Genomic DNA, 57,671 nt, shown 5'->3' with positions numbered 1-57,671 from the left:
CAGCAGTTTGACATGATTGTCAGCAATCCGCCGTATATCGACGAGCAGGATCCGCACCTGGCACAAGGCGACGTTCGCTTTGAACCGCTGTCGGCACTGGTGGCGAGCGATCAGGGGCTGGCGGATATCGTGCATATCATTGACCAGTCTCAGCGCGTATTAACGCCCGGCGGCTATCTGTTGTTGGAACATGGTTGGCAACAGGGCGAGGCCGTCCGTGACGCTTTTACTCGTGCAGGTTACCTGGCGGTTGAAACCTGTCGTGACTATGGCGGCAACGAGCGAATTACGCTTGGACGCATCCCATCATGAGTACCTTCGGTGTGTTACTCAACGTCCATCTCATCAGCATTGCGCTTTCGGTTGGTTTGCTGACGCTGCGATTTTGGTGGCGTTACACCGACTCGCGCCTTGCCTGCGCGCGCTGGACGCGCATCGTGCCGCCGGTTGTCGATACCGTTTTATTACTCAGCGGCGTAGCGTTAATGGTTAAAGCGCACGTCCTGCCATTCACTGAGCACGGGACATGGCTGACTGAAAAGCTGTTTGGGGTTATCATTTACATCGTTTTGGGTTTTATTGCGCTCGATTATCGTCGGGCGCGCAGTCAGCAGGCGCGATTAATCGCTTTTCCGCTGGCGCTGGTGGTGCTGTACATCATCATTAAACTCGCCACCACAAAAATACCGTTACTGGGGTAAGCATGAGGTCGTTAGCTGATTTCGAATTTAATAAAGCGCCATTGTGTGATGGGATGATCCTGGCGTCGGAGTCTATCCGTCTGGATTTTCCAACACAAACTGTCTATGACGAACTGGAACGTCTGGTCAGTCTGGCGCAAGAAGAAATTAGCCAGCTCCTGTCTCAGGATGAGCAACTGGAAAAACTGCTGGCACTTTTTTACGGCGAATGGGGGTTTACGGATACCCACGGCATCTATCGTCTTTCTGATGCACTATGGCTTGATCAGGTACTGAAAAATCGTCAGGGCAGTGCCGTATCCCTGGGCGCGATCTTATTGTGGATTGCCAACCGACTGGAACTGCCGCTGGTGCCGGTGATTTTCCCGACACAACTCATCCTGCGTATTGAATCGCTCGATGGCGAAATGTGGCTAATCAATCCGTTCAATGGCGAAACGTTAAATGAGCACACGCTGGAAGTGTGGCTGAAGGGGAATATCAGCCCGGTCGCGGAGCTGTTTAACGAAGACCTGGATGAGGCGGATAATGCAGAAGTAATTCGTAAGCTGCTCGATACGCTGAAATCATCGCTGATGGAAGAGCGGCAAATGGAGCTGGCGCTGCGTGCCAGCGAAGCACTATTACAGTTTAATCCTGAAGATCCGTATGAAATACGCGATCGTGGATTAATTTACGCGCAACTGGAGTGTGAACATGTTGCGCTGACCGATTTAAGTTATTTCGTTGAACAGTGTCCGGAAGACCCGATCAGCGAAATGATTCGTGCGCAGATTAATACTATTTCGCACAAGCAAATTGTATTGCATTGATTAATGACACTTTACCTACCGTTTAAGGCGATCCTATGAAACAAAAAGTGGTTAGCATTGGCGACATCAACGTGGCAAATGACCTGCCGTTCGTGCTGTTTGGCGGAATGAACGTGCTGGAATCCCGCGATCTGGCGATGCGCATTTGTGAGCACTACGTAACCGTTACTCAAAAGCTGGGTATCCCTTACGTGTTCAAAGCCTCCTTTGATAAAGCCAACCGTTCTTCCATCCACTCTTACCGTGGACCGGGCCTTGAAGAAGGGATGAAAATCTTCCAGGAACTGAAGCAGACTTTTGGCGTAAAAGTGATCACCGACGTTCACGAAGCCAGCCAGGCTCAGCCTGTTGCTGACGTGGTGGATGTGATTCAGCTGCCGGCATTCCTTGCTCGTCAGACCGATCTGGTGGAAGCGATGGCCAAAACCGGTGCCGTTATCAACGTGAAGAAACCGCAGTTCGTAAGCCCGGGCCAGATGGGCAATATCGTGGATAAATTCCATGAAGGTGGTAACGATAAGGTTATTCTGTGCGACCGTGGTGCGAACTTTGGTTATGACAACCTGGTTGTGGACATGCTGGGCTTCAGTGTGATGAAGAAAGTCTCCGGCAACTCACCGGTGATTTTTGACGTTACCCATGCGCTGCAATGCCGTGACCCGTTTGGCGCAGCAAGCGGCGGTCGTCGTGCGCAGGTTACCGAACTGGCGCGTGCCGGTATGGCGGTAGGTCTGGCAGGTCTGTTTATTGAAGCGCATCCGGATCCAGCCAATGCGAAATGCGATGGCCCATCCGCGCTGCCACTGGCGAAACTGGAACAGTTCCTGACCCAGATTAAAGCGATTGATGACCTGGTGAAAAGCTTCGACGAGCTGGATACCGAGAACTAAGAAAGTGTTGCAGTCCGGAGAGATATCTCTTCGGACTGCTGTTTGATAAAAGTGTTAAGGATTGTCATCAGGCGCCAAACGCACCGTCAATCGTATGCATTGCCCCCGTTACAAACCCTGCCTCAGGGCCTGCAAGCCAGGCAACCATTCCCGCCACTTCCTCTGGACGGCCATGTCGTTTTAGCGCCATAAAACTGTGCATCACCTCTTTCAGTGGGCCATCTTCCGGGTTGGCATCGGTATCAATAGGACCTGGTTGAACCACGTTAACCGTAATGCCGCGCGGGCCGAAATCACGAGCCAGTCCACGGGCCAGCCCTTGCAGCGCTGATTTGCTCACCGCATAAGAAGCCAGGCCAGCAAGAGGCATACGGTCGCCATTCACAGAGCCAATAATGATAATGCGTCCGCCGTCAGGCATCTGTCGTGCCGCTTCCACGGCCGCATAGTATGGGGAATGAATGTTAATTCGGAACAGGCGCTCAACGTCATCCGGATCCTGCTCCAGCGCATCACCAAACAGAATAATGCCTGCATTAACTACCAGCACGTCCAGCGGGCCGCTTTCGCGAACCCGGTTGATGACGGCGTTACGATCGGCGCTATCGGTTTGCGCTGTCTGGGTACCCGTCTCATCAGCAAGCGCTTTGGCAGCGTCAGGGGAGCCTGAATAGGTAAAGGTAACCGATGCGCCATCCGCGGCAAAACGGCGCACGATAGCCGCGCCAATCCCACGACTGCCGCCAAGAACCAGAACTGACTTGCCGTTAAAAGAAGACATGAGGTACTCCTTGAACAATTATGTAGTGATCGATATATAATAGGTGCACAGTTTTCTGTCAATGGATTTGTAATGAGCACTACAAAATGCACTCGTGCACCTGGACGCCCACGTAATTTTGATCCAGAAATGGCCGTTGCCAAAGTACAACCCTTGTTTCACGCACATGGCTATGACGCAGTTAGCGTGGCGGATGTCACCGCGGCGTTGTCGATCAAGCCCCCCAGTTTCTATGCTGCTTTTGGGAACAAAATCGGTCTTTATAAACGTGTTCTTGACCGCTACGTACAAACTGAGGCAATCCCTTTTGATGACATTCTGCGTCCCGACAAACCGGTTTCTGAATGTCTTACCGATCTGCTTGAAGAGGCGGCGCGACGTTATGCCGCAGATCCGCATGCGCCGGGATGTTTGGTCCTGGAGGGCACGCACAGTAACGATCCGCAGGCGAGGAAGGTCGCGCGGAATTTCTACTCGGCTACCGAATATAAAATTCACGACTTTATCGCACAGCGGCATCCTAAAGAGGCTGACAGCCTGACTGATTACGTCAGTACCACAATGCTTGGCCTGTCGGGAAAAGCACGTTGCGGGCATTCGTTCGAACGTCTGCTAGCCAGCGCGCGAATCGCCAGCGTAGCGGTGCGGCATCAGCTTTCCAGATGATCATCACATGATAAGGTAGATAAATATGATGGGGAAAATGGGAACTTAATCAGGCGGTGCCTCATATCAACCCGCATCAGAGCAGGGGGTTATCGTTGTAGGTGGTACTGATGCGACGCGGATTGGCGTTGCAGGAGTATGGCATGCCATTGAATATCATGTAACAGCTAAAGCGCTCGACGGCACGGTACGCCATAATGCGCGCCAGTTAAGCCGAGAAGATGCGTTAAAAATGTAAACTCTAAATGCCGCCTGGATAGCTTTTGCAGAACAGCAGAGGGTAGTTTGCGGGTAGGTAAGCTCGCCGATTTTGCGGTGCTTAATCAGGATATTATGGCTATTCCGGCAGATAAATTGCACCAAACGGAGTCGTTATTAACGTTTGTCGATGGCCAACAGGTTTATCCGGAGCAGTGAGCGGTAAAAGAAAACGGCCCTGCGAAGGGCCGTGGGTTCTACCAGAAAAACTAATCAGGCAAATATCGTCATCAGATAGGCGATAAACAGCGCCAGATGCGCCGCACCGTTAAGCACGTTGGTGCGTCCGGTGGAGAAAGAGATGTGGCACAGTACCAGTGATGAAACCATCACAATCATCTCTGGCGCGCCCAGCGCAAAGACCAAGTCATTCCCGGTTGCCCATGCGATCAGGGTCACTACCGGAACGGTCAGTGAAATGGTGGCTAATACTGAACCGAAGAACAAATTCATCGCCCGCTGTACCTGGTTGCTCAGAACCGCTTTCAGCGCACCCAGCCCTTCAGGGGAGAGGATCAGCAATGCGACCAGGAAACCGGTAAATGCCACTGGGGCATTCAGTTCAGTCAGCAATGTCTCCAGCGGGCTGGCGTTCATTTTGGTCACGGCAATAACAGCGATCAGATGAATGATAAGCCAGGCGGCATGCCACATATTGCTGTGGGCTGACGGTTTACCGTGATGCGGATCATCGTCGTCACCCTCGTCTTCATGCTCATAAATGAACAGACTCTGATGCGTTTTAGTTTGTATCAGCAAAAATACGCCGTACATCGCCGCAGAAATTAATGCCACTAATAGCGCCTGCGCGGTAGTGAAATTTGCACCCGGTAAAGCCATCGGGAACACCAGTACAATAATGGCCAGCGGAAACAGGGCGATTAAATACTGCTTAATACCAAACAGATTCATATACTGAGTGGCAAATTTACGGCCACCTAACAGTAATGAAAAACCGACCAGGCCGCCGGTTACGATCATAATGATTGAATATAGCGTATCGCGCATGAGCGTAGGCGCTGCATCGCCGGTCGCCATTAATGCGGAGATTAAGCTGACTTCAAGAATAACAACGGACAGGCTGAGGATCAGCGACCCGTAGGGTTCGCCAAGTCGATGTGCTAATACATCCGCATGACGGACAACGCTGAATGCGCTGCTTAATATACCAATAAGGGCCAGCGCATTAATACCGATGACCACTGGTAGTGACTGACTGCTCCCCCAGAAGAACAGTACTACCAGCGCCAAAATCGGGAAGACGAGAGAGGTCTCCTTGTGGCGGGTTTTTACCGCCTCATGTACATGTGTCATTGAACTAATTCTCCATCTCTGCAGGTATTTATAATTATAAAAGTATTAAAGAATGTAAAAAATAACAGAACTTTCGGTATTTCCGATCTGATTTTACGTAATTTTACGGCATGGACCATTTTTTGCATCCGAGCGAATGAAATTGCATATCTTGTTTAGAGAATATTTAAATAACAACACATTAGATTTTAGCATCCACAAAAATTGATGATCGTACTGATACAAATGATAGTGCAGGACGTACCACCACGAGAGGATATAAAGTGCCGTTGACACTTTGTTCCCTTGCAAGCGAGCGGTGAATTGCCTATTGTCCAGATATTGGTTTCAAAATGAGCAGTAAAAAAGCCCGGAAGGCGTCAAAAAAGTTGTCGCAGGGAAGCAGCAGTGGCGGAGGTGTAAGGTGTTAACGCGTGATTTTTTATTGAATGCCGACTGTAAGACGGCATTTGGTGCTATTGAAGAATCACTACTCTGGTCAGCGGAACAACGTGCAGCCTCACTGGCTGCCACGCTCGCTTGCCGACCAGATGATGGACCGGTGTGGATCTTCGGTTATGGATCATTGATGTGGAACCCGGCCTTAGAATTTGAAGAGTCTTGTACCGGGACGTTAGTCGGCTGGCACCGTGCCTTTTGCCTGCGTCTGACGGCGGGGCGAGGAACGGCGTGTCAGCCAGGACGTATGCTGGCCCTGAAAGAAGGCGGACGCACCACCGGTGTGGCCTACCGTTTGCCGGACGCGTCCCTGGAACAAGAGCTTTCACTGCTGTGGAAGCGAGAAATGATCACCGGCTGTTATCTGCCGACCTGGTGTCAGTTGGCGCTTGATGACGGCAGGACGGTGAACGCACTGGTCTTTATTATGGATCCGCGTCATCCGCTGTTTGAGTCAGACACGCGCGCGCAGGTGATTGCGCCGCTTATCGCCACGGCGAGCGGACCTTTAGGCACCAACGCCCAGTATCTGTTCTCACTGGAACAAGAGCTGGTCAAGTTGGGGATGCAGGATGATTGTCTTAACGATCTGGTGATCACGGTCAAACGATTGTTGGGAGAGAATCTGCCGGAAGGTGTTATGCGTCCAGGGTTTGCCTGAATCCAGCCAGGAACTGAATGCCCGAAAGCCAGGCGCTTTTCGGGCAATTAACGCTTAGGCTGCAATATAACTTATTGAATGCTCGAGCGACCGGCTATGGCTGTCGATCAGCACATTCCATACGCCGGTATACGGTACGGTTAACCATGCGTTATCACGATCCTGCACGCTTAAAATGTCGGACTGCGTGTCTTTGACGTGATTTTTCTCGCTCATCAGATGGATGTGACAGCGCTCGGAACAGCGCACAACCACCGTATCGCCACCAAATAACTTTAAACTCGCCTTCACTAATGCCATTTTTCACCCCGTTCTTGAAAACAACGTACTTTCTGTCGAAAGTGCTGCGTGATGTTGTTCACATTTCACTCATTGCATAACACCAAAGGGGGAGCAACAGGATGCTGATTTTGATCAAAAAATGGCATAACGATTAAACAAAAGTGACAAAATCCCTCAAAAGGGTTGAAAGGGCGTGCTAACGTTCAACGAAACCGCGCCCATCTACGATTAAATCCGGAAATTATCGACACTTTCAGTGAGCTTGCCTGAAGCGGTGTATCAGAAGGTCAGCACTTTATCTGCAGCCAGCGTCCATTGAGCCAGTTCTACCAGCGTGCCGACGGCTACTCCGTCAATTAATGGCAGCGTCGTGATCCCACGGCCATCGGTGCAGGTTTTGCACAGTTTGACCGGCACATTTTGCGCCGTCAGGATCTCCAGCATTTGCTGAATATTGTATCCTTCTGCAGGTTTCTGACCTCGTAATCCCGCGGTTACCGCGTCCGACATTAAAAACAGACGCAGGTCGAGATCCGCTTCCTGTTCGCGCAGGGCGATGGCCAGACGCAGGCTGTTAAATAACGATTCGCTTCCATAGGCAGCACCGTTCGCGACGATCACTATCTTTTGCATTTTTACTCCTGTTGTCAGGGGGGCATGGATATTGCTTGTCCTCAGGGATAACCCGTTATCGGTGAGGGCAGAGATGATGACAAATGCACAAAATTCCGGCGCGACGCAATGGTTTCGCCATGCCCGCCAGCTTGAGAACACCCAGCTTCGCCAACTGGCACAGTCCGGTAAGTTGGTGATGCGCATTAGCCATCTGGTGCATATGCTACAGTGCGAACGCGGTGCATCCAATATCTGGTTGTGTTCTCAAGGTACGCTTTATGATCGGGAGGTCCGTGCCAGTCGGGCGCTGGTGGATGAAGAGTGTCGGCAACTGCATATCCTTTTCCAGCACATTATGCCGGTGGCGGGCAGTGCATTGTGCCACCGTATTGCTGGCACCGTCTGGTGCCTCGATCAGCTAACGACGCTGCGTGAGTCTGTCAGCGGGCAGACTATCGATGCACAGCAGGCGATGGAGCAGTACAGCCGGACGTTACGCCATCTGCTGGGTATTGTGCCGCAGCTTAACGACAGCATTGATTATCCCCATGTCGCAGGTGGGCTGGTGGCGCTGTACAGTTTTATGCAGGGTAAAGAGCTGGTAGGACAAGAGCGGGCGTTAGGGGCCATTGGCTTTACCCAGGGCGAATTTAACCCTCAAATGCGCCAGGAGCTGGTGGACAGAATAGACGGGCAGCAGCCGTGCTTTGATACCTTTATCTCCCTGGCTTCGCCTGTACTGGTGCAGCATTTTCGTCAGCAATGCGAGGCATCGGGCGCCATCGAACAACTGCGACGCCAGGCCTGTACGCGACAACCCCAACTCGATAACGGTGAACGCGCGCTACGCTGGTTTACCCTGCAAACGCAGCGGCTTGAACAATTACGACATCTCGAAGAGATGTTGATTACCGAATTGCTGAATGTCGTGGCGCGTCGGCTGGCGGAAGAAACCTACGCTTTGCCGCTCGACAACTGGCTTGACGACCGTGCTGACGAACCCCTCTCGCTGCGCCGGGATAAACAATTATTGCGGGTTGTTCGCCAGCAGGCTCGCCAGCTGGAGCAAATGAGCGCCCAACTTGCCTCATTGCAGGACGCCTTAGAGGAGCGCAGGGTGATTGATAAAGCAAAAAGCATCCTGATGAATCACCAGCAGGTCAGCGAAGAACAGGCGTGGCAGCTATTGCGAAAAATGGCGATGGATAAAAACCAACGGATGGTCGATATCGCCCGGGCATTGCTTACCGTTAAATCCCTGATGCAGGGATAGCGACTGCACAACAGGCGGGCAGTGTCTGCCATATTTGGGTGCACCGCGGCGTCTGGTACGCGTCGAACCCGCTAAAACCGCCAGTGTAATTCTGGCATCTGAATTGCATTCACTCATACAGACAATTTAGCAGCAGGCCAACGGCGGTCTGACTGTTTTGAGGATAAAGGCGTCCCGCAATGCTTAGGCATTGTTGGACGCCTTTTTTTATGGGGAGCATGTATGGGTGACAGAACAGTTTCGTTAACGCGGCGGCGGTTTTTACAGGCAAGTGCCGTGATGGGGGCCAGCTCGCTGATTCCAGGACTGATGTCTTCGGTCTGGGCGGCAGGGTCTGATGCGCCGGAGATGACTACCGTTCGGGTCGGTTTTATTCCGCTAACCGACTGCGCGCCGCTGGTTATCGCCACGTTGAAAGGTTTTGATAAAAAATACGGCATTACGCTGGTGCCGACCAAAGAGGCCAGTTGGGCCGCAGTGCGTGACAAACTGGTCTCTGGAGAGCTGGATGCGGCTCATGTTCTGTACGGCCTGTTGTATGGCCTGGAACTGGGTATTGCCAGTAAAGCGCAGCCCATGGCCAATCTGATGACGCTCAATCAGAACGGTCAAGCGATCACGCTCTCCGCAACGCTGCTGGAGCAGGGCATTACCGATGCGTCTGCGCTGAAGAAACGGATCGTCTCGCAGGCGCCCGGAACCTATACCTTCGCGCACACCTTTCCCACAGGCACACATGCCATGTGGCTCTATTACTGGCTGGCCAGCGCTGACATCAATCCTTTCACCGATGTTCGCACCGTTGTGGTACCGCCTCCGCAAATGGTTATGAACATGCGCATTGGCAATATGAGTGGCTTCTGCGTCGGCGAGCCGTGGAATGCGCGGGCGATCAACGACCGCATCGGTTTTACCGCGGCGACGTCTCAGGAAATCTGGCCCGACCATCCGGAAAAAGTACTCGGTACGCGCCGGGAGTGGGTAGAAAAATATCCACATACTGCCCGGGCGCTGGTTAGCGCGCTGCTTGAAGCGTCGCGCTGGATAGATGCCAGTGACGCCAACAAACGCGAAACAGCACAAATTCTGGCGCGCCGGGCCTGGCTCAATACCAAAGAAAGCTATCTGACGGGAAGAATGCTGGGTGATTACGACAACGGGGCAGGTCGTCGCTGGCAGGATCCGCATGCCATATGCTTTTTTCGCGACGGCGAGGTGAGTTTCCCCTGGCATTCCGATGGCATGTGGTTTCTGACCCAGTTCCGCCGTTGGGGATTGTTAAAGCAACAACCGGATTATGCAGCCATTGCCGCGCGCATCAACCGGACCGATATCTGGCGCGATGCGGCAGCTGCGGTTGGTGGGATAACACCGCCTGCGCAATTGCTACGCACCAGTACGCTGATGGACGGTTCCGTATGGGATGGCCGCAATCCAGAAGCCTATGCCAACAGTTTTACCCTCCACCGTACAGGAGCCTGAGATGAAACAAAATACGCAGCTTAAATCCCCTGAGCCGGTAGTCGGTGAGGTCATCACGCTATCAACGATGAAGGTCAGAAAGCGCAAAATGCCGTGGTCATTATGGTTAAACGCATGGCTCAGGCGAGCCGTACCCGCTCTGCTGGGGATTGCCTTGCTGGTGGTGTGCTGGCAACTGGCCGCTATCAACAGCAAAGGATTTCCTACGCCGCTGAGCACTCTGGATTCAGCCCTGACGCTGTTTGCCGATCCGTTCTATAACGGCGGGCCGAATGATATGGGGATCGGCTGGAACGTGCTGGCGTCGTTGCAACGGGTCGCGATCGGTTTCGGATTAGCGGCGCTGGTGGGGATTCCGCTGGGCTTTCTGATTGGGCGTTTCACCTTCTTTTCGCACATGTTTTCGCCGCTGATTGCGCTGTTGCGCCCGGTCAGCCCGCTGGCCTGGCTGCCGATTGGACTGCTGTTGTTTCAAAAAGCGGAACCCGCATCGAGCTGGACCATCTTTATCTGCTCTATATGGCCGATGGTGATCAACACCGCCGAAGGGGTGCGGAGAATCCCTGACGATTACCTCAACGTAGCTCGCGTATTGCAACTCTCTGAGTGGACGGTGATGCGGCGGATACTTTTCCCCGCCGTGCTTCCGGCGATCCTCACTGGCGTACGCCTGTCGATTGGCATCGCCTGGTTGGTGATTGTGGCAGCAGAAATGCTCACCGGCGGGTTAGGGATTGGTTTTTGGATCTGGAATGAGTGGAACAACCTTAACGTCGAAAACATTCTCATCGCTATCGTCATCATCGGCGTTGTAGGTCTGCTGCTTGAGCAGGGGCTAATGCTGGTGGCACGTCGTTATAGCTGGCAGGAAAAATAAGGAGACAACATGAAACCCATTATTCAGGTCCAGGCGGTCAGCCAACGTTTTTCGACCGCCAGCGGTGAGTTCCTCGCGCTACACAATGTCTCTTTTGATATCCATGAAGGGGAGACAGTGAGTTTGATTGGTCACTCCGGTTGCGGAAAGTCGACGCTTTTGAATCTGATTGCCGGCATTACGTTACCAACTGAAGGTGGCCTGATTTGCGATCACCGCGAAATCGCCGGGCCGGGGCCTGAGCGGGCGGTCGTTTTCCAAAATCATTCGCTGCTGCCGTGGCTGACCTGTTTCGACAACGTAGCCCTGGCCGTCGATCAGGTATTTCGCCACACCATGAGTAAAGCCGAGCGACGTGAGTGGATCGAACACAACCTGCACCGCGTCCAGATGGGGCACGCGATGCACAAACACCCCGGTGAAGTCTCTGGTGGGATGAAGCAACGCGTGGGTATTGCCCGGGCACTGGCGATGAAACCCAAAGTCCTGCTTATGGATGAACCGTTTGGCGCACTGGATGCGCTCACTAGGGCACATTTGCAGGATACGGTGATGCACATCCAGCAGTCGCTGAATACCACCATTGTGCTGATCACTCACGACGTTGATGAAGCGGTGCTACTTTCCGACCGGGTTCTGATGATGACCAACGGGCCAGCGGCGACGGTGGGCGAGATCTTGACGGTTGATTTACCGCGCCCACGCAATCGGGTCCAGCTTGCCGATGACAGCCGATACCACCACCTGCGGCAACGCATTCTCCATTTTCTATATGAGAAACAGCCGAAGGCGGCGTAAGGAGGGGAAGATGACGCGACTGGTCATTGTGGGTCATGGCATGGCGGCAACTCGTCTGATTGAGGCGCTTGTTATGTACAAAAACGGCGGCATTTCCGTCACCGTTATTGGTGAAGAGCCGCAGCTTGCCTACAACCGGATCCAACTTTCACCGGTGCTGGGGGGAGAAAAGCCCTTTGCGCAAACTTTGCTTCATCCGGCGCAGTGGTATCTCGATCACGGCGTGACGGTTCTGAGCGATGAAGCTGTGTTGGCCGTTGATGCCACCAGCCGCAGCCTGACTACCACAAAACGGCTTTTGTTCTGGGATGAGCTGGTATTTTCCACCGGATCGTATCCGTTTATTCCGCCCATTCCAGGCGTCCAACAACCGCATGTTCATGCTTTTCGCACGATGCAGGATGTCGAGGCGATTCTCCAGCAGTCTGGGCCAAAGGTGGTGCTGGGTGGTGGCGTTCTCGGCGTGGAGGCCGCGGCAGCCTTACGTCTTCACGGTGACGATGTCACGTTGATTCATCGCGCGGGAAGGTTGATGGAACAACAGCTTGATCAACAGGCCAGCGATCTGCTGCAGGCGCAACTAACAGGTCGTGGTATTCGCTGCGAGCTTAGTTCTGGGCTCGTCAGTATCGAAGCCGACTGCGTAACGTTGCTGGATGGCCAGCGTATTGCGGCGGATGGCGTGGTGATTGCTACGGGGGTTAAACCCAATATCTCCCTGGCGCAGGAGTGCGGTGCTGTTTGTCAGCAGGGGATTGTGGTGGATGAACAGCTTCGCACCTCAATGCCCGGCATTAGCGCCGTCGGGGAATGCTGCGAGATTAACGGCCAGACGTGGGGACTGGTTGCGCCGTGCCTGAAACAGGCTGAGGTGTTGGCTGCGCGACTAGCGGGTTTTATCGGTGCCGGATTTGGTTGGCAGGCGAGTGGAACGCGCCTCAAGGTGACAGGAATTGATCTGTTTAGTGCAGGCGTAACGGACACGACGGCGACGGATGCCACCCTGAGCACATACGATCCGCTCAGCGGGCACTATCGCCGCTTGCTGACGCGTGATGGAAAACTCCATGGTGTGCTGCTGATGGGCGATTGCCATAGCGCAGCGCCATTAACCGATTTGCTGACCCAGGGGGCGACAGCACACTCCGACTGGCTCTTCGACCGCTTTGATACGCAGCCATCGGCTGCAGGACAGATGACGATGACAAAACCGACACTGGCTGTTGTGGGACACGGTATGGTTGGCCACCATTTTCTTGAGCAATGCGTTAGCCGTAATCTGCATTTGCATTATCACATTGTGGTGTTTGGCGAAGAACGTTATGCCGCCTATGACCGGGTGCATCTGTCAGAGTATTTCGCCGGGCGCAGCGCGCAATCACTTTCGCTTGTCGCTGATGATTTCTTTGCCCGTAATGGCATAGAGCTACGTTTGGGGCAATGCGTGACCGAGATCGATCGTGAGATGCACGTCATCCGCAACGCCGACGGACATGAAACCCACTGGGATTCGCTGGTACTTGCCACCGGATCGTATCCATTTGTCCCCCCTGTGAAAGGTGGGGACTCACCCGCCTGCTTTGTTTATCGTACGTTGGACGATTTAGATGCCATTGCAGCGAAAGCGAAAAGTGCGCGCCGCGGGGTGGTGATCGGCGGTGGCCTGCTTGGTCTGGAGGCTGCGAACGCGCTGCGTCAGCTTGGGCTGGAAACGCATGTTGTTGAGTTTGCCGCTAATCTGATGGCGGTGCAGCTGGATAACGCCGGTGCCGCGATGTTACGAGAAAAGATAGAGGCGCTTGGCGTTGGCGTCCACACCGCAAAATCAACCACGGAAATTGAAAGTACCACTGACGGACTGGTACTGCACTTTGCCGACGGCGAAAAGCTGGAAACCGAAATGGTGGTTTTTTCTGCGGGTATTCGTCCGCAGGATGCGCTGGCGCGTCGCAGCGGTTTAGATATTGGCGAACGCGGTGGGATTTGTATCGATAGCCACTGTCGCACGTCAGATGACGCCATTTTTGCAATCGGCGAATGTGCGCTGTGGGAAGGGCGAGTCTTTGGCCTTGTCGCGCCGGGATATCAAATGGCGCGGGTAGTCGCCGCACAGCTGGCCGGAGAAGATGTCAGCTTTAGCGGGGCGGATATGAGCACCAAGCTCAAGCTGCTGGGCGTTGATGTTGCTTCTTTTGGCGATGCGCATGCCCGTACGCCGGGCGCGAAAAGCTATCAATGGACGCATGGTCCCGAGCAGATCTACAAAAAGATCGTCGTCAGCGCAGAGGGCAAAACGCTGTTGGGCGGAGTGCTGGTTGGCGATGCTGGCGATTACGCCACGCTATTGCAAATGATGTTGAATGGGATGCCGCTTCCTGGTCAGCCGGAATCGCTGATCCTGCCCGCGCTGGCGGGCGGTGCGCCAAAAGCGCTTGGGGTTGCGGCATTGCCCGATACTGCGCAAATCTGCTCTTGTCATAACGTCAGTAAGGCCGATATATGCCGGGCGGTAAGTGCTGGTGCGACGGACATTGGCGCCATCAAACAGTGCACTAAAGCAGCGACCGGTTGTGGCGGATGCAGCGCGCTGGTGCAACAAGTGATGGAGCACCAACTTGCGGCCCAGGGCGTTGAGGTCAAAAAGGATATCTGTGAACATTTTCCCTGGTCGCGCCAGGAGATTTATCACCTTGTACGGGTGAACCATATCCATACTTTCGAACAGTTGATTAGCCGTTACGGCCATGGTCACGGCTGCGAAATCTGTAAACCTCTGGTGGGGTCAGTACTGGCGTCCTGCTGGAATGAGTATCTGCTTAAACCTGCGCACTTACCGCTGCAGGACACGAACGATCGCTATTTTGCCAATATTCAAAAAGACGGTTCCTATTCTGTGGTCCCGCGTATGCCTGCGGGAGAGGTCACACCGGACGGCCTGATCGCCATAGGACAGATTGCGAAACGTTATCAGCTGTACAGCAAAATCACCGGCGGGCAACGGGTGGATCTTTTCGGCGCGCGTCTGGAACAGTTACCTGATATCTGGCGCGAACTGGTGGCTGCGGGGTTTGAAACAGGGCATGCGTACGGGAAGTCGTTGCGAACGGTGAAGTCTTGCGTTGGCTCGACTTGGTGTCGCTACGGCGTACAGGATTCAACGGCAATGGCGGTGATGCTTGAAAATCGCTACAAAGGGTTGCGTGCACCACACAAAATTAAAATGGCGGTGTCCGGTTGTACCCGGGAGTGCGCCGAGGCACAGAGCAAGGATGTGGGCGTCATTGCGACGGATAAAGGCTGGAATCTCTTTCTGTGCGGCAATGGAGGAATGAAACCACGCCATGCCGATTTGTTTGCCAGTGATTTAGATGATACCGCGCTGATGCGCACTATCGACCGTTTCCTGATGTTCTACATTCGCACCGCGGATCGTCTGCAACGTACCAGCACCTGGATGGATAATCTGGAAGGGGGCATTGCGTATTTGCGTGAAGTGATCCTCGACGACAGTTTAGGGATTGCCAGTGAACTGGAACAAGAGATGGCGCGGGTTGTGGAAAGCTACCAGTGCGAATGGCAAACCACGCTCAGTAGCCCGCAGCGTCTGGCGCTGTTTCGTTCATATATCAATAGTGATGAGGCGGATGAGACGGTTGCCCGCGCGCCTTTACGCGGGCAACCGCAGTTGGCTAAACCTGCATCCAGGGGCCGTGAGTCATTACCGACAAAACCCTGGCAGGAGATATGCACCCTTGATGCAATCCCTGAGCAGGCGGGTATTGGCGCACGTCTGGGAGATGTGCAAATTGCATTATTCCGCTTTGGGCAGACGATTTATGCCCTTGATAACCTTGAACCCGGTAGCGCTGCGCAGGTGTTATCGCGCGGTATTCTGGGGGATGTGCAGGGTGAGCCGATTGTTATCTCGCCGCTGTATAAACAACGTATTCGTCTGCGCGATGGCCGCCAGTATGACAGCGGAGAACAGGCGGTACGCGCCTGGCCGGTGAAAGTGGAGGCGGGCAAAGTGTGGGTGGGAACTCAGGCGCTGATCCTGCGGGCGGAGGCATCATGAGTGAGACTCGTACAACGTGCCCGTACTGTGGCGTTGGCTGCGGCGTGATTGCGCAGGTAGACAATAATGGCGTCACCGTCAGAGGTGACCCCGAACATCCGGCAAACTTTGGCCGCTTATGCGTCAAAGGCGCGGCGCTGGCTGAAACCACAGGACTTAGCGGCAGGTTGTTGCAACCGATGGTGGATGGCGAAACGGCGAGTTGGTCGCAGGCGCTGGACACCGCCGGTGAACGTCTGCGCGCTATCATCGCTCAGCATGGCCCGCATGCCGTAGCCTTTTATGCCTCCGGGCAACTGCTGACGGAGGATTACTATGCGGCGAATAAGCTGATGAAAGGCTTCATTGGCGCGGCCAATATTGATACCAATTCGCGGCTTTGTATGTCGTCTGCGGTGACCGGATACAAGCGGGCGCTAGGAGCGGATGTCGTGCCCTGCAGTTATGAGGACATTGAATGCAGTGATTTGGTGGTATTGGTGGGATCGAATGCAGCATGGACGCATCCGGTGCTGTATCAGCGTCTGGTGCAGGCGCGTAATGCTAATCCGTCGATGAAAGTCGTGGTTATCGATCCTCGCTGCACCGCAACCTGTGATATCGCCGATCTGCATCTTTCCCTGCTGCCCGGTAGCGATGCTGGGCTGTTTGTTGGCTTACTGAACAGGATTGTGGCTGAGGGTAATGCGCAAAGTGAATTTGATGACGCTGCAGAAACGTTTGCTATTGCGCGCGACTGGAGCCTCGCGCGTGTGGCGCAGTTTTGCGGGCTGGATGTTGCCGATATTGTCACCTTCTATGACTGGTTTATGCGCGCGCCAACAGCCATCACGCTATACACCATGGGCATTAACCAGTCTGCCAGCGGTAGCGATAAGTGTAATGCGATTATTAACGTGCATTTGGCCAGCGGTAAGTTTGGTCGACAGGGGTGCGGCCCATTTTCGCTGACCGGGCAACCCAATGCGATGGGCGGCCGGGAAGTTGGCGGGTTGGCGACGCAGCTGGCGGCGCATATGAATTTTGAACCCCAGGATCTTGCCCGCCTGTCCCGCTTCTGGGGCACTGAAAGGTTGGCGCAGACGCCTGGTTTGATGGCCGTGGATTTGTTTGAAGCGATCGGTAAAGGCGACGTTAAAGCGGTATGGATCATGGGGACAAACCCGGCGGTGTCATTACCGGACAGCCATGCCGTGTGCCAGGCGTTGGCAGCCTGTCCACTGGTGATTGTCTCTGAAGTCGTGGCAGACACGGACACCAGCCGCTACGCGCATATTCGGTTTCCGGCTCAGGCCTGGGGCGAAAAAAACGGTACGGTGACGAACTCAGAACGACGGATCTCGCGCCAGCGCGCATTTTTACCAGCGCCGGGTGAGACGAGGGCGGACTGGTGGATCGTCGCGCAAATAGCGAAACAGTTGGGTTTTGCCCATGCGTTTGGCTGGCAAAGCGCATGGGAGGTATTTTGTGAACATGCGGCGCTTTCCGGTTATGAAAACAGGGGGGAACGTGCATTTGATATCGGCGCGTTAGCGGAGCTGACGCATCAACAGTGGGATGAGATGACGCCGGTTCGCTGGCCAGTGAGTACCGGCTCATCAACGCTAAATTTTTGGCAGGGGTGGCGTGGTAACCAACGTTTACGCCTGGTATCTGTTACGCCACAGGGGATGAAAACTGCCTGTGATGCCCTCTATCCATTGGTGCTAAACAGTGGTCGCATTCGCGATCAGTGGCACACTATGACGCGGACGGGGACGATTTCACGCCTGATGCAGCACATCAATGAACCGCTGGTAGAAATTGCACCAGAGGATGCCTATCGCTTAAAGCTGAATGAAGGTGCGCTATGCCGGGTTAACTCCCCGCGCGGCGTAATGGTTGGTAGGGTGACCATTCACCGTGGGCAGCGGCCAGGGAACGTCTTCACTTCAATGCATTGGAATAATCATTTTGCCCGTCAAGGACGGGTAAATGCATTGGTGGCGCCGATTTGTGACCCTGACTCTGGACAGCCGGAAAGCAAACAGACAGCGGTGCGCATTATGGCATGGCAGCCCCGGTGGCAGGGAGAGCTGTTTTGTCGCTCCGCGCTGACGTTACCGGGGTTCGTTCACTGGTGGCGCAAAAGTGCTGACAATGCCGTGCGTTATACGCTGGCGGGCGACAGCGATATTTCTGCGTGGCTGCAACAATATTGTGTGACGCAAGGCTGGCAACTTCAGCAGGCGAAATGGGAGCAGGGACTGAATCTGTTGGCCTGGCATGAAGGAAAGCTGGTGCTTGGGCTCTGGTCAGCGGCAACGCTGCCGCAGATTGATGATGCGGCGATCCTCTGCATATTCATGCAAACGTCGGAAAACGCTCAGACTCGTCATGCCCTGTTGGGCGGGAAACCCGGTGGTATTACGGCTGATAAGGGCGCGACTATTTGTAGTTGTTACAGCGTAGGAGAAAAGGCCATTACCCAGGCTATCGCTAACGGTTGTGATACGGTTCAGGCATTGGGAAAAGCGTTACGTTGCGGGAGTAATTGCGGCTCGTGTATTCCGGAACTGAAGACATTACTGGCACAAAAAATCACACTCAATGATTAAGGATATTCCTGAAAATTTGAGAAAAAGCTGCAAAGGGGACGTCGGACAGGTAGGATTTACGCTGTGGTCCCCAAATTCAATGATATAAAAGCCAGTAACGATTTGAGCCGTTTTGTTTGCTGCAGATTTTCTCTTCTCCTACTCTTGCCATTGGCAGGCGGTATTGCCAGCGCACGGACATCTTTTATTTACCAGGCCGAAAACCCTTTCGATAACAATAGTGATGGTTTACCCGATCTCGGTCTGGCGCCGGAGTCGCGGGCAGGCGAAAAGCACTTTGCTGAAATGGTCAAAGCGTTTGGTGAAGCCAGCATGACCGATAACGGGCTTGATACGGGTGAACAGGCGAAGCAGTTCGCATTTGGTCAGGTGCGTGACACGGTCAGCGAACAGGTTAATCAGCAACTGGAATCCTGGCTCTCTCCCTGGGGAAACGCCAGCGTTGGATTGCAGGTGGATAACGAAGGCAGCTTTACCGGGAGTCGGGGAAGCTGGTTTATCCCGTGGCAGGACAATCAACGATATTTAACCTGGAGCCAGTTAGGGCTGACGCAACAGGACGAAGGTTTAGTCAGCAATGCGGGGATTGGGCAGCGCTGGGTACGCGACGGCTGGTTTCTGGGTTACAACACCTTTTATGACAACCTGTTGGATGAAAATCTGCCCCGGGGAGGTCTCGGCGCCGAGGCGTGGGGCGAAAACTTGCGCTTATCCGCTAACTATTACCAACCGTTGTCCTCCTGGCAGGAGCGTTCCGCAACCCAGGAACAACGGATGGCCCGCGGTTACGACCTGACTGCGCAAATGCGCATGCCGTTCTATCAACACCTCAATACCAGCGTCAGCGTGGAACAGTATTTTGGCGACCGGGTGGATCTGTTTCATTCCGGAACCGGGTACCACAATCCTGTGGCGGTGAATCTGGGATTGAGCTATACGCCGGTGCCGTTGATTACCGTGACGGCACAACATAAGCAGGGCGAAAGCGGAGTCAGCCAGAATAACCTCGGCTTAACGCTGAATTACCGATTTGGCGTACCGCTAAAAAAACAGCTGATGGTCAGCGAGGTGGCAAACAGCCGATCGCTGCGCGGCAGTCGTTATGACGATCCGCAGCGTAACAATCTGCCGACGCTGGAATATCGCCAGCGTAAAACGCTGACGGTATTTTTGGCCACGCCGCCCTGGGATCTCAAGCCTGGTGAGACGGTGGCGCTGAAGCTGCAGGTGCGTAGTTTGCATGGGATCCGCCATTTAACCTGGCAGGGTGATACCCAGGCGTTGAGTTTAACGGCGGGTAGCGATAACCGAAGCGTGCAAGGTTGGACGATTATTATGCCGAAGTGGGACAGCAGCGAAGGCGCGACAAACCGCTGGCGGTTGTCTGTGGTGGTAGAAGATGAGCAGGGTCAGCGTGTCTCTTCCAATGAGATCACGCTATCACTGACCGAACCGTTTATTACCGTTTCGGAAAATGATCCTCGTTAGCAATGAAGCATCAACGCGTTATCAGAAAATGCGTTCCTGATGTACCCATACCGCGGCTTCGACGCGTGATTTGAGCTTCATTTTCTTCAACATATGCTTCACATGTACTTTTACCGTACTTTCAGTGATGTCCAGACGACGGGCGATCATCTTGTTCGGCAGCCCCTGGGCAATGAGCTTGAGAATGTCGCGCTCACGCGGTGTCAGTTGGGTGACATCACGGTCCGACGTTGCACGATTGGCGCGCAGGCTGGCGGCCAGAACCGGTGTTAAGGCTTCACTCAGCACCATTTCACCGGCCGCTGACTGCTGTAAGGCTTTGAGTAAATCTTCAGGCTCCATATCTTTCAGCAGATAACCGTCAGCGCCGCGTTTCAGTGCGGTAACTACGTCTTCTTCATGATTGGATACGCTAAACACAACGATACGGCCCGACAGTGACTTTTCACGCAGCTTATCGAGAGTTTCCAGGCCGTTCATGCCGGGCATGTTGAGATCAAGCAGGATCAGATCGGGATCAAGGGATTCAGCCAGCTCGATACCCTGCTCACCATTGCTGGCTTCGCCGACAACGGTAATATCGGGCGCCATGCTGACAAGCTGTTTTACACCGGTTCGCAGCATCGGATGATCGTCGATCAACAGGATGGTTGCCGGTTCCAGATTACTCATGGGTATCTCCTTGGACTTCTGTGAAGTTTGTTTCGGGAATAAAAGTGACAGCAACTTCAGTACCGCCCGTCTCGCGACGGCGTACGCGGCAATCGCCGCGCAAGCTCTGCGCACGGTCGCGCATTATTATCATGCCGTAGTGGTTACTGCGTTCGGCGTTTTCCGGTACGCCGCAGCCGTTATCTTGCACTGTTAGTTTGACCTGCTTGCCATTTTGCACCACCGTCACGACAACTTCATTGGCCTGAGAGTGTTTAAGCGCATTGCTCAGGGCTTCGCGCGCAATTTGTAGCAGGTGAATCGCCTGATGCGAAGGGACCAGGCGTGGTGGTAGCTGATAATCCAGCTTAACCGTAAATCCAAAACGGGCGCTGTACTCCTGACAGCTGGCTTCCAGCGCCGGCCGTAATCCAGGTTCTGTGAGCTGTAAACGGAAGGTGGTTAACAGCTCACGCAGTTGTGCCCACGAAGCATTCAGCTCGTTACGAATCTGGCTGAGCAACTCGCGACAGTTATCTGAAAGCGCATCGCCCTGCATCTGCAAACAGCTAACCTGCATCTTCATACAAGAGAGCGATTGTGCAATAGAATCATGAAGTTCGCGTGCAATGGTGGCACGCTCTTCCATCACGATCAACTGCTGCTGACGCTCCTGATGTCTGTCGAGCGCGAGCGTTGCGGTCAGTTGCTCAACCAGGGTATCAACCAGTTGCTGCTGATCGTGGCTGAGATGGCGTCCGTTCGGCAAGGTGGCGAGCAGAATACCATACTGGGTATGCGCGTCGGTCAGCCGCCATTTCAATGTGATTCCGCCGTCAATCGCGGGCAGCGTTCCGCGAGGACAAAGATGGCAACCTTTCTCATCACAGCTGGCATTGGACTGACAGGTAAATTCCTGATGATTGTCTTCATCTTCCAGGTCGTAAACCCGGAGTTCAATATCATGCAGCAAGGTCAAATTTTGCAGACCATTCAGTACCGGAGAGAGGCGTTCGCACAACGGCACCTGAGAGTGCAGGCGGCGGTTGGCTTGCCACAGAAAAGAAAGGATCTGATTTTTGTGCTCCAGACCCGCCGTTTTCTCCTGTACCCGCTGTTCCAGCACGGCGTAACTTTCGGCCAGTTCTTCCGACATATTATTCAGTGCCGAGCCCAGAGCGGCCATCTCATTACGCCCGCTGATACGCGCGCGTTGGGTAAAATCACGTTGGCTGACGGCTCGCGCCATCGCCAGCAGCTGTTTCCACGGCTCTAACAGGCGCACGCGCAGCCAGATAATGGTGAAAACCAACAGCAATGCCATAAATATGGCCATCAGGCGATGCAGCAGGACGACGCGTTCAATGCGTAATTCAGTGGTATGGTCAAAGGCGGTAACCAGCTTATCCAGACCGCCTACAAAGCGTGTCACATCCTGCGCTACCGCATCAGGCGTTTGCGCATGCGCAAGCCCCGGCGCCAGTTCAGTGTGCCAGTAATCCTGTAGTGCTTTTAACTGCGCCTGTTGTCCGTCTCGCTTTGCGGCACGCGTCAACTCCGGGCTAAACGCCGTTTTCTCCATTTCATCCAGAAGCGGTTGATCGCTAGCGTCCAGCGGTACGGCTGCCAGCAGGCGATAACTCTGCATGCGCAGCGATCCCGCTTTGTTGATTGCATGGGCGCTACCCTGAACGCCCTGAACCAGCCAGCCGGAGACAGCCATACCCGCCACGCCGATGGCTGTGGACAATAAAACAATCAGCGCCACCTGGTTGACCAGCGTAAGCGGGGAGAGACAACGTTTAAACATGGTGACTTGTTCCTTCGGGTTTTCGTCGAACAGAAAACCTTATTGAATGACGATTCTGCTGCAGGCAGTGGCGTTATTCTCGGCGATACACTGGAGTATACCCATACCTCAAACGGGCTACCTCTTAATTGCCAGTGGAGGGAGAGATCCTGGGCGAGGGGGAGTAGGGGGCGACAGAAGCGTGAAAAACCACATCTTTTTTACCGAAGTTATGTACTCATTTAGGGTAATGATAAATTTTAGGCATGAATAATGACACCTTTTCCTTTGATTTATATCAACTTACCTCCAGCTGTAAACCCTAATGTTGCAGGCATCGAAACAAGTATCAGAGGTGTCTATGAGTCACTCATCTGCCCCGGAAAGGGCATCTGGAGCTGTAATTACCGAATGGCGGCCGGAAGATCCCGCCTTCTGGCAGCAGCGTGGTCAACGAATCGCCAGCCGTAACCTGTGGATTTCCGTCCCTTGCTTGCTGCTGGCGTTTTGCGTGTGGATGTTATTTAGCGCCGTGGCGGTGAACTTACCGAAAGTCGGATTTGATTTCACCACTGAACAGCTGTTCATGCTGACGGCATTACCTTCTGTGTCCGGCGCGCTGCTGCGTGTTCCGTACTCCTTTATGGTTCCCCTGTTTGGTGGACGTCGCTGGACAGCGTTTAGCACCGGTATCCTGATCATTCCTTGCGTATGGTTAGGTTTTGCGGTGCAGGATACTTCCACGCCGTTTAGTACCTTTATTATTATCTCTCTGTTGTGCGGTTTCGCCGGTGCGAACTTTGCGTCCAGCATGGCAAACATCAGTTTCTTCTTTCCAAAACAGAAACAGGGTGGTGCGCTGGGTCTGAACGGTGGCCTGGGCAACATGGGCGTCAGCGTGATGCAGTTGGTTGCGCCGCTGGTGGTTTCACTGTCAATCTTTGCCGCATTTGGTAGCCACGGGGTTGAACAACCGGATGGTACACAGCTGTATCTAGCAAACGCCGCATGGATTTGGGTACCGTTCCTTGCGGTGTTAACGCTGGCTGCATGGTTTGGTATGAATGAACTGGCAACCTCAAAAGCGTCGCTGAAAGAGCAATTGCCGGTGCTGAAACGTGGGCATCTGTGGATTATGAGCCTGCTGTATCTGGCAACCTTCGGTTCATTCATCGGTTTCTCTGCCGGTTTTGCCATGTTGTCAAAAACGCAGTTTCCTGAGGTACAGATCTTGCATTACGCCTTCTTTGGACCGTTGATTGGCGCGCTGGCTCGTTCAGCGGGCGGCGCAATCTCTGACCGTCTGGGCGGAACCCGTGTAACGCTGGTGAACTTCGTGCTGATGGCAATTTTCAGTGCCTTACTGTTCCTGACGCTGCCATCAAACGGCGTTGGCGGCAACTTTATCGCCTTCTTCGCGGTGTTCCTGGCATTGTTCCTGACGGCTGGTCTGGGGAGTGGTTCAACCTTCCAGATGATCTCCGTTATCTTCCGCAAGCTGACGATGGACAGAGTGAAAGCTGAAGGCGGTTCAGAAGAGAAAGCAATGCGCGAAGCAGCAACAGACACTGCGGCAGCGTTGGGCTTTATCTCAGCCATTGGTGCGATTGGCGGCTTCTTTATCCCGAAAGCATTTGGTACGTCTCTGGCGTTAACCGGTTCTCCGGTCGATGCGATGAAAGTATTTCTGATCTTCTATGTCGCTTGTGTGGTCATCACTTGGGCGGTGTACGGACGTCATTCTAAAAAGTAAAAAAGTAGTAGCAGTTGATTATCCATTGCGCGGTGTTAGACCGCGCTTTTTTTTGTTCTAAATTAGTTACAACATACTTATATGTGAGCTCATGACGAAAGTCTGCGAAAACGGCGCTGGTAATATGCCTGGCAGGGGGGATACCCCTTAATACCCACTTATAAAGAATTTAACATTTGTATGATAACTGATTTTAATAAAATCATTTAAATTCAATATGTTGACTGTTTTATTAATATCCTACTAAGGGGGTATGTGAAAATCGACCCTCTGTTTTCATCCCTGCATGCCTTGATCGTTATCAATTCTCACGCCCTTTCAGAGCGTTACCTTCGCTCTCAATCAAGCAATGTCGATTTATCAGAGAGCCGTCAGGCTCCTACAGGAGAAAACCGATGAGTAAATTCCTGGACCGGTTTCGCTACTTCAAACAGAAGGGCGAAACCTTTGCCGATGGGCATGGCCAGCTTCTCAATACCAACAGGGACTGGGAGGACGGATACCGCCAGCGTTGGCAGCATGACAAAATCGTGCGTTCAACCCACGGGGTAAACTGCACGGGCTCATGCAGCTGGAAAATCTATGTGAAAAATGGTCTGGTGACCTGGGAGACCCAGCAAACTGACTACCCACGCACGCGTCCAGATATGCCTAACCACGAGCCTCGCGGCTGCCCACGTGGTGCAAGCTATTCCTGGTATCTCTACAGCGCTAACCGTCTGAAATACCCGCTGATGCGCAAACGTCTGATGAAGATGTGGCGTGAAGCAAAAAGACTGCACAGCGATCCGGTAGACGCATGGGCATCCATCATCGAAGACGCCGACAAAGCAAAAAGCTTCAAACAAGCGCGCGGTCGTGGTGGGTTTGTTCGTTCTTCCTGGCAGGAAGTGAATGAACTGATTGCTGCATCTAACGTTTACACCATCAAAACCTATGGCCCTGACCGAGTTGCAGGCTTCTCTCCGATCCCAGCGATGTCGATGGTTTCTTATGCTTCCGGCGCACGCTATATGTCGCTGATTGGCGGTACCTGCCTGAGCTTCTACGACTGGTACTGTGACCTGCCGCCGGCTTCCCCGCAAACCTGGGGCGAGCAAACCGACGTACCGGAATCTGCCGACTGGTATAACTCCAGCTACATTCTTGCATGGGGCTCTAACGTACCGCAGACCCGTACTCCGGATGCACACTTCTTTACTGAAGTTCGCTATAAAGGCACCAAAACGGTAGCGATTACTCCGGACTACGCAGAAATTGCCAAACTTTGCGACCTGTGGCTAGCACCGAAGCAGGGAACCGATGCGGCGATGGCAATGGCGATGGGCCATGTCATGCTGCGCGAGTTCCACCTCGATAACCCGAGCCAGTACTTCACCGACTATGTTCGTCGTTATACCGACATGCCAATGCTGGTGATGCTCGAAGAGCGTGACGGCTACTATGCTGCTGGTCGTATGCTGCGTGCGGCGGATCTGGTCGACTCTCTGGGCCAGGAAAATAACCCAGAATGGAAAACCGTCGCTATCAACAGCAACGGCGAAATGGTTGCGCCAAACGGTTCAATTGGTTTCCGTTGGGGCGAAAAGGGCAAATGGAACCTTGAGCAACGCGACGGTACGTCCGGTGATGAAACTGAACTGCAGCTCAGCCTGCTGGGTAGCCAGGACGATATCGCTGAAGTGGGCTTCCCGTACTTTGGCGGCGAAGGCACCGAGCACTTCAGTAAAGTAGAGCTGGAAAATATTCTGTTGCACAAACTGCCGGTTAAACGCCTGCAGTTGGCCGATGGCTCTACCGCGCTGGTGACCACCGTTTACGACCTGACCATGGCTAACTATGGCCTGGAACGTGGTCTGAACGACGAAAACTGCGCGACCAGCTACGATGACGTGAAAGCGTACACGCCGGCATGGGCAGAAAAAATCACTGGCGTATCTCGCTCTCAGATCGTGCGCATTGCCCGTGAATTTGCGGATAACGCCGATAAAACACACGGTCGTTCGATGATCATCGTCGGTGCGGGCCTGAACCACTGGTACCACCTCGATATGAACTATCGTGGCTTGATCAATATGCTGGTGTTCTGCGGTTGTATCGGTCAGAGCGGCGGCGGTTGGGCCCACTATGTCGGCCAGGAAAAACTGCGTCCGCAAACCGGCTGGCAGCCGCTGGCGTTTGCTCTTGACTGGCAGCGTCCGCCTCGTCATATGAACAGCACTTCCTACTTCTATAACCACTCCAGCCAATGGCGCTATGAGACGGTTACTGCGCAGGAACTGCTTTCCCCGATGGCAGACAAATCCCGCTACAGCGGTCATTTGATTGATTTTAACGTTCGCGCTGAACGTATGGGCTGGTTGCCATCTGCGCCGCAGTTAGGGACTAACCCGCTGCGTATCGCCGAAGAAGCGCAGAAAGCAGGCATGACGCCGGTGGATTACACCGTTAAATCCCTGAAAGAAGGTTCAATTCGCTTTGCGGCAGAGCAGCCGGAAAACGGTAAAAACCATCCGCGCAACCTGTTTATCTGGCGTTCTAACCTGCTCGGTTCTTCCGGTAAAGGCCACGAGTACATGCTCAAGTATCTGCTGGGTACTGAACATGGTATTCAGGGCAAAGATCTCGGCCAGCAGAGCGGCGTGAAGCCTGAAGAAGTGGAATGGCAGGATAACGGCCTGGACGGCAAACTGGATCTGGTTGTCACGCTGGACTTCCGTCTGTCGAGCACCTGTCTGTATTCCGACATCGTGCTGCCGACCGCAACCTGGTATGAAAAAGACGATATGAATACCTCGGACATGCATCCGTTTATTCATCCTCTGTCTGCGGCCGTTGACCCTGCCTGGGAATCGAAGAGCGACTGGGAAATCTACAAAGCCATCGCCAAGAAATTCTCTGAAGTTTGCGTGGGTCATCTCGGTAAAGAAACCGACGTCGTTACGCTGCCAATTCAGCACGACTCTGCCGCAGAACTGGCACAACCGCTGGACGTGAAGGACTGGAAAAAAGGTGAATGTGACCTGATTCCTGGTGTTACCGCACCGCACATCATGACCGTTGAGCGTGATTATCCAGCAACCTACGAGCGTTTCACCTCCATCGGCCCGCTGATGGAAAAAATCGGTAACGGCGGTAAAGGGATTGCCTGGAATACCCAGAGCGAAATGGATCTGCTGCGTAAGCTCAATTACACCAAGGCTGAAGGTCCGGCAAAAGGCCAGCCGATGCTGGATACCGCAATTGATGCAGCCGAGATGATCCTGACGCTGGCGCCGGAAACTAACGGTCAGGTAGCCGTTAAAGCCTGGGCTGCGCTGAGTGAATTTACCGGTCGTGACCATACGCATCTGGCGCTGAATAAAGAAGACGAAAAAATTCGCTTCCGCGATATTCAGGCGCAGCCGCGCAAAATTATCTCCAGCCCGACCTGGTCAGGACTGGAAGATGAACACGTGTCTTATAACGCCGGCTATACCAACGTTCACGAGCTGATCCCATGGCGTACGCTGTCTGGTCGCCAGCAGTTGTATCAGGATCATCAGTGGATGCGTGACTTTGGTGAAAGCCTGCTGGTTTACCGTCCGCCAATCGACACCCGTTCGGTGAAAGCGGTGATCGGCGAGAAATCTAACGGTAACCCGGAAAAAGCGCTCAACTTCCTGACGCCGCACCAGAAATGGGGTATCCACTCCACTTACAGCGACAACTTGCTGATGCTGACGCTGTCACGCGGTGGCCCGATTGTGTGGATGAGCGAAGTCGATGCGAAGGATCTGGGAATCGAAGATAACGACTGGATCGAAGTCTTCAACAGCAACGGTGCGCTGACGGCACGTGCAGTTGTCAGCCAGCGTGTACCGGCCGGGATGACCATGATGTACCACGCGCAGGAACGTATCGTTAACCTGCCGGGTTCAGAAATCACCCAGCAGCGTGGTGGGATCCACAACTCGGTGACCCGTATTACGCCGAAACCGACCCATATGATCGGCGGCTATGCGCAGCTGGCCTACGGCTTTAACTACTACGGTACCGTCGGTTCAAACCGTGATGAGTTCGTAGTTGTACGTAAGATGAAGAACATTAACTGGTTGGATGGCGAAGGCAATGACCAGGTACAGGAGAGCGTAAAATGAAAATTCGTTCACAAGTCGGCATGGTGCTGAATCTCGATAAGTGCATCGGCTGCCACACCTGTTCAGTGACCTGTAAAAACGTCTGGACCAGCCGTGAAGGTATGGAGTACGCCTGGTTCAACAACGTAGAAAGTAAGCCTGGCGTTGGCTTCCCGAACGACTGGGAAAACCAGGAAAAATGGAAGGGCGGTTGGATCCGTAAAATCAACGGCAAACTGCAGCCGCGCATGGGTAACAAAGCGCTGCTGTTGGGTAAAATCTTTGCTAACCCGCATCTGCCGGGCATGGATGATTACTACGAGCCGTTTGATTTTGACTACCAGACGTTGCATAACGCCCCGGCAGACAGCAAAGCACAGCCAATTGCTCGTCCACGCTCGCTGATCACCGGTCAGCGAATGGATAAAATCACCAGCGGTCCGAACTGGGAAGAAATTCTGGGCGGCGAGTTTGAAAAACGCGCCAAAGACCAGAACTTCGAAAACATGCAGAAGGCGATGTACGGTCAGTTCGAAAACACCTTCATGATGTACCTGCCGCGTCTGTGTGAGCACTGCCTTAATCCGGCGTGTGTGGCGACCTGTCCGAGCGGCGCTATCTACAAGCGTGAAGAAGATGGCATCGTGCTGATCGACCAGGACAAGTGCCGCGGCTGGCGTATGTGTATCACCGGCTGCCCGTACAAGAAGATCTACTTCAACTGGAAGAGCGGGAAATCTGAGAAGTGCATCTTCTGCTACCCGCGTATCGAAGCCGGTCAGCCGACCGTTTGCTCCGAAACCTGTGTAGGTCGTATCCGTTACCTCGGCGTACTGCTGTATGACGCAGATGCGATCGAAAGTGCAGCAAGTACCGAGCACGAGAAAGATCTGTACCAGCGTCAACTGGACGTGTTCCTCGATCCGAACGATCCGGCTGTTATTGAACAGGCGCTGAAAGATGGTATTCCGCTGAGCGTCATTGATGCCGCACAGCAGTCTCCGGTTTACAAAATGGCGATGGACTGGAAGCTGGCGCTGCCGCTGCATCCGGAATACCGCACACTGCCGATGGTCTGGTACGTGCCGCCATTGTCACCGATTCAGTCAGCTGCTGATGCGGGCGAGCTGGGCAGCAACGGTATTCTGCCGGATGTTGACAGCCTGCGTATTCCGGTTCAGTACCTGGCGAACCTGCTGACCGCAGGTGACACCCAACCTGTACTGTTGGCGCTGAAACGTATGCTGGCCATGCGTCACTACAAACGTGCGGAAACTGTTGACGGCAAAGTTGATACCCGTGCACTGGAAGAGGTGGGCTTAAGCGAAGCACAGGCACAGGAAATGTATCGTTACCTGGCAATCGCGAACTATGAAGATCGTTTCGTGGTACCGAGCAGCCATCGTGAACTGGCGCGTGACGCGTTCCCGGAGAAAAGCGGTTGTGGCTTTACCTTCGGCGACGGTTGCCACGGTTCTGATACTAAATTCAATCTGTTCAACAGCCGCCGCATCGACGCTGTCGATGTGACCAGCAAAACGGAGCCGCACCAATGATTGAACTCGTCATTGTTTCGCGTCTGCTCGAGTACCCGGATGCTGCCTTATGGCAGCATCAGCAGGAACTTTTCGATGCACTCGCGTCATCTGAGAACCTGGATAAAGAGGATGCCCAGGCTCTGGGCGTTTTCCTGCGCGATCTAACCGCGCAGGACATGCTGGATGTGCAGGCCGCCTACAGCGAACTGTTTGACCGTGGCCGCGCGACATCGCTGCTGCTGTTTGAACATGTTCACGGTGAATCCCGCGATCGCGGTCAGGCTATGGTTGACCTGATGGCACAGTATGAGCAGCACGGTTTGCAGCTCGACAGCCGCGAACTTCCCGATCATCTGCCGCTGTATCTGGAATACCTTGCGCAACTGCCGAAAAGCGAAGCGCTAGGTGGCTTACAGGATATTGCGCCGATTCTGGCGCTGCTCAGCGCTCGTTTGCAACAGCGTGAAAGCCGTTATGCGGTGCTGTTCGATCTGCTGTTAAAACTGGCGAATACCGTTATCGACAGCGATAAAGTGGCTGAAAAAATTGCGGATGAAGCCCGTGACGATACTCCACAAGCGCTGGATGCGGTCTGGGAAGAAGAGCAGGTGAAATTCTTCGCCGATCAGGGGTGTGGCGAGTCGGAAATCTCCGCTCACCAGCGTCGTTTTGCCGGGGCCGTTGCGCCGCAGTATCTGAATATCACCACCGGAGGACAGCAATAATGCACTTCCTGAATACGTTCTTCTTTGACATCTATCCGTACATCGCGGGTTCTGTCTTTCTGATCGGCAGCTGGCTGCGTTATGACTATGGGCAATATACATGGCGTGCGGCTTCCAGTCAGATGCTGGATCGCAAAGGGATGAATCTGGCGTCAAACCTGTTTCACATCGGGATCCTGGGTATCTTTGCAGGGCACTTCCTTGGCATGTTGACGCCGCACTGGATGTATGAAGCCTGGCTACCGCTTGAAGTGAAACAAAAGATGGCAATGTTTGCGGGCGGTGCCAGTGGCCTGATGTGTCTGATTGGTGGCGTACTGCTGCTGAAACGTCGTCTGTTCAGCCCACGCGTGCGGGCCACCACCACCGGAGCGGATATTCTGATCCTCTCACTGCTGGTGATCCAGTGTGCGCTGGGCCTGCTGACCATTCCGTTCTCCGCCCAGCATATGGACGGTAGTGAGATGATGAAGCTGGTGAACTGGGCGCAGACAGTGGTGACCTTCCAGGGCGGAGCGTCTCAATATCTGGATGGTGTTGCGTTCATTTTCCGTATGCACCTGGTGCTGGGTATGACGCTGTTCCTGTTGTTCCCATTCTCGCGTCTGGTACACATCTGGAGCGTCCCGGTCGAATATCTGACACGCAAATACCAGATTGTTCGCGCGCGTCACTAATCGTATATTTGAGAATGACAAAACCCTGCTTCGGCGGGGTTTTTTTATGCCTGTTTGCCGGATGGCGGCGCAAGCGCCTTATCCGACCTACGAAGGTATCAGCGAGTGCTGTAGGCCTGATAAGCGTAGCGCAGCAGACAAATAGCGGGCACGTATCGAGTTTGTAGGCCTGATAAGCGCAGCGCAGCAGACAAATTGGGGGCACGTATCGAGTTTGTAGGCCTGATAAGTGCAGCGCATCAGGCAAACAGCGGGCACGTATCGAGTTTGTAGGCCTGATAAGCGCAGCAGACAAATAGCGGGCACGTGTCGAGTTTATAGGCCTGATAAGCGCAGCGCAGCAGACAAATAGCGGGCACGTGTCGAGTTCGTAGGTCTGATAAGTGCAGCAGACAAATAGCGGGCACGTGTCGAGTTCGTAGGCCTGATAAGCGCAGCGCAGCAGACAAATTGGGGGCACGTATCGAGTTTGTAGGCCTGATAAGCGCAGCGCAGCAGACAAATAGCGGGCACGTGTCGAGTTCGTAGGCCTGATAAGCGCAGCGCATCAGGCAAATAAAGGGCATTGCAGTTGGATTGGGTGTTGATGCTTTATGAAGTGATGGTGGTGGGGGAAGGATTACTCAGCGCTGCGCGCTTCGCCCTTCGGGTCGTTGCCTGCGGCAACGCTTTCTCGCTTCGCTCGAATCGAACCTTAGTCGAAGCTTCTCATCCTTCCCGCATGGGCAGAATATGGGGCATTAGAGATTGATTTGCTGTTGGTGCTTTATGAAGTGATGGTGGTGGGGGAAGGATTCGAACCTTCGAAGTCGATGACGGCAGATTTACAGTCTGCTCCCTTTGGCCGCTCGGGAACCCCACCAGGGGTAATTCAAATTGTAGGCAGTGCTAGAAGATGGTGGTGGGGGAAGGATTCGAACCTTCGAAGTCGATGACGGCAGATTTACAGTCTGCTCCCTTTGGCCGCTCGGGAACCCCACCACGGGGTAATGCTAATTACTGGCCTGCTTCCGTTGGAAGCGGGGCGCATCATATCAAATGATGCGCCCCTGTAAAGCATTCCGTTGATAAAAAAGAACTGGTTGCCTGATTTTTACACGTAAAGATGTAAAGGTAACCAATTAACTTATCAATCGATTACAGAATAATCGTTCGGTTACCGTAAACAAAGACGCGTTGAGCCAGAACCTGATACAGCGCACGGCTTAATACATTTTTTTCAACGTCGCGACCCGCGCGCATCATGTCTTCGGCAGTGTAGGTGTGATCAACATGGATCACGTCCTGCATAATGATTGGGCCTTCATCGAGGTTATCATTCACGTAGTGGGCCGTCGCGCCGATGATCTTCACGCCACGCTCATAAGCTTGATGGTACGGACGAGCACCAATGAATGCTGGCAGGAATGAATGGTGAATATTGATAATTTTATTCGGAAAGCGTGAAACAAATGTCGGGGTCAGAACGCGCATGTATTTGGCCAGCACGACATAGTCCGGCTGGTGGGCGTCGATAGCATCAGCCATTTTCTGATCATGTTCGTCACGTGTTAAACCTTCATGGCTCACCAGCTCAAACGGAATATCAAACCGTTCAACCAGAGGACGCAAGGTCTCGTGATTGCCGATCACCGCGGCGATTTCAACATCCAGCCCGCCATAATTGGCCTTCATTAATAAATCGCCCAGGCAATGCGCTTCCTTGGTGACCAAAATGACGATGCGGCGTCGGCCTGCTGGGGTTAATTCACGAATCGAGCCTTCAGGTAAGGCGCTGTCCAGATCGGCAAGCAGCGTGACGTCGTTAAAAATGCCCTCCAGTTCGGTGCGCATAAAAAAGCGTCCGGTACGGTGGTCCACAAACTCATTGTTCTGCACGATGTTCAGTTCATGCTTGTAACAGATATTCGTAATGCGCGCGATCAGACCTTTTTGGTCCGGGCAAATAGTACGCAGCACTTTTCGTTGTAATGAATGCATTTGCAGCGGTGATCCTGTTGAGAATGTTTGCAAAATTGATACTGTCGAGCGTTGATTAGCCGCAGCACTTTTTAAATTTTTTACCTGAGCCACAAGGGCAGGTATCGTTTCGTCCAATTTGAGGGCGTGTACCGTCTATATAGTACCACTGACCGTTTTCTTTTAAAAAACGAGAGCGCTCGATAATTGCACCTGTTTTACCTTGTTCAGAAAACCGTGCGACAAAACTGACATAGCCGATATTTTCTGTGTCTGCCGTCTCTTGTTCAAAAACGGTCAGTCCAAGCCATTCGGTATGAGTAAATCCTGCGATAATGTCGTCGCGAAACTCGGCCGCATGACAATCCGGATGCCAGGTCCTGATAAGGTAATCTGCGTCTTTCATCACAAAAGCACAGTAACGAGAACGCATGAGGTGTGACGGCGTAGGTGCTACTTGCGCGCCGGACACATAACGGTAGCAACATAGGCTATACTCGACAGCGCTACCACAGGGACAAAGCTGAGACACAAAGTACTCCCTGGAATATAAAAACGGCGTAAAAACGCCAGAGTGGCACTATGTTAACTGAGCGGTAGCGATGTTGCTACGTCTGCAAGCCAGGGGAAGTTTGTACGTATAATGAGAAAAATAAAAATTGGGCTGGCGCTAGGTTCCGGCGCGGCGCGAGGTTGGTCGCATATTGGCGTTATTAAAGCCCTTAAGCATATGGGTATTGATGTTGATATCGTGGCAGGGTGCTCCATCGGTTCGTTGGTTGGCGCTGCCTACGCCTGCAATAAGCTGCCTGCTCTCGAAAAGTGGGTCTGTTCTTTCAGCTATTGGGATGTTTTACGGTTGATGGATCTCTCGTGGCGCAGGGGAGGTTTACTGCGCGGTGAACGGGTATTCAATCAGTACCGTAATGTGATGCCGGTAGAAGCAATTGAGCAATGTACTCGCCGTTTCGCAACAGTGGCCACCAATCTGAGTACGGGTCGGGAACTTTGGTTCACCGAAGGTGATTTACATCTGGCTGTCCGGGCCTCCTGCAGTATTCCTGGCCTGATGTCACCTGTGGCGCACAATGGTTACTGGCTGGTCGATGGTGCGGTGGTGAATCCTGTCCCTGTCTCCCTGACTCGCGCGTTGGGGGCCGATATTGTTATTGCGGTCGACCTGCAACACGATGCGCATCTCATGCAACAAGATTTACTCTCCTTCAACGTCAATAGCGATGCCGAATCGGGTGATGATGGTGACGAACTCTCATGGCATGCCCGTCTGAAAGAACGCTTGAGCAACATTACGGCCAGGCGTGCAGTAACTGCGCCCACGGCGATGGAGATTATGACGACGTCTATTCAGGTTCTGGAAAACCGACTGAAACGTAACCGCATGGCCGGTGACCCTCCAGACATTCTGATTCAGCCGTTTTGTCCACAAATATCCACGCTGGATTTTCACCGCGCCAGTGCGGCAATTGCTGCCGGGCAGTTAGCGGTCGAGAAGAAAATGGATGAGCTTCTACCCCTGGTGAAAACCAACGTCTAACGCATTTTTTATCAACACTTAAGCTAATTCTGACAGGCGTGAGTGGCAATAGCATGCCACTATTTATTAAAGCCAGTCAGGGGGGAGAATATGACGCAGCCATTGGTCGGAAAACAGATTCTTATCGTTGAGGATGAGCCGGTATTTCGCTCACTCATGGACTCATGGTTTTCCTCTTTGGGAGCGACAACGGCGGTAGCTGGTGACGGACTTGAAGCACTGGACTTGCTTGGGCATTTTAAACCCGACCTGATGATCTGCGACCTGGCTATGCCAAGAATGAACGGTCTCAAACTGGTTGAGTATTTACGCAATCGTGGCGATCAGACCCCGATACTGGTGATTTCTGCGACGGAAAACATGTCCGACATAGCCAAAGCGCTACGACTCGGTGTGGATGATGTCCTGTTGAAGCCGGTGAAAGACCTTAATCGCTTGCGAGAAACCGTCTTTGCCTGTCTTTATCCCAACATGTTTAATTCACGCGTGGAAGAAGAAGAACGGCTGTTTCGCGACTGGGATGCGATGGTGGACGATCCAGCTGCTGCTGCGAAGTTGCTAAAAGAATTACAGCCTCCAGTGTCGCAAGTGCTCTCGCACTGTCGCATTAACTATCGACAATTGGTGGCAGCCGACCAACCGGGGCTGGTGTTGGATATTGCGCCGCTGTCGGATCATGACCTTGCATTCTATTGCCTTGATGTGACGCGGGCAGGGGATAATGGCGTGCTGGCTGCATTATTACTGCGAGCGCTATTTAATGGTTTACTGCAGGAGCAACTGACACAACAAAATCAACGGTTGCCAGAGCTAGGTACGTTATTGAAACAGGTAAATCATTTGTTGCGGCAAGCCAATTTACCAGGGCAGTTTCCCTTGCTGGTAGGGTATTACCACAGCGGATTAAAAAATCTAATTCTGGTATCAGCAGGGCTGAATGCGACATTAAATACCGGTTCCCACCAAGTGCAAATCAGCAATGGCGTTCCGCTGGGTACCTTAGGTAATACGTATCTTAATCAGCTGAGCCAACATTGTGAGTCATGGCAATGCCAGATTTGGGGGGCGGGAGGTCGCCTGCGCTTGATGTTGTCTGCGGAATGAACAATTGAGAGGCGTGCAAATGAAATTGGTTCACCCTCCCCATGTTGTGAGTGCTACTATCAGCGCCAGATTTATTCGTATTTATCTTAATTATACCGACGCGCGTCCTTTTCATACCAGAAGCTTGTCGCTGTACTGATATACTCGGATGCGATACAGAATGATGAACACGTTCAATACATGAACAGTCCAGGAGAGTTTTAAATGGCTGCCCTTAATTCAAAAGTCAAAAAAGCCGTTATCCCAGTTGCGGGATTAGGAACCAGGATGTTACCGGCTACGAAAGCAATCCCGAAAGAGATGCTACCGTTGGTTGATAAGCCATTAATTCAGTACGTCGTAAACGAATGTATTGCTGCGGGCATCACTGAAATTGTACTTGTAACTCACTCGTCTAAAAATTCCATTGAAAACCACTTCGACACCAGTTTTGAACTTGAAGCGATGCTGGAAAAACGTGTAAAACGTCAGCTGCTGGAAGAAGTGCAATCTATTTGTCCGCCACATGTGACTATTATGCAGGTGCGTCAGGGGCTGGCTAAAGGTCTGGGCCACGCGGTATTGTGCGCGCACCCTGTGGTTGGCGATGAACCGGTAGCTGTAATCCTGCCGGACGTAATTCTTGACGAATACGAATCTGATTTATCCCGCGACAACCTTGCCGAAATGATTCATCGTTTTGATGAAACAGGTAGCAGCCAGATTATGGTTGAACCGGTAGAAGATGTTACGGCTTATGGCGTTGTGGATTGTAAAGGCGTTGAATTATCCCCGGGCGAAAGCGTCCCGATGGTTGGTGTGGTTGAAAAACCAAAAGCTGATGTTGCGCCTTCTAATCTGGCCGTTGTGGGTCGTTACGTTCTTAGTGCCGATATCTGGCCTCTGCTGGCTAAAACCCCTCCGGGAGCGGGTGATGAAATTCAGCTGACAGATGCTATCGATATGCTGATTGAAAAAGAGACGGTTGAAGCTTATCACATGAAGGGCAAAAGCCACGACTGTGGTAATAAACTGGGCTATATGCAGGCGTTCGTTGAATATGGTATTCGCCATAATACTCTCGGCGCCGAATTTAAAGCCTGGCTGGAAGACGAGATGGGTATTAAGAAGTAACCTTCTGGTATTATCTGGTCAGAACGGCGCTGTATTAACAGCGCCGTTTTTTTATACCTAATCCGGGTAGGTTTGAGCGAAGTACCGGTAAAAAAAATCCCGCCAGTGGCGGGATTTTAAACAAACTATTTCTGAATTATTCCTTGATCAGGAAATCGTCCAGTTGTTTACCTTGTTCTTCCATAGCTTTTTTGATCACTGCCGGTGTACGACCCTGGCCAGTCCAGGTTTTAGTTTCACCGTTTTCGTCAACATAGCTATATTTAGCCGGACGTGCAGCGCGCTTAGCTTTGGTGCCAGATTTAACAGCAGCCATGCTATTCAGCAATTCGTTCGGATCAATGCCGTCAGCGATCAGCATTTCACGATATTGTTGCAGTTTACGAGTACGTTCTTCAACTTCAGCAGCAGCAGCGCTTTCTTCTTCGCGACGCTCGCTAACTACAACTTCTAATTTTTCCAGCATTTCTTCAAGCGTTTCCAGAGTGCATTCTCTTGCCTGCGCACGAAGAGTACGGATGTTGTTCAGAATTTTAAGTGCTTCGCTCATTGTAGTAATCTCAAACTTATATTGGGGTGGTTTGTTGAGCTAATAATAGAGCGATAAATTCAGTTGTGCAATAGCCAGGAATGTAAGGAATTCAAAATTGCGCTTTATTTAGTATCAGAATTAATTCTCCTGTCTTAAATTCCCCATGATGTTGGGCATAAAAAAGGCTTATTGGCGAGGGGGCTTCTCAGCGGCTGAGAGTAAAAATTCAAGATTCAGGTCACATTTTATGGTGTACAAATAGTATCTCTTTGCAGTGATTTCAACCTTTTGTATTAGTTTTGCTTACGTGAATTCGCTAATACATGGCGACAGTAGGTAGATTCAATAACAATATGGGAAGGGGTTCTTTATTGCCGTATGATGATAAGTGACATTGATAAATTTCATGAGCACTATTTGTGAAAGAGTGTGTATATACGCGTCCGAGCTCAGGCTGTTTGGTCGATGGTTGTATGCTCTCTCACTACCCGTTACTTAAATTCAGGTGGCACTGTGCGAGCTTGCCCGCTCATTTATACGCCTTTGCGGCCAACGCTACACCGACATGTTCGTGAAATATGATACAATCCAGCCCATATTTATTTCCCCGGGTGAGGGCCTTCGGTCAATGGCACAACTATATTTTTACTATTCTGCAATGAACGCAGGTAAGTCGACTGCATTGTTGCAATCTTCGTACAATTATCAGGAACGTGGGATGCGTGCCGTTGTATATACAGCGGAAATTGATGACCGTTTTGGTGCTGGAAAAGTAAGTTCACGTATAGGTCTGTCGTCACCTGCAAAATTGTTTAACCAAAATTCATCATTGTTCGAAGAGATTCGCGCCGAGAATGCGCAGCAAAGAATTCACTGTGTACTGGTCGATGAGTCTCAGTTTCTGACCCGACAACAGGTTTATGAATTATCTGAAGTTGTCGATCAACTGGATATTCCTGTTTTGTGTTACGGCTTACGCACTGATTTTCGTGGTGAGTTATTTGGTGGCAGCGAATACCTGCTTGCGTGGTCAGATAAACTGGTTGAATTAAAGACCATTTGTTTCTGTGGCCGTAAGGCCAGCATGGTATTACGCCTTGATCAGGCTGGAAGACCTTATAACGAGGGCGAGCAGGTGGTTATCGGCGGGAATGAACGCTATGTGTCGGTATGTCGTAAACACTACAAACAAGCGCAGTCTGAGGGCTCTCTGACGGCGATACAAGAACGACACAGCCACGATTAACCCTGTACGCTTCTGAGCGCTTATAAACACAGGGTAGGCCGGAACCTTCGTCAATGTTCTCTACCCTGTCAGACTCTCTTCTGACGGCTAGTCTCACATCTTCCTGAATACATCTCTTACACTGCCATTCTATTCACATGGTTAAATTGTGTATTCCCCGATTTTCATAACACAAGACGAAAAAAAACGGCCCCAATTCAATTGGGACCGTTTATGATGAAACTAAAACTTATCTGAGCAAATTAAGCGGATTTCTTCGCTTTCTTTTCTGCTTTCGGTGCAGCTACTGCTTCAGTCTTAGCGGCGGTCTGACCTTCGCTATACTCACGACCGTAGTAGGTATCCAGCAGGATCTGTTTCAGTTCAGAAATCAGCGGGTAACGTGGGTTAGCACCAGTACACTGGTCGTCAAACGCATCTTCAGACAGTTTGTCCACGTGTGCCAGGAAGTCAGCTTCCTGAACGCCAGCTTCACGGATAGACTTAGGAATACCCAATTCAGCTTTGATTTCTTCCAGCCAGCCCAGCAGTTTCTGGATTTTCGCGGCAGTACGGTCGCCCGGTGCGCTCAGACCCAGATGGTCTGCGATTTCAGCGTAGCGACGGCGTGCCTGCGGACGGTCGTACTGGCTGAATGCAGTCTGTTTAGTCGGGTTGTCGTTCGCGTTATAACGAATAACGTTGCTGATCAGCAGGGCGTTCGCCAGACCGTGAGGAATGTGGAACTGAGAACCCAGTTTGTGCGCCATTGAGTGACATACACCCAGGAAGGCGTTAGCAAACGCGATACCGGCGATAGTTGCTGCACTGTGTACACGCTCACGCGCTACCGGGTTCTTAGAACCTTCATGGTAAGACGCTGGCAGGTTTTCTTTCAGCAATTTCAGCGCTTGCAGAGCCTGACCATCAGAGAACTCAGAAGCCAGTACTGAAACGTAAGCTTCCAGAGCGTGAGTGACGGCATCCAGACCACCGAACGCACACAGTGACTTCGGCATATCCATAACCAGGTTGGCGTCAACAATCGCCATATCCGGAGTCAGCGCGTAGTCTGCCAGCGGGTATTTCTGCCCAGTTGCATCGTCGGTAACGACCGCAAACGGAGTCACTTCAGAACCGGTACCGGAAGTGGTGGTAACTGCAATCATCTTCGCTTTTACGCCCATTTTCGGGAACTTGTAGATACGTTTACGGATGTCCATAAAGCGCAGTGCCAGTTCTTCGAAGTGAGTTTCCGGGTGCTCGTACATAACCCACATGATTTTCGCGGCGTCCATCGGGGAACCACCACCCAGTGCGATGATTACGTCTGGTTTGAAGGAGTTAGCCAGCTCAGCACCTTTGCGAACAACGGTCAGAGTCGGGTCAGCTTCAACTTCAAAGAACACTTCGGTTTCAACGCCAGCAGCTTTCAGAACGGAGGTGATCTGGTCTGCATAACCGTTGTTGAACAGGAAGCGGTCGGTCACGATCAGCGCACGTTTGTGACCATCGGTAATCACTTCATCCAGTGCGATTGGCAGAGAGCCACGACGGAAGTAGATAGATTTCGGAAGTTTGTGCCACAACATGTTTTCAGCTCGCTTAGCAACGGTTTTCTTGTTGATCAGGTGCTTAGGACCAACGTTTTCAGAGATGGAGTTACCACCCCAGGAACCACAACCCAGAGTCAGGGAAGGTGCGAGTTTGAAGTTGTACAGGTCACCGATACCACCCTGAGAAGCCGGGGTGTTGATCAGAATACGTGCAGTTTTCATCATCTGACCGAAGTAAGCAACACGCTCTGGCTGGTTGTCCTGGTCAGTGTACAGGCAAGAGGTATGACCGATACCGCCCATCGCAACCAGTTTTTCAGCTTTGATGACTGCGTCTTCGAAGTCCTTCGCACGGTACATTGCCAACGTCGGAGACAGTTTCTCGTGAGCAAACGGTTCGCTTTCGTCAACAACCTTCACTTCACCGATCAGAATCTTAGTGGTTTCTGGTACGGAGAAGCCTGCCAGTTCAGCAATCTTGTATGCCGGCTGACCAACGATAGCTGCGTTCAGCGCGCCATTTTTCAGGATAACGTCCTGGACTGCTTTCAGCTCTTTGCCCTGCAGCATGTAGCCGCCGTGAGTCGCAAAACGCTCACGTACTGCATCATATACGGAGTCAACCACGACGACAGACTGCTCAGAAGCACAGATTACGCCGTTATCGAAGGTTTTAGACATCAGAACAGATGCAACAGCACGTTTGATATCAGCGGTTTCGTCGATAACAACAGGGGTGTTACCTGCGCCTACGCCGATAGCCGGTTTACCGGAGCTGTATGCCGCTTTAACCATGCCTGGACCACCGGTCGCAAGGATCAGGTTGATGTCCGGGTGGTGCATCAGCGCGTTAGACAGTTCAACGGAAGGTTGATCGATCCAGCCGATCAGATCTTTCGGTGCGCCAGCAGCGATAGCTGCTTGCAGAACGATGTCAGCTGCTTTGTTAGTTGCATCTTTTGCGCGCGGATGCGGAGAGAAGATGATGGCGTTACGGGTCTTCAGGCTGATCAGTGATTTGAAGATCGCAGTAGAGGTAGGGTTAGTGGTTGGAACGATACCGCAGATGATACCAATCGGTTCAGCAATGGTAATGGTACCAAAAGTGTCGTCTTCAGACAGCACACCACAGGTTTTTTCATCTTTGTAAGCGTTGTAAATGTATTCAGAAGCGAAGTGGTTTTTAATCACTTTATCTTCGACAATACCCATGCCGGATTCGGCAACGGCCATTTTCGCGAGAGGAATTCGAGCGTCTGCGGCAGCCAGAGCGGCGGCACGGAAGATTTTGTCAACCTGTTCTTGAGTGAAACTGGCATATTCACGCTGGGCTTTTTTTACGCGCTCTACAAGTGCGTTAAGTTCAGCGACATTAGTAACAGCCATGATGCTCTCCTGATAATGTTAAACTTTTTTAGTAAATCATCTGCTCGATACGAGAGTATAGACAGACCGACGAAAATTTGTGTAATGGTTTGAAAATCAAACGGTTAATTAACGTCCACTTTACTTTGATTTACTAAAAGAGCTTATACGCTAGCGCCTGTTAACTCTAACGCGTTACCTCCAGGTGGCGTAAGCAAGATTACTCACTTCTGAGTAGTAATTGCGTGATCTGGATCAAAAATTCGCAAAGCTGACACCTTTCAGCAGGCCCTTTTAGCGTTTCTCGTTAAGTGTTAATAAATTGGCGTGATGAATGCTAATAACATTAGCATATTTAATACATATTAATAACACTGAGTATTGGTAGCGTATTTACATTGATATACGCAGATAGAAGGTGAAGTATGCTGACAAAAGGCGTATCTTCAGCGCGGATTTTATCAATTTTTATGACTCATTTTATCCGGCTAACGCTTCGGAGCTAACCGTGATCCAAACGCTATTTGATTTTCCTGTCTATTTTAAATTTTTCATTGGGTTATTTGCGTTGGTCAACCCGGTAGGGATCATCCCCGTCTTTATCAGTATGACCAGCTATCAAACTGCCGCAGCACGAAACAAAACCAACCTCACGGCAAACCTTTCTGTCGCAATCATCCTGTGGACTTCGCTGTTTCTTGGTGATGGTATTCTGCAACTCTTCGGCATCTCAATTGACTCGTTCAGGATCGCTGGCGGCATTCTGGTTGTGACTATCGCAATGTCAATGATTAGCGGAAAACTAGGGGAAGATAAACAAAACAAACAGGAAAAATCAGAAACCGCAATTCGTGAAAGTATCGGCGTTGTGCCGTTGGCATTGCCGTTGATGGCGGGGCCGGGGGCGATAAGCTCAACTATTGTTTGGGGTACGCGATATCATAGCGCGATTAACCTGTTTGGCTTTTTTGTAGCGATTGCGTTGTTTGCCCTGTGCTGCTGGGGGCTGTTCCGCATGGCACCATGGTTAGTGCGCCTGTTGGGCCAAACCGGTATCAACGTCATTACGCGTATTATGGGGCTGCTGTTAATGGCTTTGGGTATCGAATTTATCGTTACAGGCATCAAATCCATTTTCCCTGGTTTGCTGGCCTGAAACCTCTCTTCTGTGCAAACGGAGTCGTGTCCGGCTCCGTTTCATTTCATTATCAGTAAAACTTCTCACTAAAGTTGAAAATCAGCAGAGCAATAATAAAAAATGCTGATGATTAACTCTCCTGTTAGTCATTGATTCTAAAGATATAACACGTCTCAGTACGCCCGGTGAAGACCGATACTGCTGTTATTTTATTAACATCATACTCTGGGGCTTGCTGAAGGATTATCGAAATGTTATTAGTTATTTCAGCCTTTATTTCAGATGAATGTGCTAATTAATAACCAATTGTTAAATTTATGTGTATTTTGACATGGCGTTGACTTCAGACAGAATGGTTAACACCATAGTCGACATAATGTATTGATTTTTGTGAATTTCCCATAACGAATCTTCATTCGTAAGACTTTTTAAGTGAGATTTATTTCCAATAAAAGAGAATTGGTTAACAAATTTGTAAAATGTATTGGCGGTTAAGAAACGCATTTGATACTTTCCGGCCAGATATTATGCAGAATAATTCACGTTGATGAGAATCATTTGCAGTTAGTTTCTCTCAACAGGGTAATAGCGTGTTTCCGGCAGGGGAGGCACGTAGAGAATCGACGCAAGGCGGTCATACGAATCGCCAGAATAAATAAAGTCGGTGATAGCAAGCAGTAAAACAATAAACCACCTGACGGCAGAAAATCTCCGGTGCCGTACAGGGATCCTGACAGGATTAACAGTCTGGTTAAAAAACCAGCCATAATAATGAGGGAGTACAACACAATGACTAACATCACTAAAAAAAGTTTAGTAGCTGCGGGGATCTTAACTGCGCTAGTCGCTGGAAATGTTGCCACGGCGGCAGAAGTGCCAGCGGGTGTGCAGCTTGCTGAAAAGCAGACTCTGGTGCGCAATAACGGTTCGGAAGTGCAGTCACTCGATCCCCACAAAATCGAAGGTGTACCTGAATCCAACATTAACCGTGACCTGTTTGAAGGTTTATTAATCAGTGATGTCGATGGCAAACCATCGCCTGGCGTGGCTGAAAAATGGGAGAATAAAGATTTTAAAGTCTGGACATTCCATCTGCGTAAAGATGCAAAGTGGTCTGACGGCACGCCTGTTACCGCGCAAGATTTCGTGTATAGCTGGCAACGTTTGGCTAATCCAAATACTGCATCACCGTATGCCAGTTATTTGCAGTACGGTCATATTGTCAATATTGATGATATTATCGCCGGTAAAAAGCCGATCACCGATCTCGGTGTAAAAGCTCTCGACGATCATACTTTTGAAGTCACCCTCAGCGAACCAGTTCCTTATTTCTACAAACTGCTTGTGCACTCCTCCGTTTCACCGGTTCCTAGAGCTGCTGTTGAAAAATTCGGCGAGAAGTGGACCCAGCCCGCTAACATCGTTACTAACGGTGCGTATAAACTGAAAGACTGGGTTGTCAACGAGCGCATTGTGCTTGAGCGTAATACCAACTATTGGGACAACGCCAAAACGGTTATTAACCAGGTAACCTACCTGCCTATTTCTTCTGAAGTGACTGACGTTAACCGCTATCGCAGCGGTGAAATCGACATGACCTATAACAACATGCCGATTGAGTTATTCCAGAAACTGAAAAAAGAGATCCCGAACGAAGTCCACGTTGACCCCTATCTGTGCACCTATTATTACGAAATCAACAACCAGAAAGCACCGTTCAACGATGTTCGTGTTCGTACCGCCCTGAAGCTGGCGTTGGATCGTGACATTATCGTCAATAAAGTGAAAAACCAGGGTGACCTGCCAGCATATAGCTTTACTCCTCCATACACCGATGGTGCGAAACTGGTTGAGCCAGAGTGGTTCAAGTGGTCTCAGGAAAAACGTAATGAAGAAGCGAAGAAACTGCTGGCTGAGGCCGGATATACCGCTGAGAAACCGCTGACCTTTGATCTGCTGTATAACACCTCAGACCTGCATAAGAAGCTGGCTATTGCCGCGGCATCTATCTGGAAGAAAAATCTGGGTGCTAATGTGAAGCTGGAAAACCAGGAATGGAAAACGTTCCTCGATACGCGCCATCAGGGCAACTATGATGTTTCGCGTGCGGGCTGGTGTGCAGACTATAACGAACCGACGTCCTTCCTGAATATGGTGCTGTCCGACAGCTCCAATAATACCGTCCACTATAAGAGCCCGGCATTTGATAAGCTGATTGCGGATACGCTGAAAGTGACGGATGAAGCGCAGCGCAGCGAACTGTATTCGAAAGCGGAACAGCAGCTGGATAAAGATTCTGCGATTGTACCGGTTTATTACTATGTTAATGCCCGCCTGGTGAAACCATGGGTTGGCGGATACTCCGGTAAAGACCCGATGGATAATATCCACGTTAAAGACTTGTATATTATCAAGCATTAATGGCAAGACGTGGGGCGATCATGTTGCCCCACAGTGTCTTTTTCTTCGAACTATAAATACCTCTTTAGACAAAGAGAGGTATACCCTAAACACTTCACGTTGCAGGAAGGCGGCAACGCAGCGAATCGCCAGGAGCTTACTTAAGTAAGTGACTGGCGTGAGCGAGTAAAGCCAACGCACTTGCAGCTTGAAGTATGACGGGTATAAAGGCACACGCCAGAAGGTACGGGCAATGTTAAAATTTATATTACGTCGCTGTCTGGAAGCGATTCCGACGCTGTTTATTCTTATTACGATTTCATTCTTTATGATGCGCCTTGCGCCCGGAAGCCCATTCACCGGGGAACGCGCGTTACCGCCAGAGGTGCTGGCGAATATTGAAGCGAAATATCATCTTAACGATCCCATCTCGACGCAGTACTTCAGCTATCTGAAACAGCTGGCGCACGGCGATTTTGGACCATCCTTTAAATATAAAGACTACACGGTTAACGACCTCGTTGCCTCGAGCTTTCCGGTTTCTGCGAAGCTGGGTGCGGCAGCCTTTATTCTGGCGGTACTCGTCGGTGTTAGCGCCGGAGTGATAGCCGCGCTGAAGCAAAATACACGTTGGGACTATACGGTGATGGGGGTGGCTATGACCGGGGTGGTTATCCCCAGTTTCGTGGTCGCTCCCTTATTGGTCATGATATTTGCCATAACCTTGAAATGGCTACCCGGCGGGGGCTGGAACGGCGGGGCGCTGAAATTTATGATCCTGCCGATGGTGGCCTTGTCACTGGCCTACATCGCCAGTATCGCACGTATTACTCGCGGTTCGATGATTGAAGTACTGCACTCTAACTTTATTCGTACCGCGCGCGCTAAAGGGCTGCCGATGCGGCGGATTATTTTCCGTCATGCGTTAAAACCAGCGCTGTTGCCAGTGCTGTCCTATATGGGACCGGCATTTGTCGGCATTATCACCGGTTCGATGGTTATTGAAACCATTTATGGTTTGCCGGGTATTGGCCAGTTGTTCGTCAATGGGGCGTTAAACCGCGACTATTCGCTGGTTCTTAGTCTGACCATACTGGTGGGTACGCTGACCATCGTGTTTAACGCGATTGTCGATGTGCTGTATGCCGTTATCGACCCGAAAATTCGTTACTGATACTGGAGCTCGCTATGATGTTAAGTAAGAAAAACAGCGAGGCGCTGGAGAATTTCAGTGAAAAGCTGGAGGTCGAAGGCCGTAGCCTGTGGCAGGACGCGCGTCGACGCTTTATGCATAACCGCGCGGCGGTAGCAAGCCTGGTGGTGCTGGTAATTATTGCGCTGTTCGTAACGCTGGCACCGATGTTGTCGCAGTTTACCTACTTCGATACCGACTGGGGCATGATGTCCAGTGCACCGGATACGGAATCAGGCCACTATTTCGGTACTGACTCGTCGGGACGCGACCTGTTGGTGCGTGTGGCAATTGGCGGGCGCATTTCGCTGATGGTCGGCATTGCGGCGGCGTTAGTCGCGGTGGTTGTTGGTACGCTGTACGGTTCTCTGTCGGGCTACCTCGGCGGAAAAATCGACTCGGTGATGATGCGTCTGCTGGAAATCCTCAACTCCTTCCCGTTCATGTTCTTCGTGATCCTGCTGGTCACCTTCTTTGGGCAAAATATTCTGCTGATTTTTGTTGCTATCGGGATGGTCTCCTGGCTGGATATGGCGCGTATCGTGCGTGGGCAAACGCTAAGTCTCAAGCGCAAAGAGTTTATTGAAGCGGCGCAAGTGGGTGGGGTGTCTACCGTGCGTATCGTTATCCGCCATATTGTGCCGAACGTGCTGGGTGTGGTGGTGGTTTACGCTTCATTGCTGGTGCCGAGCATGATCCTATTTGAATCCTTCCTGAGCTTTTTGGGATTAGGTACGCAGGAGCCGTTAAGTAGCTGGGGCGCGTTGCTCAGTGATGGTGCCAACTCTATGGAAGTCTCACCATGGCTGCTGCTGTTCCCGGCTGGTTTCCTGGTGGTCACTTTGTTCTGTTTTAACTTTATTGGCGATGGCCTGCGTGATGCCCTCGACCCGAAAGACCGTTAAGGAGTGCAGCCATGAGCGTAATTGAAACCTCAACCGCGCCGCTCGCGCAACAACAGGCTAACGCACTGCTGAACGTAAAAGATCTGCGCGTGACGTTTGCTACCCCCGACGGCGATGTTACTGCGGTCAACGATTTAAACTTTTCTCTGCGAGCCGGAGAAACGTTGGGTATTGTCGGGGAGTCCGGTTCGGGTAAATCGCAAACGGCCTTTGCCCTGATGGGCCTGTTGGCGGCAAATGGTCGTATCGGGGGCTCCGCAACGTTCAACGGGCGTGAAATTCTGAATTTACCGGAACGTGAACTGAACAAACTGCGCGCCGAGCAAATCTCGATGATTTTCCAGGACCCGATGACGTCCCTCAATCCATACATGCGGGTCGGGGAGCAGTTGATGGAAGTTCTGATGCTGCATAAAGGCATGAGCAAAGCGGAAGCTTTTGAAGAGTCAGTCAGAATGCTGGATGCGGTGAAGATGCCGGAAGCGCGTAAGCGTATGAAAATGTATCCGCATGAATTCTCTGGTGGTATGCGTCAGCGCGTAATGATCGCCATGGCACTGTTGTGCAGGCCCAAATTACTGATAGCCGATGAACCGACCACTGCGCTTGATGTAACGGTACAGGCGCAAATTATGACGCTGCTGAATGAACTGAAAAGTGAATTCAACACCGCGATTATCATGATCACCCACGATCTGGGGGTTGTTGCCGGTATTTGCGATAAAGTCCTGGTGATGTACGCCGGACGTACTATGGAATACGGCAGTGCGAGGGATGTCTTTTATAAGCCCGTTCATCCGTATTCGATTGGTTTGCTAAATGCCGTACCTCGTCTGGATGCAGAAGGGGAAGAGATGCTCACTATACCGGGTAACCCACCGAACCTGCTGCGTCTACCAAAAGGCTGTCCATTCCAGCCGCGTTGCCCGCATGCGATGGAAATCTGTAGCAGTGCTCCGCCACTGGAGGAGTTTAGTCCAGGCCGCCTGCGTGCCTGCTTTAAGCCGGTGGAGGAACTGGTATGAATGCGGTGACCGAACAACGTAAAGTGCTCCTTGAGATTGCCGACCTTAAAGTCCATTTTGATATTAAAGATGGCAAACAGTGGTTCTGGCAACCGACTAAAACCCTGAAGGCGGTTGATGGCGTAACCCTGCGACTATATGAGGGCGAAACCCTGGGCGTGGTCGGTGAATCAGGCTGCGGGAAATCGACCTTTGCCCGTGCGATTATCGGCCTGGTGAAGGCCACCGATGGAAAGGTTGCCTGGCTGGGTAAAGATTTACTGGGCATGAAACCCGATGAGTGGCGGGAAGTACGCAGCGATATCCAGATGATTTTCCAGGATCCTCTGGCATCGTTAAACCCGCGCATGACCATTGGTGAAATCATTGCCGAACCGCTGCGAACTTATCATCCGAATCTTCCTGGTCAGGAAGTCCGCGACCGTGTGAAGGCGATGATGATGAAGGTTGGACTATTGCCTAACCTGATTAACCGCTACCCACATGAGTTTTCCGGTGGCCAGTGTCAGCGTATTGGTATTGCCCGCGCGCTGATCCTCGAACCGAAGTTGATTATCTGCGATGAACCGGTTTCAGCGCTGGATGTATCAATCCAGGCCCAGGTGGTTAATCTTCTGCAACAGCTTCAGCGCGAAATGGGATTATCGTTAATCTTCATTGCTCACGACCTCGCTGTGGTTAAACATATCTCCGACCGTGTGCTGGTTATGTATCTCGGACACGCGGTGGAATTAGGGACCTATGATGAGGTGTACCATAACCCGCTGCATCCTTATACCAAAGCGCTGATGTCTGCGGTGCCAATCCCCGATCCGGATCAGGAAAGGAATAAGGTTATTCAGTTGCTGGAAGGCGAGTTACCGTCCCCGATTAATCCTCCTTCCGGTTGCGTGTTCCGTACGCGCTGCCCGATTGCTGGACCGGAATGCGCAAAAACGCGCCCGGTTCTGGAAGGAAGTTTCCGACATGCAGTTTCCTGCCTGAAAGTAGACCCGCTATAATCCCGAGGGCTGACAAAGGTCAGCCCTTTTTTTGGTGAGGTATCTGTGCCAGGTTTAGTCTCTTCTGTCCGCCGTGCGCTCTATCGCAAATTATTTGATTTAAATACCCGTTCAGGGCGTCGCTTTGAAGGTATGTGCGCACTATTTGCCTTGCTCAGCGTTATCGTTATCTTCATTGAGTCCGGAGTAGGGACGCAATACCATTTAACCTTTGAGGAATGGCGCATTTTTGTCTGGCTGGAGATCTTTATTACTCTGGTCTTCACCCTCGAATATCTTCTGCGCTTATGTTGCTGGGCCAACCCCGCTAAATATGTGTTCAGCTTCTGGGGGATAATTGACCTTGCCACCATTCTGCCGCTGTATGTGATGTGGCTATGGCCGGAAATCAGTCTGAGCTATGTTTTCGCCTGGCGAGCGATGCGTGTCCTGCGCGTTCTGCGTATTCTCAAGCTGCTACGCTTCATGCCTTCTCTACGGGTGTTCTGGAATGCGTTAAAAAGCGCCCGACATCAGCTGATGCTGTTCTATTCCTTTATCGCCATCCTGATGGTGGTTTTTGGCGCGATGATGTATCTGATTGAAGGGCCAAAATATGGGTTTACTACGCTGAATGCGTCGGTGTATTGGGCGATTGTTACTGTAACCACCGTCGGCTATGGCGATATCACGCCACACACACCGTTGGGGCGCATGGTGGCGTCTGTGCTTATCCTGATTGGTTACTCGGTGATTGCAATACCGACGGGATTGATTACCACGCACATGAGCAGTGCGTTCCAGCAGCGCGGGCACCAACGAAAATGTCCGCAGTGCCAGCAGGCGCAGCATGAACATAGTGCGCAATTTTGTAACCGCTGCGGAAGTAAACTACCGGGCTAAAAATGAAAAAAGCTGCGAGAGCAGCTTTTTTGTTTGATTATTCGCGCCAGAGAATATGGCAGAGCTTATGATCTTTTTCGCGACATAATAAAACGCGCGCAAAAATATCGTTAATCTCGCCGTCTTCTGTATCTGCCAGACCAATCACCACCTCGGCAAAGAAGTCAGGGTTCAGGTCAAAATCGACATGCTCCTGCCAATCTTCTGCCGGATCGAACAACTCGGCACCGCCACGCTCTTCAAACTGCAAATTGAACAGAATGATGTCGGCTGGATCCAGATTGTCCGCAGCCAGTTCGAGAAAAATGTCGTAAGCCTGCTCAAGCGTTTCGTCTTCGGTCAGGCGATTGTTCAAATCCATATCCATAATGACTACCTGTTTACTGTCTGATGGGCACGTTTTACAGCAACGGACTAAAGAAGTAAAACAGTCGCTCTGCTATCCTCTGCCAGAGTGGTCGTTTTACCCACAAACGGGCATCAAGCAGGCGTGAGCGCGAAATATAATCATCCTGCACTGCCGCGAGATCGCCACCGAATCCGGCATCATCAATGACCAGCGTGATTTCAAAATTGAGCCACAGGCTGCGCATATCCAGGTTAACCGTCCCGACCAGGCTCAGCTCGCCATCGACCAGTACGCTCTTGGTGTGCAGCAAGCCACCTTCGAACTGATAAATTTTAACGCCAGCTGCCAGCAGCTCGGTGAAAAAGGCCCGGCTTGCCCAGCCAACCAGCAGGGAGTCATTTTTACGTGGAAGAATGATACTGACGTCAACCCCACGCTGCGCTGCCGTGCAGATCGCGTGCAACAGATCGTCGCTGGGGACGAAGTAGGGGGTGGTCATAATTAAATATTCACGCGCTGAATAAGCAGCGGTAAGCAGCGCCTGATGAATCAAATCTTCAGGGAAACCAGGACCTGAGGCGATAGTGTGAATGGTGTGGCCGCTGGCCTGCTCAAACGGCATGATATTGACGTCTGGTGGCGGAGGCAAAATGCGCTTTCCGGTCTCAATTTCCCAGTCGCAGGAATAGACAATGCCCATAGCAGTGGCGACAGGACCTTCCATTCTCGCCATTAAATCAACCCATTGCCCGACACCCGCATCCTGTTTGAAGAAACGCGGGTCGACCATGTTCATGCTGCCGGTATAAGCAATGTAGTTATCTATCATGATCATTTTGCGGTGCTGACGCAGGTCCATACGGCGTAAAAATACACGCATCAGGTTCACCTTCAGCGCTTCTACAACCTCGATACCTGCGTTACGCATCATCGCCGCCCAAGGGCTGCGAAAGAACGCCACGCTGCCAGCGGAGTCCAGCATCAGGCGACAGTGAATGCCACGTCTCGCGGCAGCCATTAACGACTCGGCTACCTGATCGGCCATACCGCCAGGCTGCCATATGTAGAACACCATTTCGATGTTGTGGCGCGCCAGTTGAATATCACGGATCAGCGCCTGCATCACGTCATCTGAACTGGTGAGCAACTGCAGTTGGTTTCCCTTAACCCCGGCTATTCCCTGACGGCGCTCGCACAGTTTAAATAACGAAGAGGCGACGCTGCTGTTTTCCTGGGCAAAAATATGCTTGCAGGCCTTGAGATCGTTCAGCCATTTGGCCGTTGACGGCCACATTGCCCGGGCGCGTTCGGCACGTCGCTTACCCAGGTGGAGTTCACCAAAGGACAGATAAGCAATGATCCCTACCAATGGCAGAATATAGATGATCAACAGCCAGGCCATTGCGGAGGGCACTGCGCGTCGTTTCATTAGAATGCGTAATGTTACGCCAGCAATGAGTACCCAGTAACCCAGAATGACCAGCCAACTCACCACGGTGTAGAAGGTTGTCATAAATTTAAAAATCCTTTTGAAAGCGTATTGTTAAGAGTTTACGCATCAGGATTAATCTGGCAAATAAAAACAAGGGAAAACCACTGGTCTGCATTCGGTCTGGCGTTATAATGGTCGCTCAGTGACTGAAAGAGTAGTAAACATGAAGCGTAGTAGAACGGAAGTGGGACGCTGGCGGATGCTGCGTCAGGCTAGCCGCCGTAAAGCACGTTGGCTTGAAGGACAATCGCGTCGTAATATGCGTATCCACACTATCAGAAAGTGCATTCTCAACCACCAGCGTAACTCGTTGTTGTTTGCGATCCACAGCATCTGATCCCAAAAGGGCACCGCTGGCGGTGCCCAATGTCTGCTTTGCGTTCTGTTTTTAAAATACTTTTTTGTATTGTCATTCAGCCCATTTCGAAGAATTTCGCACAAAAACGTTCTGTTACGCTGAACCCTTCTGCCGCCTGCCTTTCAGCCTTCCAATTATCACACTCCGAGTACAAGTGTTACATTGCGGGTATCTTTGAGCAATGAGTTTTGTGTACACTTTTGCGTACTCAAAAGCCAAATGTGTACCCATTCAATGATCACTGACACAAAGCTCAGGAAGGCCCTTGGCAAGAAACGCGATGATATCGAAACTATTTCAGATTCTCACGGACTCAACGCAAGGATCAGTCAGGCCGGAAAGGTCTCTTTCTTCTACCGGTACAGATGGGCTGGCAAAGCTGTAAAACTCAATGTCGGCGATTATCCAGCAATGAGTATTGCTCAGGCAAGGGAAAGGCGTCAGCAATTCAGAACCTGGCTTACTGAAGGACTCGATCCCCGAGAGCAAGTAAAGCTGGAGAAATTGACCCGCGAAGGTTCCATGGCCGTATCGGAAGCATTCAATTATTGGATCGAGAAACACTGCATCGCTAATCAACTGACAAAGACAGATTATTATCAGTTGGTATTTGCCAAGCATATCGCCGAGCCGATGCGAAACGTCAAAGTAGACAATTCGACAAAAAGGCACTGGATAGATGTTTTTGATCAGATTGAAAGCAGGGTGATGGCTCATTATATGCTTTCGCTGTGCAAACGCTCATTCAGGTTCTGTATTAACCGAGGCGTAATATCGACCAATCCGCTCGAGGGATTGCTACCCACTGACGTTGGCCAAAAACCGAAAAAGAGAACGCGGCGCTTGGATGATCGTGAACTGGTGGCTATTTATCGGTGGCTGCAAAACCGCATGTCCATAGAGTCCGTGTTTCTTGTGAAATTTATTATGTTGACCGGCTGTAGGACGGCAGAGATTCGGTTGAGCGAAAGGTCATGGTTCAAGCTGGATGAAAATGAATGGATAGTTCCTGCTGGAAGTTACAAAACGCGAGTGCACATGAGAAGGGCTCTTTCTGATGCTGCGGTGGGACTGGTAAAAAATCATCTTGAGAAGATCAACACAAAGCATTTAGTCACTTCACAGCGCTTACTGGATGGGGAAATTAAAGACGTCCCGGTTCATCCGCCAGTTGCTTCGAACTATGCCAGGTATATTTGGTCAGAATCCGGCATGGAGCCCTGGTCTCTCCATGATATGAGAAGAACAATCGCAACAAATCTTTCAGAACTTGGCTGTCCGCCGCATGTGATTGAAAAGTTACTTGGTCACCAAATGGTTGGTGTGATGGCGCACTATAACCTGCATGACTACATCGATGATCAAAAACACTGGCTCCACGTTTGGCAGAGCCATCTTGAAAACATCATCGGTGAGCCGTTCAGTTAATTGGCTGTTTCACACCTTCCCACTCTTTGACTGACTCCGACTTCCAGCGGTTAGGATTACCGGGAAAGTCCGGGGCGGGGAACGGCTTCGCAAAACCCCGCGGCATCGTGTCTGTGCTTTGCCATGACCAAAGGGTTTTACGTGAGATTTTGTATCGACTGGTCAGGTCTGACGTCAGCAAAATATCATCCATCATTTTTCTCAAATGGCCCGAACTGGGCCATTTCCAAAAGTAATATCAAGAAACCTGACCCGGCAGCGCGCGCAAACGACGCATACCTGTCATCGCTGTGGCCACGTAGCTAGCCTTACGGTTCACCACTTCCACCCAGACCTTCACTCCTTCAACTCTCACCGTGTACGTCTCCTTCATCTTGCTGCGGCCATAGTCGCCGTAACGTTCGTGATGAGTGGCCAGCGCGATGTCGCATGCCTGATGCGCTAACGGGGATTGCTGATTGGCCCGGTTAATTAGTCGCATGGTCGCCCCCTTCGATACGCTTAAACTCAATAACCCAGACCCAAGGGTTAGCATTCCAGCTTTCTTCGCCGTAGATGGATGCCCACAGCCAGGAAAATACTTCGCGAGCATCATGGCTTGCACCACCGAAATATTGATCCACCTGATTTATGCAATACCGGCCAGTGGCAGGTAGCTTAACCAGTCCTTCACGCGCAGCATCGTTCGGGCTGATTGACTGGAGGCGCTGCACTCCAACGTTAGTAATCTCCAGCAGAATGCGGCTGGCCCAACGCGGCATATGGATCGACGGCCGCCAACCGTGACGGAGATTATCGTCAAGATCACAGTATTCAGGTTTGGCACCGCCATCAGCGGAATATTCGCAGTATTGCGGCGTTTCGAACTTTTCAGGATGGGCTCGGTATTCTTCGAATAACTCCTCAGAAACAAGCGGCCCCTGGAACGTCTCTCGCACCCAGATGCGATCGCCAACTTCTCCATAAGGACAACCGAACACTTTTGAGCGGGCCTTCAGGCCGCACGCATCGGACTGCGACCAAAAATACTTCCCGTTATCTCTGCCATTTTTGGAGTCAATCACTCGGCGTAATCCCAGCTCTGAATGCTCTGGCTGAATCGCCATGATCCGACGCGTCTGCGTCTTCCGGCCGTCGAGAATGGCGCGCACCATCTCCCCGTTAAAAATCATGCCGCGCTCAATCATTCCAGGCCTCCAGCTCGTTCTCGATCTCTTCGTCTATCTCTTCGTTGGTGGCTTCTTCGTCCAAGTAGTCACGCGCTTCTTTGAGGTACTGCTCCCGGCGTTCGTCATACCAGGCTGAGAACTCAGGCGACCAGCCAATAGTCGTGCCGTCATAGTCAAATTTGGCGTTGTTCTCAGCCATGCTCTCAACCATGTTGTAAGCAGTGGTGAGCGCCGCTTCGCGGATATACCCGCGCAGATCACGCTTGCGCCAGTACGGATTCACCTTTGAATCGCAGAGAGGTTTAAACTCGACTTCCCAACGGCGGATGCAACGTGCATTTAATGATTTACTCATCTCGTTACCGGGAGGGCGAACCCTCCCGCCTCCCTCAGCCCACGTATTCCGGTTTCATATCTGCCAGGGTAATGCTGAACTGATCGTGCAGCTCGTCGCCCAGATGACGTTTCGCCGTTGCCAGAACTCGCTCAACTTCCCCGAAACGCGCTGCTGCATCCGGTTCGTCCGGAGTCGGTAGGGAGTTGATCGCGGCCTCAACCTTGTTACGTGAATCAACCAGGTAATAGCGTTTCACCGCTTTGTTCTTCAGCTCAGTGAATAGGGCGGACCCGAGAGTGGCTTTCGCGCTTTCGATATCAGCGCGCAGTGCTTTTGCACTATCAACATCCTGAGCAGCATCGATTCGTTCGCGGAAATCATCGGCAAGAGAGTCGATATTTACCGACGATTCCTGTGCGCTTTGCGTGGTTGTGACGGTGTCACCTGAGATATCAGCCAGGTTAACGTGTTTCGGTGCTGGGTTAATCTCTTTCTCAGTGCGTGGCTCAACTTCATCTGGACTGTAGACGCCGAGGATGACTTCTGGGCAGTACAGGCGAGCCCAGTACTTCACTGCCAGATAAGCGATCTGCTGCTTCGGCGCTGTTTTCCACAGTGGCGAGTTACGTGTGGTGATATCTGCCAGGTAGATTGGCTCGCCCCAGGTGATTTCGTCTTCTCCGCGCAGTACGGCGCCAACCCGGATAAACAGGCCTAATTCATCACGGCCGTCTTTTTTCCCGGCGATCTTCTCCCAGTCACCGCCGTATTCGTAATGGAAGCGACCAACGATGGCGCTTGAGCTGGAGATTACTGCGTTAACCAGTTGCGCTTCGTAACCCAGAACGCCGTTGACCAGGTGCGTTTTCTGGGCAACTGCATATGGGTTCATTCCCCACTGCATAGCCTGCATGACGATAGCCATACAGTCGGCGGGTTTCCCCGCCAGGTGTTTGGGGACGGTGACGGCAGACTGCGCCATCAATTCAGCGAAAGAGGTGAGCTGCCCGAGTGCCTGTACGTTGAACACAGCGTTGCTGGCGGAAATGGTGTTTGGTGCCTGCTCGGTCGTAATGATGTTGGTATTTTGCATGGTCAAATCCTCCATTAAGCCAGACGCAGCGCTTCAAGGCGGCGCAGGTCGAAGTCGTTCAGTTCGTCGGTGTAGTCTTCGGTTATCGGTGCAGACCAGCAATCGGTGTCATACGCATCTGCGAGTGCACGCATGGTGCGCTGATACTCCAGCAGCCCGAGATCGAGCAAATCTTCCGATGCCTCAATTACCGCCACCCAGTGGTAGCCCTCGTCTTTGTTGACGAAGATCCAGAAGAACTGATCAAAGTCGGCAACGGAGCAATACATGCCAGCGCTGAGGTGGTAGTCGCGGTCGATGATTTCCCGGTGCAGTTTGGCGCGCAAACCGTCTTGCTTAACGCGTCCCATGCTGATCGTCTTCAGGTCAACACCGATACGAACGCCGTTGATTTCAACCTCAAGGTCAGGGCGCACACGGACTTCCAGACCGGTTTCGTCGTCCATCCCGAAATAACTGGTTTCCACTGAACGGGAAGGATGGCGCAGCAGTTTCCCGGCTGATTCATGATTCAGTAGGGCTTGCTGAATTGCCGTGGCCAGCGTCAGTTGCTCTCTGGACAGGATGGTTTTCCCATCAGCGCTATCGCGCCATTGCTGCTCAAATTCATCAGCGAAAATGGCCTCCGGGCTGACCGCGCGTATCGCCGCCTGAAGTTCTTCTTTCTTACCGGTGAGCTTCAGTTGCTCGGCCTTTGGCTTATCCGCGTTAAATTCTCGAATGAACGCCTTCATGGAGTCGGTGGTGGTAAACGCCTCAGCCGGAATACCTGGGAATACCGCAAACTCTTCGTGGAGCTTTTCGGGCTCCAGGGCCAGGGTGTGCGCCAGGCTACCGAACGTCAGCGCCTCGCTGCTTTCGCGACGGATAGTCTTGGTCACGTGACGGCCGTGATAGAACATCAGGCTGACGCGTGCGTCTTTTACCTGGGTAGAGCTGATACCATTGGCTGCGTGATAAACCTCGTTCGGCAGACCTTCATAACGGCCAGGTTCGAAGTAAGCCGGGTACACAACAGCCGGTTCGTCTGATTGCGTTTCTGGCTCGGTTTGTGCCGAAACCGGTTCGGTTTGGTTTACAGAATCGCTATTTTGGGCGACAGAATCCGTATTCTGGTTCACATCGGCTTGCTGGCCGGTATGTGACTCTTCACCAGTTTCCAGACTGCTTTCGCCTGACTGCACTTCATTACCAGCCTGTTCTTCATCACTGACAGCTTCTTCCATCTGCACAT

49 protein-coding genes, 2 tRNA genes and 1 other RNA gene (1 of these 52 running past the window's edge) are annotated in these 57,671 nt (G+C 51.9%); 32 read left to right on the top strand and 20 right to left on the bottom strand.

The genetic code is table 11. From position 1 onward, the window contains the following. The 4 genes in view from prmC to kdsA are tightly spaced (at most 35 nt apart) and all read left to right on the top strand, a layout consistent with a single transcriptional unit that may run on beyond the window. Nucleotides 1–312, top strand: the 3' portion of a protein-coding gene (gene prmC / locus OGY18_RS19665; RefSeq protein ID WP_003833416.1) for a peptide chain release factor N(5)-glutamine methyltransferase. The gene continues 522 nt to the left of window position 1, outside the view; only the last 312 of its 834 coding nucleotides appear in the window; its start codon lies beyond the left edge, outside the window; the stop codon is at nt 310–312. Continuing rightward, nucleotides 309–701 carry an invasion regulator SirB2 gene (gene sirB2 / locus OGY18_RS19660; RefSeq protein WP_003833414.1) on the top strand — a complete coding sequence of 131 codons (393 nt, stop codon included), beginning with the start codon at nt 309–311 and terminating at the stop codon, nt 699–701. The genes prmC and sirB2 overlap by 4 nt, the downstream gene beginning before the upstream one ends. A gap of 2 nt (nt 702–703) precedes the next feature. Continuing rightward, nucleotides 704–1,513, top strand: coding sequence for an invasion regulator SirB1 (sirB1, locus tag OGY18_RS19655; RefSeq protein WP_286554113.1), 810 nt, complete (start codon nt 704–706; stop codon nt 1,511–1,513). 35 nt (nt 1,514–1,548) lie between these two features. Next, complete coding sequence (gene kdsA / locus OGY18_RS19650; protein WP_003020772.1) at nt 1,549–2,403, top strand: 3-deoxy-8-phosphooctulonate synthase; 855 nt, start codon at nt 1,549–1,551, stop codon at nt 2,401–2,403. A 67-nt stretch (nt 2,404–2,470) separates the two neighbouring features. Here kdsA and bdcA read toward each other — a convergent pair whose 3' ends face one another. Further along, nucleotides 2,471–3,184, bottom strand: coding sequence for an SDR family oxidoreductase (gene bdcA / locus OGY18_RS19645; RefSeq protein WP_048216243.1), 714 nt, complete (start codon nt 3,182–3,184; stop codon nt 2,471–2,473). A 72-nt stretch (nt 3,185–3,256) separates the two neighbouring features. On the opposite strand from bdcA, the gene OGY18_RS19640 reads away from it, so the two are divergent. Both OGY18_RS19640 and OGY18_RS19635 read left to right on the top strand, forming a co-directional pair. Continuing rightward, nucleotides 3,257–3,850: a TetR/AcrR family transcriptional regulator gene (locus tag OGY18_RS19640; protein WP_286554110.1), complete on the top strand. Its 594-nt coding sequence runs from the start codon at nt 3,257–3,259 to the stop codon at nt 3,848–3,850. A gap of 333 nt (nt 3,851–4,183) precedes the next feature. Then, complete coding sequence (locus tag OGY18_RS19635; protein WP_231133706.1) at nt 4,184–4,267, top strand: hypothetical protein; 84 nt, start codon at nt 4,184–4,186, stop codon at nt 4,265–4,267. Nucleotides 4,268–4,321: 54 nt separating this feature from the next. Here OGY18_RS19635 and chaA read toward each other — a convergent pair whose 3' ends face one another. Beyond that, entirely contained in the window at nt 4,322–5,422 is a 1,101-nt protein-coding gene (chaA, locus tag OGY18_RS19630; RefSeq protein ID WP_003833407.1) for a sodium-potassium/proton antiporter ChaA, read from the bottom strand. Nucleotides 5,423–5,825: 403 nt separating this feature from the next. Here chaA and OGY18_RS19625 point away from each other — a divergent pair, with 403 nt between their 5' ends. Further along, nucleotides 5,826–6,521, top strand: a complete 696-nt coding sequence (locus OGY18_RS19625; RefSeq protein WP_003833406.1) for a gamma-glutamylcyclotransferase — start codon at nt 5,826–5,828, stop codon at nt 6,519–6,521. Between the two features lie 54 nt (nt 6,522–6,575). Here the strand turns inward: OGY18_RS19625 and OGY18_RS19620 are convergent, their stop codons facing one another. Both OGY18_RS19620 and OGY18_RS19615 read right to left on the bottom strand, forming a co-directional pair. Continuing rightward, nucleotides 6,576–6,821, bottom strand: coding sequence for a DUF1883 domain-containing protein (locus OGY18_RS19620; RefSeq protein ID WP_286554107.1), 246 nt, complete (start codon nt 6,819–6,821; stop codon nt 6,576–6,578). Between the two features lie 261 nt (nt 6,822–7,082). Beyond that, entirely contained in the window at nt 7,083–7,436 is a 354-nt protein-coding gene (locus tag OGY18_RS19615) for a DsrE/DsrF/TusD sulfur relay family protein (protein WP_003833402.1), read from the bottom strand. A gap of 73 nt (nt 7,437–7,509) precedes the next feature. On the opposite strand from OGY18_RS19615, the gene nasR reads away from it, so the two are divergent. From nasR to OGY18_RS19580, 7 genes are all read left to right on the top strand, one after another. Then, nucleotides 7,510–8,691 carry a nitrate regulatory protein NasR gene (gene nasR / locus OGY18_RS19610; RefSeq protein ID WP_286554105.1) on the top strand — a complete coding sequence of 394 codons (1,182 nt, stop codon included), beginning with the start codon at nt 7,510–7,512 and terminating at the stop codon, nt 8,689–8,691. 222 nt (nt 8,692–8,913) lie between these two features. After that, nucleotides 8,914–10,173 carry a CmpA/NrtA family ABC transporter substrate-binding protein gene (locus OGY18_RS19605; protein ID WP_286554102.1) on the top strand — a complete coding sequence of 420 codons (1,260 nt, stop codon included), beginning with the start codon at nt 8,914–8,916 and terminating at the stop codon, nt 10,171–10,173. Nucleotide 10,174: 1 nt separating this feature from the next. After that, nucleotides 10,175–11,050 (top strand): nitrate ABC transporter permease, encoded by an 876-nt coding sequence (gene ntrB, locus OGY18_RS19600; RefSeq protein ID WP_286554100.1) that lies wholly within the window; start codon nt 10,175–10,177, stop codon nt 11,048–11,050. Nucleotides 11,051–11,059: 9 nt separating this feature from the next. After that, nucleotides 11,060–11,848: an ABC transporter ATP-binding protein gene (locus tag OGY18_RS19595; protein ID WP_286554098.1), complete on the top strand. Its 789-nt coding sequence runs from the start codon at nt 11,060–11,062 to the stop codon at nt 11,846–11,848. 10 nt (nt 11,849–11,858) lie between these two features. After that, nucleotides 11,859–15,923 (top strand): nitrite reductase large subunit NirB, encoded by a 4,065-nt coding sequence (nirB, locus tag OGY18_RS19590; protein ID WP_286554097.1) that lies wholly within the window; start codon nt 11,859–11,861, stop codon nt 15,921–15,923. Next, the gene (locus OGY18_RS19585) at nt 15,920–18,520 is read left to right on the top strand and encodes a nitrate reductase (protein WP_286554095.1); all 2,601 of its coding nucleotides are present in this window, start codon (nt 15,920–15,922) and stop codon (nt 18,518–18,520) included. The genes nirB and OGY18_RS19585 overlap by 4 nt, the downstream gene beginning before the upstream one ends. 102 nt (nt 18,521–18,622) lie before the next feature. Then, entirely contained in the window at nt 18,623–20,008 is a 1,386-nt protein-coding gene (locus tag OGY18_RS19580) for a YchO/YchP family invasin (protein ID WP_435658663.1), read from the top strand. Between the two features lie 21 nt (nt 20,009–20,029). On the opposite strand, the gene narL is transcribed toward OGY18_RS19580, so the two are convergent. Continuing rightward, nucleotides 20,030–20,680, bottom strand: a complete 651-nt coding sequence (gene narL, locus OGY18_RS19575) for a two-component system response regulator NarL (protein WP_003833392.1) — start codon at nt 20,678–20,680, stop codon at nt 20,030–20,032. Beyond that, nucleotides 20,673–22,469 (bottom strand): nitrate/nitrite two-component system sensor histidine kinase NarX, encoded by a 1,797-nt coding sequence (gene narX, locus OGY18_RS19570; protein ID WP_003833391.1) that lies wholly within the window; start codon nt 22,467–22,469, stop codon nt 20,673–20,675. Before narX ends, narL begins: the two co-directional genes overlap by 8 nt. Before the next feature lie 340 nt (nt 22,470–22,809). Here narX and OGY18_RS19565 point away from each other — a divergent pair, with 340 nt between their 5' ends. From OGY18_RS19565 to narI, 5 genes are all read left to right on the top strand, one after another. Further along, entirely contained in the window at nt 22,810–24,201 is a 1,392-nt protein-coding gene (locus tag OGY18_RS19565; RefSeq protein WP_003833390.1) for a NarK family nitrate/nitrite MFS transporter, read from the top strand. Nucleotides 24,202–24,596: 395 nt separating this feature from the next. Beyond that, entirely contained in the window at nt 24,597–28,340 is a 3,744-nt protein-coding gene (locus OGY18_RS19560) for a nitrate reductase subunit alpha (RefSeq protein WP_063940833.1), read from the top strand. Next, the gene (gene narH, locus OGY18_RS19555) at nt 28,337–29,875 is read left to right on the top strand and encodes a nitrate reductase subunit beta (protein WP_003833388.1); all 1,539 of its coding nucleotides are present in this window, start codon (nt 28,337–28,339) and stop codon (nt 29,873–29,875) included. Before OGY18_RS19560 ends, narH begins: the two co-directional genes overlap by 4 nt. Beyond that, the gene (gene narJ, locus OGY18_RS19550) at nt 29,872–30,582 is read left to right on the top strand and encodes a nitrate reductase molybdenum cofactor assembly chaperone (protein ID WP_063940832.1); all 711 of its coding nucleotides are present in this window, start codon (nt 29,872–29,874) and stop codon (nt 30,580–30,582) included. The genes narH and narJ overlap by 4 nt, the downstream gene beginning before the upstream one ends. Beyond that, entirely contained in the window at nt 30,582–31,259 is a 678-nt protein-coding gene (gene narI / locus OGY18_RS19545; RefSeq protein ID WP_003833386.1) for a respiratory nitrate reductase subunit gamma, read from the top strand. Before narJ ends, narI begins: the two co-directional genes overlap by 1 nt. A gap of 602 nt (nt 31,260–31,861) precedes the next feature. Here the strand turns inward: narI and OGY18_RS19540 are convergent. The 5 genes from OGY18_RS19540 to OGY18_RS19520 form a co-directional block, all read right to left on the bottom strand. After that, nucleotides 31,862–31,992: non-coding RNA, RtT sRNA (locus tag OGY18_RS19540), on the bottom strand. 44 nt (nt 31,993–32,036) lie between these two features. Further along, nucleotides 32,037–32,121: transfer RNA gene (locus tag OGY18_RS19535), tRNA-Tyr, on the bottom strand. Between the two features lie 34 nt (nt 32,122–32,155). Further along, nucleotides 32,156–32,240, bottom strand: a tRNA-Tyr gene (locus tag OGY18_RS19530). A gap of 156 nt (nt 32,241–32,396) precedes the next feature. Beyond that, on the bottom strand, nt 32,397–33,239 hold the full coding sequence (purU, locus tag OGY18_RS19525) for a formyltetrahydrofolate deformylase (protein WP_003020737.1): 843 nt from the start codon (nt 33,237–33,239) through the stop codon (nt 32,397–32,399). A gap of 55 nt (nt 33,240–33,294) precedes the next feature. After that, the gene (locus tag OGY18_RS19520; protein ID WP_008784957.1) at nt 33,295–33,750 is read right to left on the bottom strand and encodes a YchJ family protein; all 456 of its coding nucleotides are present in this window, start codon (nt 33,748–33,750) and stop codon (nt 33,295–33,297) included. Between the two features lie 111 nt (nt 33,751–33,861). Between OGY18_RS19520 and rssA the strand changes: the two genes are divergently transcribed. From rssA to galU, 3 genes are all read left to right on the top strand, one after another. Beyond that, a complete protein-coding gene (rssA, locus tag OGY18_RS19515; RefSeq protein WP_003833384.1) occupies nt 33,862–34,773 on the top strand; it encodes a patatin-like phospholipase RssA in 912 nt (303 codons plus the stop codon). A 90-nt stretch (nt 34,774–34,863) separates the two neighbouring features. Then, nucleotides 34,864–35,877, top strand: coding sequence for a two-component system response regulator RssB (gene rssB / locus OGY18_RS19510; protein ID WP_003833382.1), 1,014 nt, complete (start codon nt 34,864–34,866; stop codon nt 35,875–35,877). 204 nt (nt 35,878–36,081) lie between these two features. Further along, on the top strand, nt 36,082–36,990 hold the full coding sequence (galU, locus tag OGY18_RS19505) for a UTP--glucose-1-phosphate uridylyltransferase GalU (protein WP_003020727.1): 909 nt from the start codon (nt 36,082–36,084) through the stop codon (nt 36,988–36,990). A gap of 136 nt (nt 36,991–37,126) precedes the next feature. On the opposite strand, the gene hns is transcribed toward galU, so the two are convergent. Next, nucleotides 37,127–37,540, bottom strand: coding sequence for a histone-like nucleoid-structuring protein H-NS (hns, locus tag OGY18_RS19500; RefSeq protein ID WP_003020723.1), 414 nt, complete (start codon nt 37,538–37,540; stop codon nt 37,127–37,129). Between the two features lie 610 nt (nt 37,541–38,150). Here hns and tdk point away from each other — a divergent pair. Next, the gene (gene tdk, locus OGY18_RS19495) at nt 38,151–38,768 is read left to right on the top strand and encodes a thymidine kinase (RefSeq protein ID WP_008784954.1); all 618 of its coding nucleotides are present in this window, start codon (nt 38,151–38,153) and stop codon (nt 38,766–38,768) included. A gap of 242 nt (nt 38,769–39,010) precedes the next feature. Here the strand turns inward: tdk and adhE are convergent, their stop codons facing one another. Beyond that, the gene (gene adhE, locus OGY18_RS19490) at nt 39,011–41,689 is read right to left on the bottom strand and encodes a bifunctional acetaldehyde-CoA/alcohol dehydrogenase (protein ID WP_003833375.1); all 2,679 of its coding nucleotides are present in this window, start codon (nt 41,687–41,689) and stop codon (nt 39,011–39,013) included. A gap of 487 nt (nt 41,690–42,176) precedes the next feature. Between adhE and ychE the strand changes: the two genes are divergently transcribed. The 7 genes from ychE (at nt 42,177) to OGY18_RS19455 (ending at nt 50,211) form a co-directional block, all read left to right on the top strand. After that, nucleotides 42,177–42,824, top strand: coding sequence for an NAAT family transporter YchE (ychE, locus tag OGY18_RS19485; RefSeq protein WP_003020714.1), 648 nt, complete (start codon nt 42,177–42,179; stop codon nt 42,822–42,824). Nucleotides 42,825–43,595: 771 nt separating this feature from the next. Then, nucleotides 43,596–45,227, top strand: coding sequence for an oligopeptide ABC transporter substrate-binding protein OppA (oppA, locus tag OGY18_RS19480; RefSeq protein WP_003833370.1), 1,632 nt, complete (start codon nt 43,596–43,598; stop codon nt 45,225–45,227). Between the two features lie 232 nt (nt 45,228–45,459). Continuing rightward, nucleotides 45,460–46,380 carry an oligopeptide ABC transporter permease OppB gene (gene oppB / locus OGY18_RS19475; protein ID WP_003020708.1) on the top strand — a complete coding sequence of 307 codons (921 nt, stop codon included), beginning with the start codon at nt 45,460–45,462 and terminating at the stop codon, nt 46,378–46,380. A gap of 14 nt (nt 46,381–46,394) precedes the next feature. After that, nucleotides 46,395–47,303 (top strand): oligopeptide ABC transporter permease OppC, encoded by a 909-nt coding sequence (gene oppC, locus OGY18_RS19470; protein WP_003020701.1) that lies wholly within the window; start codon nt 46,395–46,397, stop codon nt 47,301–47,303. Between the two features lie 11 nt (nt 47,304–47,314). Continuing rightward, on the top strand, nt 47,315–48,328 hold the full coding sequence (oppD, locus tag OGY18_RS19465; protein WP_003833364.1) for a murein tripeptide/oligopeptide ABC transporter ATP-binding protein OppD: 1,014 nt from the start codon (nt 47,315–47,317) through the stop codon (nt 48,326–48,328). After that, nucleotides 48,325–49,329, top strand: coding sequence for a murein tripeptide/oligopeptide ABC transporter ATP-binding protein OppF (gene oppF, locus OGY18_RS19460; protein WP_003833363.1), 1,005 nt, complete (start codon nt 48,325–48,327; stop codon nt 49,327–49,329). The genes oppD and oppF overlap by 4 nt, the downstream gene beginning before the upstream one ends. Nucleotides 49,330–49,374: 45 nt before the next feature. Further along, nucleotides 49,375–50,211 (top strand): ion transporter, encoded by an 837-nt coding sequence (locus OGY18_RS19455; RefSeq protein ID WP_257661939.1) that lies wholly within the window; start codon nt 49,375–49,377, stop codon nt 50,209–50,211. A gap of 37 nt (nt 50,212–50,248) precedes the next feature. Here OGY18_RS19455 and OGY18_RS19450 read toward each other — a convergent pair whose 3' ends face one another. Then, entirely contained in the window at nt 50,249–50,578 is a 330-nt protein-coding gene (locus OGY18_RS19450) for an HI1450 family dsDNA-mimic protein (RefSeq protein WP_003020691.1), read from the bottom strand. A gap of 34 nt (nt 50,579–50,612) precedes the next feature. Beyond that, a complete protein-coding gene (gene cls, locus OGY18_RS19445; protein ID WP_003020687.1) occupies nt 50,613–52,073 on the bottom strand; it encodes a cardiolipin synthase in 1,461 nt (486 codons plus the stop codon). Nucleotides 52,074–52,215: 142 nt separating this feature from the next. Between cls and OGY18_RS19440 the strand changes: the two genes are divergently transcribed. Next, on the top strand, nt 52,216–52,389 hold the full coding sequence (locus OGY18_RS19440; protein ID WP_003020684.1) for a YciY family protein: 174 nt from the start codon (nt 52,216–52,218) through the stop codon (nt 52,387–52,389). A 255-nt stretch (nt 52,390–52,644) separates the two neighbouring features. After that, entirely contained in the window at nt 52,645–53,838 is a 1,194-nt protein-coding gene (locus OGY18_RS19435; protein WP_048998011.1) for a tyrosine-type recombinase/integrase, read from the top strand. 238 nt (nt 53,839–54,076) lie between these two features. Here OGY18_RS19435 and OGY18_RS19430 read toward each other — a convergent pair whose 3' ends face one another. The 5 genes from OGY18_RS19430 to OGY18_RS19410 all read right to left on the bottom strand — a co-directional run. After that, nucleotides 54,077–54,319, bottom strand: a complete 243-nt coding sequence (locus OGY18_RS19430) for a DUF4060 family protein (protein WP_286554089.1) — start codon at nt 54,317–54,319, stop codon at nt 54,077–54,079. Further along, a complete protein-coding gene (locus OGY18_RS19425; protein ID WP_264363846.1) occupies nt 54,306–55,025 on the bottom strand; it encodes an ASCH domain-containing protein in 720 nt (239 codons plus the stop codon). Before OGY18_RS19425 ends, OGY18_RS19430 begins: the two co-directional genes overlap by 14 nt. Further along, entirely contained in the window at nt 55,018–55,362 is a 345-nt protein-coding gene (locus tag OGY18_RS19420) for a hypothetical protein (protein ID WP_199985238.1), read from the bottom strand. Before OGY18_RS19420 ends, OGY18_RS19425 begins: the two co-directional genes overlap by 8 nt. A gap of 34 nt (nt 55,363–55,396) precedes the next feature. Continuing rightward, nucleotides 55,397–56,437, bottom strand: a complete 1,041-nt coding sequence (locus tag OGY18_RS19415; RefSeq protein ID WP_286554087.1) for a RecT family recombinase — start codon at nt 56,435–56,437, stop codon at nt 55,397–55,399. 14 nt (nt 56,438–56,451) lie between these two features. Further along, nucleotides 56,452–57,671: PD-(D/E)XK nuclease-like domain-containing protein (locus OGY18_RS19410; protein ID WP_286552275.1), on the bottom strand; the 1,220-nt coding region annotated here is incomplete at its 5' end.

It is taken from the genome of Citrobacter sp. Cpo142, from assembly GCF_030332425.1.
GTDB lineage: Bacteria > Pseudomonadota > Gammaproteobacteria > Enterobacterales > Enterobacteriaceae > Citrobacter > Citrobacter portucalensis.
This window is presented reverse-complemented; position numbering and strand designations above follow the sequence as displayed.

Coding starts and splice junctions, on each gene's coding strand:
- sirB2 (WP_003833414.1), top strand. CDS start 309: ATGAGTACCTTCGGTGTGTTACTCAACGTCCATCTCATCAGCATTGCG.
- sirB1 (WP_286554113.1), top strand. CDS start 704: ATGAGGTCGTTAGCTGATTTCGAATTTAATAAAGCGCCATTGTGTGAT.
- kdsA (WP_003020772.1), top strand. CDS start 1,549: ATGAAACAAAAAGTGGTTAGCATTGGCGACATCAACGTGGCAAATGAC.
- bdcA (WP_048216243.1), bottom strand. CDS start 3,184: ATGTCTTCTTTTAACGGCAAGTCAGTTCTGGTTCTTGGCGGCAGTCGT.
- OGY18_RS19640 (WP_286554110.1), top strand. CDS start 3,257: ATGAGCACTACAAAATGCACTCGTGCACCTGGACGCCCACGTAATTTT.
- OGY18_RS19635 (WP_231133706.1), top strand. CDS start 4,184: ATGGCTATTCCGGCAGATAAATTGCACCAAACGGAGTCGTTATTAACG.
- chaA (WP_003833407.1), bottom strand. CDS start 5,422: ATGACACATGTACATGAGGCGGTAAAAACCCGCCACAAGGAGACCTCT.
- OGY18_RS19620 (WP_286554107.1), bottom strand. CDS start 6,821: ATGGCATTAGTGAAGGCGAGTTTAAAGTTATTTGGTGGCGATACGGTG.
- OGY18_RS19615 (WP_003833402.1), bottom strand. CDS start 7,436: ATGCAAAAGATAGTGATCGTCGCGAACGGTGCTGCCTATGGAAGCGAA.
- nasR (WP_286554105.1), top strand. CDS start 7,510: ATGATGACAAATGCACAAAATTCCGGCGCGACGCAATGGTTTCGCCAT.
- OGY18_RS19605 (WP_286554102.1), top strand. CDS start 8,914: ATGGGTGACAGAACAGTTTCGTTAACGCGGCGGCGGTTTTTACAGGCA.
- ntrB (WP_286554100.1), top strand. CDS start 10,175: ATGAAACAAAATACGCAGCTTAAATCCCCTGAGCCGGTAGTCGGTGAG.
- OGY18_RS19595 (WP_286554098.1), top strand. CDS start 11,060: ATGAAACCCATTATTCAGGTCCAGGCGGTCAGCCAACGTTTTTCGACC.
- nirB (WP_286554097.1), top strand. CDS start 11,859: ATGACGCGACTGGTCATTGTGGGTCATGGCATGGCGGCAACTCGTCTG.
- OGY18_RS19585 (WP_286554095.1), top strand. CDS start 15,920: ATGAGTGAGACTCGTACAACGTGCCCGTACTGTGGCGTTGGCTGCGGC.
- narL (WP_003833392.1), bottom strand. CDS start 20,680: ATGAGTAATCTGGAACCGGCAACCATCCTGTTGATCGACGATCATCCG.
- narX (WP_003833391.1), bottom strand. CDS start 22,469: ATGTTTAAACGTTGTCTCTCCCCGCTTACGCTGGTCAACCAGGTGGCG.
- OGY18_RS19565 (WP_003833390.1), top strand. CDS start 22,810: ATGAGTCACTCATCTGCCCCGGAAAGGGCATCTGGAGCTGTAATTACC.
- OGY18_RS19560 (WP_063940833.1), top strand. CDS start 24,597: ATGAGTAAATTCCTGGACCGGTTTCGCTACTTCAAACAGAAGGGCGAA.
- narH (WP_003833388.1), top strand. CDS start 28,337: ATGAAAATTCGTTCACAAGTCGGCATGGTGCTGAATCTCGATAAGTGC.
- narJ (WP_063940832.1), top strand. CDS start 29,872: ATGATTGAACTCGTCATTGTTTCGCGTCTGCTCGAGTACCCGGATGCT.
- narI (WP_003833386.1), top strand. CDS start 30,582: ATGCACTTCCTGAATACGTTCTTCTTTGACATCTATCCGTACATCGCG.
- purU (WP_003020737.1), bottom strand. CDS start 33,239: ATGCATTCATTACAACGAAAAGTGCTGCGTACTATTTGCCCGGACCAA.
- rssA (WP_003833384.1), top strand. CDS start 33,862: ATGAGAAAAATAAAAATTGGGCTGGCGCTAGGTTCCGGCGCGGCGCGA.
- rssB (WP_003833382.1), top strand. CDS start 34,864: ATGACGCAGCCATTGGTCGGAAAACAGATTCTTATCGTTGAGGATGAG.
- galU (WP_003020727.1), top strand. CDS start 36,082: ATGGCTGCCCTTAATTCAAAAGTCAAAAAAGCCGTTATCCCAGTTGCG.
- hns (WP_003020723.1), bottom strand. CDS start 37,540: ATGAGCGAAGCACTTAAAATTCTGAACAACATCCGTACTCTTCGTGCG.
- tdk (WP_008784954.1), top strand. CDS start 38,151: ATGGCACAACTATATTTTTACTATTCTGCAATGAACGCAGGTAAGTCG.
- adhE (WP_003833375.1), bottom strand. CDS start 41,689: ATGGCTGTTACTAATGTCGCTGAACTTAACGCACTTGTAGAGCGCGTA.
- oppA (WP_003833370.1), top strand. CDS start 43,596: ATGACTAACATCACTAAAAAAAGTTTAGTAGCTGCGGGGATCTTAACT.
- oppB (WP_003020708.1), top strand. CDS start 45,460: ATGTTAAAATTTATATTACGTCGCTGTCTGGAAGCGATTCCGACGCTG.
- oppC (WP_003020701.1), top strand. CDS start 46,395: ATGATGTTAAGTAAGAAAAACAGCGAGGCGCTGGAGAATTTCAGTGAA.
- oppD (WP_003833364.1), top strand. CDS start 47,315: ATGAGCGTAATTGAAACCTCAACCGCGCCGCTCGCGCAACAACAGGCT.
- oppF (WP_003833363.1), top strand. CDS start 48,325: ATGAATGCGGTGACCGAACAACGTAAAGTGCTCCTTGAGATTGCCGAC.
- OGY18_RS19450 (WP_003020691.1), bottom strand. CDS start 50,578: ATGGATATGGATTTGAACAATCGCCTGACCGAAGACGAAACGCTTGAG.
- cls (WP_003020687.1), bottom strand. CDS start 52,073: ATGACAACCTTCTACACCGTGGTGAGTTGGCTGGTCATTCTGGGTTAC.
- OGY18_RS19440 (WP_003020684.1), top strand. CDS start 52,216: ATGAAGCGTAGTAGAACGGAAGTGGGACGCTGGCGGATGCTGCGTCAG.
- OGY18_RS19435 (WP_048998011.1), top strand. CDS start 52,645: ATGATCACTGACACAAAGCTCAGGAAGGCCCTTGGCAAGAAACGCGAT.
- OGY18_RS19430 (WP_286554089.1), bottom strand. CDS start 54,319: ATGCGACTAATTAACCGGGCCAATCAGCAATCCCCGTTAGCGCATCAG.
- OGY18_RS19425 (WP_264363846.1), bottom strand. CDS start 55,025: ATGATTGAGCGCGGCATGATTTTTAACGGGGAGATGGTGCGCGCCATT.
- OGY18_RS19420 (WP_199985238.1), bottom strand. CDS start 55,362: ATGAGTAAATCATTAAATGCACGTTGCATCCGCCGTTGGGAAGTCGAG.
- OGY18_RS19415 (WP_286554087.1), bottom strand. CDS start 56,437: ATGCAAAATACCAACATCATTACGACCGAGCAGGCACCAAACACCATT.